This is a genomic window from Azotobacter tropicalis (genome assembly GCF_059739045.1).
Map to the genome: position 1 here is coordinate 2527485 of NZ_AP046059.1, position 55956 is coordinate 2583440.

Annotated in this window: 51 protein-coding genes and 7 pseudogenes (1 of these 58 cut by a window edge); 33 read left to right on the forward strand and 25 right to left on the reverse strand. The window is 68.0% G+C overall.

Translation table 11 applies throughout. The features are described from left to right. From ahcY to rhlE2, 3 genes and pseudogenes are all read left to right on the forward strand, one after another. Positions 1 to 730 carry the 3' portion of an adenosylhomocysteinase gene (ahcY, locus tag Atro_RS11980; protein ID WP_497922545.1) on the forward strand. Its footprint begins 677 nt before the window's first position, so 730 of the gene's 1407 nt are visible here — the last part of the coding sequence; its start codon lies off the left edge, out of view; it ends in the stop codon at positions 728 to 730. 135 nt (positions 731 to 865) lie between these two features. Further along, complete coding sequence (metF, locus tag Atro_RS11985) at positions 866 to 1711, forward strand: methylenetetrahydrofolate reductase [NAD(P)H] (RefSeq protein ID WP_497922547.1); 846 nt, start codon at positions 866 to 868, stop codon at positions 1709 to 1711. A 213-nt stretch (positions 1712 to 1924) separates the two neighbouring features. Further along, positions 1925 to 3714 (forward strand): annotated as a pseudogene (gene rhlE2, locus Atro_RS11990) (RNA helicase RhlE2). Between the two features lie 73 nt (positions 3715 to 3787). Here the strand turns inward: rhlE2 and Atro_RS11995 are convergent. The 4 genes from Atro_RS11995 to Atro_RS12010 form a co-directional block, all read right to left on the reverse strand. Further along, positions 3788 to 4249, reverse strand: coding sequence for a hypothetical protein (locus Atro_RS11995; RefSeq protein WP_497922549.1), 462 nt, complete (start codon positions 4247 to 4249; stop codon positions 3788 to 3790). 184 nt (positions 4250 to 4433) lie between these two features. Beyond that, on the reverse strand, positions 4434 to 5012 hold the full coding sequence (locus Atro_RS12000) for a YceI family protein (RefSeq protein ID WP_497922551.1): 579 nt from the start codon (positions 5010 to 5012) through the stop codon (positions 4434 to 4436). 18 nt (positions 5013 to 5030) lie between these two features. Next, positions 5031 to 5585, reverse strand: coding sequence for a cytochrome b (locus Atro_RS12005; protein ID WP_497922552.1), 555 nt, complete (start codon positions 5583 to 5585; stop codon positions 5031 to 5033). A 147-nt stretch (positions 5586 to 5732) separates the two neighbouring features. Further along, entirely contained in the window at positions 5733 to 7247 is a 1515-nt protein-coding gene (locus tag Atro_RS12010) for a flavin monoamine oxidase family protein (protein ID WP_497922554.1), read from the reverse strand. A 155-nt stretch (positions 7248 to 7402) separates the two neighbouring features. Here Atro_RS12010 and Atro_RS12015 point away from each other — a divergent pair, with 155 nt between their 5' ends. After that, on the forward strand, positions 7403 to 8809 hold the full coding sequence (locus tag Atro_RS12015; protein WP_497922555.1) for an adenosylmethionine--8-amino-7-oxononanoate transaminase: 1407 nt from the start codon (positions 7403 to 7405) through the stop codon (positions 8807 to 8809). 71 nt (positions 8810 to 8880) lie between these two features. Then, positions 8881 to 9591: pseudogene (locus tag Atro_RS12020) on the forward strand (16S rRNA (uracil(1498)-N(3))-methyltransferase); the annotation flags it as partial. A gap of 219 nt (positions 9592 to 9810) precedes the next feature. Here the strand turns inward: Atro_RS12020 and Atro_RS12025 are convergent. From Atro_RS12025 to pilG, 8 genes are all read right to left on the reverse strand, one after another. Beyond that, positions 9811 to 10281 carry a chemotaxis protein CheW gene (locus tag Atro_RS12025; protein ID WP_497922558.1) on the reverse strand — a complete coding sequence of 157 codons (471 nt, stop codon included), beginning with the start codon at positions 10279 to 10281 and terminating at the stop codon, positions 9811 to 9813. Between the two features lie 41 nt (positions 10282 to 10322). After that, entirely contained in the window at positions 10323 to 11333 is a 1011-nt protein-coding gene (locus Atro_RS12030) for a chemotaxis protein CheB (RefSeq protein WP_497922560.1), read from the reverse strand. Further along, positions 11330 to 18337, reverse strand: coding sequence for an Hpt domain-containing protein (locus tag Atro_RS12035; RefSeq protein ID WP_497922562.1), 7008 nt, complete (start codon positions 18335 to 18337; stop codon positions 11330 to 11332). Before Atro_RS12035 ends, Atro_RS12030 begins: the two co-directional genes overlap by 4 nt. A 21-nt stretch (positions 18338 to 18358) precedes the next feature. After that, positions 18359 to 19228, reverse strand: coding sequence for a CheR family methyltransferase (locus tag Atro_RS12040; RefSeq protein ID WP_497927673.1), 870 nt, complete (start codon positions 19226 to 19228; stop codon positions 18359 to 18361). Between the two features lie 79 nt (positions 19229 to 19307). Continuing rightward, positions 19308 to 21356: a methyl-accepting chemotaxis protein gene (locus Atro_RS12045; RefSeq protein WP_497922564.1), complete on the reverse strand. Its 2049-nt coding sequence runs from the start codon at positions 21354 to 21356 to the stop codon at positions 19308 to 19310. Positions 21357 to 21537: 181 nt separating this feature from the next. Then, positions 21538 to 22080 carry a chemotaxis protein CheW gene (locus Atro_RS12050; protein ID WP_497922565.1) on the reverse strand — a complete coding sequence of 181 codons (543 nt, stop codon included), beginning with the start codon at positions 22078 to 22080 and terminating at the stop codon, positions 21538 to 21540. A gap of 44 nt (positions 22081 to 22124) precedes the next feature. Beyond that, positions 22125 to 22490, reverse strand: coding sequence for a twitching motility response regulator PilH (gene pilH, locus Atro_RS12055; RefSeq protein ID WP_497922567.1), 366 nt, complete (start codon positions 22488 to 22490; stop codon positions 22125 to 22127). A 45-nt stretch (positions 22491 to 22535) separates the two neighbouring features. Further along, positions 22536 to 22943 carry a twitching motility response regulator PilG gene (pilG, locus tag Atro_RS12060; protein WP_039808301.1) on the reverse strand — a complete coding sequence of 136 codons (408 nt, stop codon included), beginning with the start codon at positions 22941 to 22943 and terminating at the stop codon, positions 22536 to 22538. 230 nt (positions 22944 to 23173) lie between these two features. On the opposite strand from pilG, the gene gshB reads away from it, so the two are divergent. From gshB to Atro_RS12095, 7 genes are all read left to right on the forward strand, one after another. Next, entirely contained in the window at positions 23174 to 24130 is a 957-nt protein-coding gene (gene gshB, locus Atro_RS12065) for a glutathione synthase (RefSeq protein ID WP_497922569.1), read from the forward strand. Positions 24131 to 24222: 92 nt separating this feature from the next. After that, a complete protein-coding gene (locus tag Atro_RS12070; protein WP_497922571.1) occupies positions 24223 to 25116 on the forward strand; it encodes an energy transducer TonB in 894 nt (297 codons plus the stop codon). Between the two features lie 87 nt (positions 25117 to 25203). Then, positions 25204 to 25776: a YqgE/AlgH family protein gene (locus Atro_RS12075; protein WP_497922573.1), complete on the forward strand. Its 573-nt coding sequence runs from the start codon at positions 25204 to 25206 to the stop codon at positions 25774 to 25776. After that, positions 25773 to 26201: a Holliday junction resolvase RuvX gene (ruvX, locus tag Atro_RS12080; protein ID WP_497922575.1), complete on the forward strand. Its 429-nt coding sequence runs from the start codon at positions 25773 to 25775 to the stop codon at positions 26199 to 26201. Before Atro_RS12075 ends, ruvX begins: the two co-directional genes overlap by 4 nt. 43 nt (positions 26202 to 26244) lie before the next feature. Beyond that, complete coding sequence (gene pyrR / locus Atro_RS12085; RefSeq protein WP_497922576.1) at positions 26245 to 26754, forward strand: bifunctional pyr operon transcriptional regulator/uracil phosphoribosyltransferase PyrR; 510 nt, start codon at positions 26245 to 26247, stop codon at positions 26752 to 26754. A gap of 12 nt (positions 26755 to 26766) precedes the next feature. Then, positions 26767 to 27783, forward strand: coding sequence for an aspartate carbamoyltransferase catalytic subunit (locus Atro_RS12090; protein WP_497922578.1), 1017 nt, complete (start codon positions 26767 to 26769; stop codon positions 27781 to 27783). After that, positions 27783 to 29054 carry a dihydroorotase gene (locus tag Atro_RS12095; protein WP_497922580.1) on the forward strand — a complete coding sequence of 424 codons (1272 nt, stop codon included), beginning with the start codon at positions 27783 to 27785 and terminating at the stop codon, positions 29052 to 29054. The genes Atro_RS12090 and Atro_RS12095 overlap by 1 nt, the downstream gene beginning before the upstream one ends. A 67-nt stretch (positions 29055 to 29121) precedes the next feature. Here Atro_RS12095 and Atro_RS12100 read toward each other — a convergent pair whose 3' ends face one another. The 3 genes from Atro_RS12100 to Atro_RS12110 all read right to left on the reverse strand — a co-directional run bounded on the left by Atro_RS12100 (position 29122) and on the right by Atro_RS12110 (position 31832). Next, positions 29122 to 29523, reverse strand: a complete 402-nt coding sequence (locus Atro_RS12100; protein WP_497922581.1) for an NINE protein — start codon at positions 29521 to 29523, stop codon at positions 29122 to 29124. An 84-nt stretch (positions 29524 to 29607) separates the two neighbouring features. Continuing rightward, positions 29608 to 30753 carry a PilT/PilU family type 4a pilus ATPase gene (locus Atro_RS12105; RefSeq protein WP_497922582.1) on the reverse strand — a complete coding sequence of 382 codons (1146 nt, stop codon included), beginning with the start codon at positions 30751 to 30753 and terminating at the stop codon, positions 29608 to 29610. A gap of 44 nt (positions 30754 to 30797) precedes the next feature. Beyond that, on the reverse strand, positions 30798 to 31832 hold the full coding sequence (locus Atro_RS12110; RefSeq protein WP_497922584.1) for a type IV pilus twitching motility protein PilT: 1035 nt from the start codon (positions 31830 to 31832) through the stop codon (positions 30798 to 30800). Between the two features lie 71 nt (positions 31833 to 31903). On the opposite strand from Atro_RS12110, the gene Atro_RS12115 reads away from it, so the two are divergent. From Atro_RS12115 to Atro_RS12160, 10 genes and pseudogenes are all read left to right on the forward strand, one after another. Next, positions 31904 to 32596, forward strand: a complete 693-nt coding sequence (locus tag Atro_RS12115) for a YggS family pyridoxal phosphate-dependent enzyme (protein ID WP_497922586.1) — start codon at positions 31904 to 31906, stop codon at positions 32594 to 32596. Positions 32597 to 32613: 17 nt separating this feature from the next. Further along, positions 32614 to 33432, forward strand: coding sequence for a pyrroline-5-carboxylate reductase (proC, locus tag Atro_RS12120; protein ID WP_497922587.1), 819 nt, complete (start codon positions 32614 to 32616; stop codon positions 33430 to 33432). An 11-nt stretch (positions 33433 to 33443) separates the two neighbouring features. Further along, a complete protein-coding gene (locus Atro_RS12125) occupies positions 33444 to 34037 on the forward strand; it encodes a YggT family protein (RefSeq protein WP_497922589.1) in 594 nt (197 codons plus the stop codon). After that, positions 34037 to 34336, forward strand: a complete 300-nt coding sequence (locus Atro_RS12130; RefSeq protein WP_497922591.1) for a DUF167 family protein — start codon at positions 34037 to 34039, stop codon at positions 34334 to 34336. Before Atro_RS12125 ends, Atro_RS12130 begins: the two co-directional genes overlap by 1 nt. A gap of 156 nt (positions 34337 to 34492) precedes the next feature. Next, entirely contained in the window at positions 34493 to 35626 is a 1134-nt protein-coding gene (gene metX, locus Atro_RS12135) for a homoserine O-succinyltransferase MetX (RefSeq protein ID WP_497922593.1), read from the forward strand. Positions 35627 to 35633: 7 nt separating this feature from the next. Continuing rightward, complete coding sequence (metW, locus tag Atro_RS12140) at positions 35634 to 36227, forward strand: methionine biosynthesis protein MetW (RefSeq protein ID WP_497922595.1); 594 nt, start codon at positions 35634 to 35636, stop codon at positions 36225 to 36227. A 70-nt stretch (positions 36228 to 36297) separates the two neighbouring features. Then, positions 36298 to 36717 (forward strand): DUF4426 domain-containing protein, encoded by a 420-nt coding sequence (locus tag Atro_RS12145; RefSeq protein ID WP_497922597.1) that lies wholly within the window; start codon positions 36298 to 36300, stop codon positions 36715 to 36717. Further along, positions 36714 to 37310, forward strand: coding sequence for an RdgB/HAM1 family non-canonical purine NTP pyrophosphatase (rdgB, locus tag Atro_RS12150; RefSeq protein WP_497922599.1), 597 nt, complete (start codon positions 36714 to 36716; stop codon positions 37308 to 37310). Before Atro_RS12145 ends, rdgB begins: the two co-directional genes overlap by 4 nt. Before the next feature lie 61 nt (positions 37311 to 37371). Further along, on the forward strand, positions 37372 to 38502 hold the full coding sequence (gene hemW, locus Atro_RS12155; RefSeq protein ID WP_497922600.1) for a radical SAM family heme chaperone HemW: 1131 nt from the start codon (positions 37372 to 37374) through the stop codon (positions 38500 to 38502). A gap of 75 nt (positions 38503 to 38577) precedes the next feature. Then, a pseudogene (locus tag Atro_RS12160) lies at positions 38578 to 38899 on the forward strand (DUF3392 family protein). Between the two features lie 111 nt (positions 38900 to 39010). On the opposite strand, the pseudogene trmB reads toward Atro_RS12160, so the two are convergent. The 4 genes and pseudogenes from trmB to Atro_RS12180 form a co-directional block, all read right to left on the reverse strand. Continuing rightward, positions 39011 to 39681, reverse strand: a pseudogene (gene trmB / locus Atro_RS12165) (tRNA (guanosine(46)-N7)-methyltransferase TrmB). A gap of 140 nt (positions 39682 to 39821) precedes the next feature. After that, complete coding sequence (locus Atro_RS12170; protein ID WP_497922602.1) at positions 39822 to 40616, reverse strand: thiazole synthase; 795 nt, start codon at positions 40614 to 40616, stop codon at positions 39822 to 39824. Between the two features lie 90 nt (positions 40617 to 40706). Further along, entirely contained in the window at positions 40707 to 40907 is a 201-nt protein-coding gene (gene thiS / locus Atro_RS12175; RefSeq protein ID WP_497922603.1) for a sulfur carrier protein ThiS, read from the reverse strand. Positions 40908 to 40993: 86 nt separating this feature from the next. Then, on the reverse strand, positions 40994 to 41371 hold the full coding sequence (locus Atro_RS12180) for a DUF423 domain-containing protein (protein WP_497922605.1): 378 nt from the start codon (positions 41369 to 41371) through the stop codon (positions 40994 to 40996). A 68-nt stretch (positions 41372 to 41439) separates the two neighbouring features. Here Atro_RS12180 and mtgA point away from each other — a divergent pair, with 68 nt between their 5' ends. Then, entirely contained in the window at positions 41440 to 42132 is a 693-nt protein-coding gene (gene mtgA, locus Atro_RS12185) for a monofunctional biosynthetic peptidoglycan transglycosylase (RefSeq protein WP_497922610.1), read from the forward strand. Between the two features lie 33 nt (positions 42133 to 42165). Here the strand turns inward: mtgA and radC are convergent, their stop codons facing one another. Beyond that, entirely contained in the window at positions 42166 to 42840 is a 675-nt protein-coding gene (radC, locus tag Atro_RS12190) for a RadC family protein (protein WP_497922612.1), read from the reverse strand. Between the two features lie 155 nt (positions 42841 to 42995). On the opposite strand from radC, the pseudogene coaBC reads away from it, so the two are divergent. From coaBC to argB, 4 genes and pseudogenes are all read left to right on the forward strand, one after another. After that, positions 42996 to 44203: pseudogene (coaBC, locus tag Atro_RS12195) on the forward strand (bifunctional phosphopantothenoylcysteine decarboxylase/phosphopantothenate--cysteine ligase CoaBC). A 5-nt stretch (positions 44204 to 44208) separates the two neighbouring features. Next, on the forward strand, positions 44209 to 44664 hold the full coding sequence (gene dut, locus Atro_RS12200) for a dUTP diphosphatase (protein WP_497922614.1): 456 nt from the start codon (positions 44209 to 44211) through the stop codon (positions 44662 to 44664). 9 nt (positions 44665 to 44673) lie between these two features. Next, positions 44674 to 46240, forward strand: a pseudogene (locus Atro_RS12205) (phosphomannomutase/phosphoglucomutase); the annotation flags it as partial. Positions 46241 to 46378: 138 nt separating this feature from the next. Beyond that, complete coding sequence (argB, locus tag Atro_RS12210) at positions 46379 to 47281, forward strand: acetylglutamate kinase (protein ID WP_497922616.1); 903 nt, start codon at positions 46379 to 46381, stop codon at positions 47279 to 47281. A gap of 69 nt (positions 47282 to 47350) precedes the next feature. Here argB and pyrE read toward each other — a convergent pair. After that, positions 47351 to 47991, reverse strand: a pseudogene (gene pyrE / locus Atro_RS12215) (orotate phosphoribosyltransferase). Between the two features lie 80 nt (positions 47992 to 48071). On the opposite strand from pyrE, the gene crc reads away from it, so the two are divergent. Then, on the forward strand, positions 48072 to 48851 hold the full coding sequence (gene crc / locus Atro_RS12220) for a catabolite repression control protein Crc (RefSeq protein ID WP_497922618.1): 780 nt from the start codon (positions 48072 to 48074) through the stop codon (positions 48849 to 48851). Between the two features lie 51 nt (positions 48852 to 48902). Here the strand turns inward: crc and Atro_RS12225 are convergent, their stop codons facing one another. Together Atro_RS12225 and rph are read right to left on the reverse strand one after the other, a co-directional pair. Continuing rightward, on the reverse strand, positions 48903 to 49247 hold the full coding sequence (locus tag Atro_RS12225; RefSeq protein ID WP_497922619.1) for a DUF4870 domain-containing protein: 345 nt from the start codon (positions 49245 to 49247) through the stop codon (positions 48903 to 48905). A 39-nt stretch (positions 49248 to 49286) separates the two neighbouring features. After that, positions 49287 to 50006 carry a ribonuclease PH gene (gene rph / locus Atro_RS12230; protein ID WP_497922621.1) on the reverse strand — a complete coding sequence of 240 codons (720 nt, stop codon included), beginning with the start codon at positions 50004 to 50006 and terminating at the stop codon, positions 49287 to 49289. A 142-nt stretch (positions 50007 to 50148) separates the two neighbouring features. Here rph and Atro_RS12235 point away from each other — a divergent pair, with 142 nt between their 5' ends. Next, positions 50149 to 51012 carry a YicC/YloC family endoribonuclease gene (locus Atro_RS12235; RefSeq protein ID WP_497922623.1) on the forward strand — a complete coding sequence of 288 codons (864 nt, stop codon included), beginning with the start codon at positions 50149 to 50151 and terminating at the stop codon, positions 51010 to 51012. Positions 51013 to 51050: 38 nt separating this feature from the next. Beyond that, entirely contained in the window at positions 51051 to 51668 is a 618-nt protein-coding gene (gmk, locus tag Atro_RS12240; RefSeq protein ID WP_497922625.1) for a guanylate kinase, read from the forward strand. Positions 51669 to 51707: 39 nt separating this feature from the next. Here the strand turns inward: gmk and Atro_RS12245 are convergent, their stop codons facing one another. Both Atro_RS12245 and Atro_RS12250 read right to left on the reverse strand, forming a co-directional pair. After that, on the reverse strand, positions 51708 to 51971 hold the full coding sequence (locus tag Atro_RS12245) for a TSUP family transporter (protein ID WP_497922627.1): 264 nt from the start codon (positions 51969 to 51971) through the stop codon (positions 51708 to 51710). Continuing rightward, the gene (locus Atro_RS12250) at positions 51938 to 52528 is read right to left on the reverse strand and encodes a TSUP family transporter (RefSeq protein ID WP_497922629.1); all 591 of its coding nucleotides are present in this window, start codon (positions 52526 to 52528) and stop codon (positions 51938 to 51940) included. The genes Atro_RS12245 and Atro_RS12250 overlap by 34 nt, the downstream gene beginning before the upstream one ends. Before the next feature lie 315 nt (positions 52529 to 52843). Here Atro_RS12250 and rpoZ point away from each other — a divergent pair, with 315 nt between their 5' ends. Genes rpoZ through Atro_RS12265 form a run of 3 tightly spaced genes read left to right on the forward strand, consistent with a single transcriptional unit; the run spans position 52844 to position 55711 of the window. Further along, positions 52844 to 53107, forward strand: coding sequence for a DNA-directed RNA polymerase subunit omega (gene rpoZ, locus Atro_RS12255; RefSeq protein WP_497922630.1), 264 nt, complete (start codon positions 52844 to 52846; stop codon positions 53105 to 53107). Positions 53108 to 53167: 60 nt separating this feature from the next. Next, complete coding sequence (gene spoT, locus Atro_RS12260) at positions 53168 to 55276, forward strand: bifunctional GTP diphosphokinase/guanosine-3',5'-bis pyrophosphate 3'-pyrophosphohydrolase (RefSeq protein WP_497922632.1); 2109 nt, start codon at positions 53168 to 53170, stop codon at positions 55274 to 55276. 51 nt (positions 55277 to 55327) lie between these two features. Continuing rightward, entirely contained in the window at positions 55328 to 55711 is a 384-nt protein-coding gene (locus Atro_RS12265; protein ID WP_497922634.1) for a RidA family protein, read from the forward strand. The last annotated feature ends 245 nt before the right edge of the window (positions 55712 to 55956 follow it).

Here is a 55956-nt window from a genome sequence, read left to right on the forward strand (position 1 = left end):
CGGCTACGGCGACGTGGGCAAGGGCTCGGCGCAGTCGCTGCGCCAGGAAGGCATGATCGTCAAGGTCTCGGAAATCGACCCGATCTGCGCCATGCAGGCCTGCATGGACGGCTTCGAGCTGGTCTCCCCGTACCTGAACGGCGAGAACGACGGCAGCGAGGCCTGCATCGACAAGGCCCTGCTCGGCAAGATCGACCTGATCGTCACCACCACCGGCAACGTCGCCGTGTGCGACGCCAACATGCTCAAGGCGCTGAAGAAGCGCGCCGTGGTCTGCAACATCGGCCACTTCGACAGCGAGATCGACACCGCCTTCATGCGCAAGCACTGGGCCTGGGAAGAGGTCAAGCCGCAGGTGCATAAGATCCACCGCACCGGCGCCGGCCCGTTCGACCCGCTCAACGACGACTACCTGATCCTGCTCGCCGAGGGCCGCCTGGTGAACCTGGGCAACGCCACCGGCCACCCGAGCCGGGTCATGGACGGCTCCTTCGCCAACCAGGTGCTGGCGCAGATCCACCTGTACGGCGAACGCTTCGCCGACCTGCCGGCCGCCGAGAAGGCCGCGCGCCTCTGCGTGGAGGTGCTGCCCAAGAAGCTCGACGAGGAAGTGGCGCTGGAGATGGTCAAGGGTTTCGGCGGCGTGATCACCCGCCTGACCGGCCAGCAGGCCGAGTACATCGGCGTCGGTGTCGACGGCCCGTTCAAGCCGGACAGCTATCGTTACTGATCGTAGGGTGGGTTAGGCCGCAGGCCATAACCCACCGACCGGCCATCCGGCCGGCAATGGGGATGCCTGCCGGCATCCTTGGCGGGTTACGCCGCGTCGCGGCTAACCCTCCCTACGCTTTCAAGGACCCATTCCATGTCCCAGGAACGCCGCTACAGCTTCGAGTTCTTCCCGACCAAGACCGAGGCCGGGCACGAAAAACTGCTGACCGTGGCCCGCCAGCTGGCCGGCTACGACCCCGATTTCTTCTCCTGCACCTACGGTGCCGGCGGCTCGACCCGCGACCGCACCCTGAACACCGTGCTGCAGCTCGACGGCGAGGTGAAGGTGCCGACCGCGCCGCACCTGTCCTGCGTCGGCGACAGCAAGGCCGAACTGCGCAGCCTGCTGAACACCTACCGGGAAGCCGGCATCCGCCGCATCGTCGCCCTGCGCGGCGACCTGCCCTCGGGCATGGGCATGGCCAGCGGCGAGCTGCGCCATGCCAGCGACCTGGTGGCGTTCATCCGCGCCGAAACCGGCGAGCACTTCCACATCGAGGTCGCCGCCTATCCGGAGATGCACCCCCAGGCACGCAGCTTCGAGGACGACCTCGCCCACTTCGCCGCCAAGATGCAGGCCGGGGCGAACAGCGCCATCACCCAGTACTTCTTCAACGCCGACAGCTATTTCCACTTCGTCGAGCGGGTACGCAAGCTGGGCGTGGAGCAGCCGATCGTCCCCGGCATCATGCCGATCACCAACTACAGCAAGCTGGCGCGCTTCTCCGACGCCTGCGGCGCGGAGCTGCCGCGCTGGGTGCGCAAGCAGCTGGAGGCCTACGGCGGCGACCTGGAGAGCATCCAGGCCTTCGGCGAGCAGGTGGTGACCCGGATGTGCGAGAAGCTGCTCGAAGGCGGCGCGCCGGGCCTGCACTTCTATACCCTGAACCAGGCCGAACCCAGCCTGGCGATCTGGAACAACCTCGGACTGCCGCGCTGAGGCGCCTGCCCGCCGTCGCCCGGGCGCAACGGCGGGCTGCAGCACGCTTTGCTGCCGCTCAGCTCTGTTATACTCCCAGCTTCCGCCAGGCTTGCGCCCGGCTGCTCGGCCAACGCAGGCCCAGCAAGACCGGTCGGGGTCGCGCACACGCGCGCGATTCGCGCCCGGCACGTTCGTACCTTCGGGCCCCGCCCTAACCAGACAGGATTTCCCATGTCCTTTGCTTCCCTCGGGCTCTCCGAGGCATTGGTCCGCGCCGTCGAGGCCGCCGGCTATGCCCAGCCCACTCCCGTGCAACAGCGGGCCATCCCCGCCGTGTTGCAGGGCCGCGATCTGATGGTTGCCGCCCAGACCGGCACCGGCAAGACCGGCGGCTTCGCCCTTCCCGTACTCGAACGACTGTTCCCCGGCGGCCACCCGGACAAGGAGCACCGCCACGGCCCGCGCCAGGCCCGCGTGCTGGTGCTGACCCCGACCCGCGAACTGGCCGCCCAGGTGCACGACAGCTTCAAGCTCTACGCCCGCGACCTGAAACTGGTCAGCGCCTGCATCTTCGGCGGGGTCGGCATGAATCCGCAGGTCCAGGCCCTGTCCCGCGGCGTCGACGTGCTGGTGGCCTGTCCCGGACGCCTGCTCGATCTGGTCGGCCAGGGCAGCGTCGACCTCTCCCACGTGGAGATCCTGGTGCTCGACGAAGCCGACCGCATGCTCGACATGGGCTTCATCCACGACGTCAAGAAAGTCCTCGCCAAGCTGCCGGCCAAGCGCCAGAACCTGCTGTTCTCGGCGACCTTCTCGGCAGACATCATCAACCTCACCAACAAGCTGCTGCACGACCCCGAGCGCATCGAGGTGACCCGCCGAACACCACGGTGGAGCGCATCGAGCAGCGCGTCTTCCGTCTGCCGGCCAGCCACAAGCGCGCCCTGCTCGCCCACCTGGTCACCCAGGGCGCCTGGGAGCAGGTCCTGGTGTTCACCCGCACCAAGCACGGCGCCAACCGCCTCGCCGAGTACCTCGACAAGCACGGCCTGCCGGCCGCGGCGATCCACGGCAACAAGAGCCAGAACGCCCGCACCAAGGCCCTGGCCGACTTCAAGAGCGGCACCATCCGCCTCCTGGTCGCCACCGACATCGCCGCCCGCGGCCTGGACATCGACCAGCTGCCGCATGTGGTCAACTTCGAACTGCCCAACGTCGAGGAGGACTACGTCCACCGCATCGGCCGTACCGGCCGCGCCGGGCGCAGCGGCGAGGCGATCTCGCTGGTCGCGCCGGACGAGGAGAAGCTGCTCAAGTCCATCGAGCGCATGACCCGCCAGAGCATCCCGCAGGGCGACTGGGCGGGCTTCGACCTCAGCACAGTCGAGGCGGAGAAACCCGAGGTCCGCGAGCCGCGCCCGCCGCGCAACGCCAGCGGTGCCGGCCGCAAGGACAAGGGCAAGGACAAGGGGCAGGAAAAACCCCGGGAAAAAACCCCGGAGAAGGCCCGCGGCAAGGAACAGCCCCGGCAGGCCAAAGGCAGCGGCCAGCCGAACCGGCCGGCGCAAAAGGCCAAGGAGCAACCCGCCCGCCAGGCGACGATTCCCAACCTGCCGCCGGATCGCGATCCCGAAGAATTCCTCGACGACGAGGTCGACAACTTCGGCAACCGCGCCGATTACGTCAGTCCCTACCAGAACAAGCAGCAGCGCGGCCGCCGCCCCGGCACGCCTGGCCAGACGGCCGGCGCCAACCGCAGTCAGGGGCAGAACCAGGGCCCGCGCAGTCCGAAGCGCCAGGACCAGGGCTCCAGCCACGGCCAGCCGCGTCGCGCGCCGGTGCCGGCCTACCGCGAGCAACCCCGCGAGGAGGCGCCGCGCAAGCCGGAGCGGCAACCGCTGATCCTGCACAAGGAATCGAAGAGCGACCGCTTCCCCACCCCGGAGCAGCTCGACCAGCTGACCGAACGCCGCCCGCGCGGCGAGAAGCCGGCGCTGCTGACGCGCAACCGCGAGGAGTGAGGCAGCCCCTCCTCCGCCCGCAGAAAAAAGCCGGCTTCGCGCCGGCTTTTTCGTTCTGCACATTGCCTGTGGCTCAATCGATGACGAGGTTCTTCCTGACTTGGCAGCTCACCAGACGGCCATGGTCCGGCATCTTCAGGGACAGGGCGTAGGCGCCCGGCTTGAGGGAGGACAGGTCGGCCTGGAACAGGAAGCCGGACTTCAGGAAGCCGTCCTGCTTGAACGCAGCGGCTACGTCGGGGCGGTCAATCCTGTGGGGAGCTTCGAGGGAATAGGAAAAACTGCCTGAATCCTTCAGGAATACCTGAAGCGTTGCTGGAACCGTGTTGGTGGTGCTGTCCACCGCCCAGCCGGCGAACTCCACGACCCCGGCCCGGACGCGAACCAGCGGGTCCGGCTTGCCGTCGATCGTATCCAGCGAGCATGTATCGGAAAACGCAGTGATGGTCCGGGACGCCGAATCGTCCGGATCGCAGCCGGCGGTGACCGCCAGCACGGCAGCCGACGCCAGTGCGGCGAGTGTTCGTTGAGACAAGGGGGCACTCCTCGAAAGACGCGCGGATTCTCCGTCAAACGCCTCGAAGGTGCCAGTTCGGCACGGCGCGGATCGGCTGTCCGCAAAGCCAGGCTGTGAACCAGGCGGCATTGGCGCACGGCCGGTGCCGCTCCGCCTGGGGAAGCGACACCGGGGTTCCGCAGCGGCCTTCGGGACGCGCCGCTTACTGGCGCACGCCTTCCACCGAGAGGATCAGCTCCACCTCCTGGGAGGCCGGACCGAGGTCCTTCTGGATGCCGAAGTCCTTCAGCTTCAGCTTGGTGCCGCCCTCGAAGCCGGCGCGGTAGCCGCCCCAGGGATCCTTGCCCTCGCCGATGAACTTGGCGGCGATGACCACCGGCTTGGTCACGCCGTTGAGGGTCAGGTTGCCGGTGATGTCGAAGGTGTTCTGGCCGGTGGACTTGACCTGGGTGGACTCGAAGGTCGCCGTCGGGTACTTGGCGACGTTGAGGAAGTCCGGGCTGCGCAGGTGCTTGTCGCGCTCGGCATGGTTGGAGTCGACGCTGGCGGTCTTCAGGTTCACCTGGACCTTGCTCGCTTCGGGCTGGGCGGCATCGAAGCTGAAGCGCCCGTCGAAGTCGCGGAAGGTGCCGTACAGCCAGCTGTAGCCGAGGTGGCTGATCTTGAAGTTGACGAAGGCGTGCTGGCCTTCCTTGTCGATCACGTAGTCGGCGGCCATGGCCTGGCCGGCGCCGAGCAGGACGGAGCCGAGCGCCAGGGCGGCGAGTGTCTTCTTGAGCATGGGAGTCTCCTTGGGGGATTAGCGGGTATCGCGGCCGAGCATGCGGGCCAGGGTCGCGTCACGGTCGATGAAATGGTGTTTCAGGGCGGCCAGGGCGTGCACGACGGCGAGGCCGACCAGCGTCCAGGCGAGCAGTTCGTGCACCTCGCCGGCGACGTCCTCCTGATTGGGCAGGCCGCTGAGCAGCGCCGGTATCTCGAACCAGCCGAACACCGAGATCGGCCGGCCGTCGGCGGTGGAGATCAGGTAGCCGGAAATCATCACGGCGAACAGGCCGAGGTAGAGCAAGGCGTGGCCGGCCCGGCTGCCCAGCCGGGTCAGCGGGCCGTGGCTAGCCAGGGGCGCTGGCGACCGGCTGACCAGGCGCCAGACGAGGCGCAGCAGCATGACCAGAAACAGCAGGATGCCGATGCTCTTGTGCAGGTCCGGCGCCGTGCGGTACCAGGCGCTGTAGTAGTCCAGGCCGCGCATCCACAGGCCCAGTCCGAACAGGGCGAAGACCGTCAGCGCCACCGACCAGTGCAGCAGGATGCTGACCAGGCCGAAACGGAGGGAAGAGTTGCGCCATTGCATATGCGACATTCCTTGGCTCGAGAATGCGCACAGCCTAGCGGCTCACCTATCGATTTAAAGCGGAATTTTTCGCTCTAAAAGATCGAATCGTTCGATATCCGAACGACAAAGCCGGCGCAGCCCTCCTACGGGCGCGCCGGCAGTTCGTCAACGGAACAGGCGGGACAGGCGGGCGAAGAAGCCCTCCTTGCGTTCGCCTTCGACCGGCGCCCGGACCACGCTGGCGGCCGTGGCCGGCGCGGCCGCCGGCTGGTCGAGGCGGGTGATCTGCGGTGCCGGCACCGGCCGGCCCGCGCGCAGCTCGCGCAGCTGCTCGGCGGCGCGCTTGCCGCTGCGCAGGGCGCCCTCCAGGGTGCCCGGATAGAGCGGGTCGGTATGCTCGCCGGCGAATGCCACGCGCTCCAGCGGCTGCTCCCAGAGCCGCCAGTAGCGGCTGATCTGTCCCGGCCCGTAGGCCAGATAAGCGCCGCCGAGACCGCTGTCGCCGCTATAGCGGCGGACCTCGTAGCCGACGAAGGCGCCGCGGGCCTTGGGATAGTGCTCGTGCAAGCGGATCAGCAACTGGTCGGCCACCTGACGGTCGCCGAAGGCCTGCAGCAGGCGGGCGTTGTCGCCGGACAGGTTGACCAGCACGTTGGCACCACCCTTGGTCGCCGGCTCGATCCACAGCATGCCCAGACCCTGGTTGCTGTAGATGTTGCCGCTCAGGCGCGCCTTGCTCTCCCAGACCGGGCTCTTGAACTTCAGCAGCAGCTGGTCGCGCCAGCCGTAGCTGGTGCCCTTCAGCGCGCCGCGGTGCCGCTCCGGCAACGTCGGGGTGAACTGGATCTGCCCCAGGGCGCGCAGCGGCACCGCCAGCACCAGGTAGTCGGCGCTGTAGCCGACGTCCCCGGCCTTGACCGTCACGCCCGCACGGTCCTGGCTGATGGCCGACACCCGCACGCCGGTCTTGACCGCCTTCAGCTCCTTGACCATGGCCTGGGCGAGCACCTGGCTGCCGCCGGGCAGGCGTGCGCCGCGCAGCTCGCCCTCGTCGATGCCGCGGTAGACCCGGCTCTGCTGGGCGAGATAGAGCAGCGACAGGCGCGACGGCTCGTCGTAGTGCGAACGGATGCGCTGGTTGACCAGTTGGCGGGCGGTGGTCGGCAGCTTCAGCTCGTCCAGCCAGCGCGCCGCGTTGCCCTGGTCGAGGGCGAACAGCTTGCGGTCGGAGGCCGGATCGAGCGGGTCCTTGATCGACGCGGCCAACTGGTCGAGAGCCTGCTCGTAGCGCTTCAGGCCCTCGGCGACGGTCGGCTGCTTCTGCGCCAGCTCGGCGGCGCTGAAATAGGTCCCGTCGATCAGGTAGCCGGTGCCGCGCACCGCCTCGGGGGCCGGCTGGGCCTTCAGCTTGAAGTGCGTTAGGTAGGCGTTGAGCAGCGGCTGGAGCTTGGCGCTGCCGACCCATTCGCCGCCGGCCAGGCCGGAGCGGCCTCCGGCGCTGCCGCGGGCCTCCAGCAGGGTGACCTGCCAGCCGTCGCGCTGCAGCTCCCAGGCGGCGGCCAGACCGGCCAGGCCGCCGCCGACGACGATCGCCGTCGGCTGTTTCTCCTTGCCCAGCGCCAGCACGCTGAACAGCCCCATCCCGACCAGTGCGGTCCCCCGCAGCCAGCTCCGCAACATGTTTTTCGCCCCCGATTCAAGGAAATACCGCACACCCCGTGTGCGCGGCGCGGAGCATACGCCAGCGCCCTACTGGCAGCCAGCCACGACGGCCCGGGCAGCAACGCATGGTGCACCTCTGTTAGGCTCTCGCCGATCGTTTCCAGGAGAGTCCCATGAGCCTCAACGCCGACTGGATGCAGCGCGACCTCGCCGTGCTCTGGCATCCCTGCACCCAGATGAAGGATCACGAACGCCTGCCGCTGATCCCGATCCGCCGCGGCGAGGGCGTCTGGCTGGAGGACTTCGACGGCAAGCGCTACCTGGATGCGGTCAGCTCCTGGTGGGTCAACGTGTTCGGCCACGCCAACCCGCGGATCAACGCGCGCATCCGCGAGCAGCTGGACAGCCTGGAGCACGTGATGCTGGCCGGTTTCAGCCACCAGCCGGCCATCGAGCTGTCCGAGCGGCTGGTCGCCATCACCCCGCAAGGCCTGTCGCGGGTGTTCTACGCCGACAACGGCTCCTCGGGCATCGAGGTGGCGCTGAAGATGAGCTTCCACTACTGGCGCAACTGCGGCCAGGCCGGCAAGAGGCGCTTCGTCACCCTGACCAACAGCTACCACGGCGAGACGGTGGCGGCCATGTCGGTGGGCGACGTGGCGCTGTTCACCGACACCTACAAGCCGCTGCTGCTGGACACCTTCAAGGTGCCCAGCCCGGACTGCTACCTGCGCCCGGAGGGGGTGAGCTGGGAAGAGCACTCGCGGACCCTGTTCGCCCACATGGAACGGACCCTCGCCGAGCACCACGCCGAGATCGCCGCGGTGATCGTCGAGCCCTTGATCCAGGGCGCCGGCGGCATGCGCATGTACCACCCGGTCTACCTGAAGCTGTTGCGCGAGGCCTGCGACCGCTACCGGGTGCACCTGATCCACGACGAGATTGCCGTCGGCTTCGGCCGCACCGGGACGATGTTCGCCTGCGAGCAGGCCGGCATCGCCCCGGACTTCCTGGTGCTGTCCAAGGCGCTGACCGGCGGCTACCTGCCGATGGCCGCGGTGCTGACCACAGACGACGTCTACCAGGCGTTCTACGCCGACTACGCCACCCTGCGTGCCTTCCTACACTCGCACACCTACACCGGCAACCCGCTGGCCTGCGCTGCTGCCCTGGCGACCCTGGACATCTTCCGCGACGACGACATCATCGAGAAGAACAAGGTGCTCAGCGCGCGCATGGCCAGCGCCACCGGACACCTGAAGGACCACCCGCACGTCGCCGAGGTGCGCCAGACCGGCATGGCGTTGGCCATCGAGATGGTCGCCGACAAGGCGGGCAAGACCCCCTACCCCTGGCAGGAGCGCCGGGGGCTCGCCGTCTACCAGCACGCCCTGTCGCGCGGCGCCCTGCTGCGCCCGCTGGGCAGCGTGGTGTACTTCCTGCCGCCCTACGTGATCACCCCGGACGAGATCGACTTTCTCGCCGAGGTGGCCGGCGAGGGCATCGACCTCGCCACCCACAGCGCAGTCAGCGTGGCGATGCCGGCCGGCGCGCCGGCCGAGTTCCGCGATCCGGGCTGAGGCGAAGCGCCCTACAGCCGAGGGCCGCCAGCGGTTAAGCTTGCGCTTTTTCCGCCTGTCGAAGCCCGTCCATGCGCCTGTCCCGTTTCTTCATCGATGCCCCCCTGTCCCTCGGCCGCCACGCGCTGCCGGAAGTCCAGGCCCACTATATCGGCCGCGTGCTCAGGCTCGCCGCCGGCGACGCCGTGCAGTTGTTCGACGGCAGCGGCCGGGAATTCGTCGGCGAATTGGTGGAGGTTGACAAGAAGAGCGTGCAGGTCGAGCTGCGCGAAGAACTGGCAGGACTCGCCGAATCGCCGCTGCGCATCCACCTCGGCCAGGGCCTGTCGCGCGGCGAGCGGATGGACTGGGCGATCCAGAAGGCCACCGAGCTGGGCGTCTCAGAAATCACCCCGCTGCTCAGCGAACGCTGCGAGGTGCGCCTGAAGGACGAGCGCGCCGACAAGCGTCTGGCCCACTGGCGACAGATCGCCATCAGCGCTTGCGAGCAGTGTGGCCGCTCGGTGCTGCCGGCGATCCATCCGCCCATGCCGCTCGGTGACTGGCTGGCACATACCGAAGCCGGGCTGAAGCTGGTCTTGCATCCCTTCGCCGAACCCTTGACCGGCCATGCCCGGCCGGCCTCGCTGGCCTTCCTGATCGGCCCCGAGGGCGGCCTGTCCGAGGCGGAGGTGGCGGCGGCGCAGCACGCCGGCTACCAGGCCGCCCGCCTTGGCCCGCGGGTGCTGCGCACCGAAACGGCGCCGGTGGTGGCGCTGAGCGTGGCCCAGCAGCTGTGGGGGACTTCTGAGCAAGCCCGCGCCAGAGCCTGTCCACGCTCTAGCGAGCTCAGGCCAGGCAAGGCGAGATCGGGTGAGGAAGCGGGGTTTACGAGTGGTACATGAGCTTGACTCGCTCCGCTCGCCCCTTCGGGCCGTACCAAAAGTGCGTGAGCCGCAAGCGGCCTGCGCACCCGATTTCAACGCAGCATGGCCGACGCGCAGCAGAGCATGAACAGGCTCTCAGATCAGCCCGGCGTCGGCCAGTTTCTGCTCCAGGCCCTGCAGATCGGGAATCCGCACCACGCCGCCCTCCAGTTGCACCGCCGCCAGCTCCAGCGGCGCCAGCTCGGTATCCGCGCGCGGCAGCCGGGCGTCGACCTTCAGCGAACGCGGGATGCCCTGCAGCAGCAGGGCGAGGAACTTCACCCGCGGACGTCCGCCGAGGGCGTTGAACACCGCCACCCGCGGCGTCGCGCCGAGCTGCGCCCGCCCGTCGCTGGCAGCCTCGAAGGACAGCAGCGGCAGGCGCAGATCGCGCCAGCCGATCTGTCCGAGCATCCAGGGCGGCAGGCCTACCGCGGCCTGCACGCCGCGGTAGGGAACGATCTCGGCCACCGCCACGTTGGGCAGCAGCAGGGTACGGTCGGTCAGCGGCAACAGCAGAGCGGTCAGGCTGTCGATGCCGGTCGGGTTGGCTACGGCTTGCTTCATGGCAACTCCTGCAGGATCGATGCGGCCCAGGTTCTCTCTCCTCATTCGGCGCACTCCTCGGCCAGTCGCTGCACCAAGGCCTCGGCGAGCTCCCGCGGCGTGCCGCTGAGCTGGCTGTAGCCGCCTTCGCGCAGGCTGTCCGGCATGCTCGAACAGGCGCAGCTGTTGGCCCGCTGGGTCCAGATCTCGGCGCCCTGGCGACGCACGTAGGCGGCCGCCGCGGTGCCGTCGCTGCCCATGCCGCTGAAGGCGATCACTCCGCAGCGCGTACCGAACCGACGGGCCAGGTTGATCATCATCTGGTCGATCGACGGGCTGTAGGGTTCGGGCCACGGGCGCTCGGCGATCAGCAGCGCGCCATCCTCGGCGAAGCCCAGCTCGTTACGGATCGGCGCCACCACCACCTCGCCGCAGTTCAGCCGCTCGCCGTGGCGGGCGGCAACGACCTGCCACTGGCTGTGCCGGCCGACGGCCTTGGGCAAGGCCGCTTCGAAGGAGGCATCGATGTGCTGGGCATAGAGGAAGGCCACCGGCAGGCCACCGGGCAGCGCATCGAGAAACGCCTTGACCGCCTCCGGGCCGCCCAGCGAGGCGGCCAGCAGCCAGACCTGCTGGGGCGGCTGGCCGACCATCAGCGGACTTTCGCGCAGCGACGCCGGTAACGGCAGCCGGCTCGGGCGCTGGCCCTCATCGAGCAGCGCTGCGAGGGTCGGTCCGACCGCCGCGGCCGGATCGCGCACCAGACGCTTGAGCTTGCCGATCAGTCGCCGCTCCCAGCGCGGATAATGTTCCGAATGGCGCTCCGGCGCCTGTCCCTGGCCGAACAGCACCGGCACCTGACTGTTCTCGAGCAGTTCGTCGAGCAGCGGCGTATCCTCCAACTGGGCCAGATCGACCAGCCAGAGATCCGCCGCGCAGGAAGCCAGACTCTCCTCGTCCAGGCGCGTCGGGTCGCTGTTGAGCACCACCTCGTAGCCGTTGCCGACCAGTGCCTGCTGCAGCACGTGACGCTGCAGCGAGGTATCGGCGATCACCGCGATGCGCGCGCTCATCGTGCTTCGGGCTCCCGGCCCAGGCGGCGAATGGTTTCCAACAGCAGCGCCTCCTGATAGGGCTTGCCGAGGTACTCGTCGACGCCCAGGGCGAGCGCCCGCTCGCGGTGCTTGTCGCCGGTACGCGAGGTGATCATGATGATCGGCAGGTCCTTGAGACGCTCGTCGTGGCGCACCCGCGCGGCCACTTCGAAACCATCCATGCGTGGCATTTCGATATCCAGCAGCATGACGTCCGGACGCCGCTCCTGCAGCTGGGCCAGGGCATCGGCACCGTCCTTGGCGGTCATGCAGTCCATGCCGTGGCGCTCCAGCAGACGGCCGGTGACCTTGCGCACGGTGACCGAGTCGTCCACCACCATCACCAGCAGCGGCCGCTCCTTCTCGGCCTCGGCAGGCGCCAGAGCGTGGACCGGCGCGCTCGACTGCAGCCCGGCCAGACGCTCGCGCAGGGTCGCCAGCAGGTCGAGAATCACCACCACCCGGCCGTCGCCGAGGATGGTCGCGCCGGAGATCCCCGGCACCACGGCGAACTGCGGGCCGAGGCTCTTCACCACGATCTCGCGGGAGCCGGCCAGGCCGTCCACCTGTACCGCCACTGCCTGCTCGCTGGAGCGCAGCAAAATCACCGGCAACGGCATGTGCTGGCCGGCGAGCTTGGGCTGCTGGCCGTTGTCCAGCAGCTCGCCGAGATAGCGCAGCTCGTAGCGCTTGCCGGCGTACTCCAGACTCGCCTGCTCCGCCTGTCCGCCGGCACGGCGCGCATAGAGCACCTCCAGCTCGCGGGGCGGCACCCGCACGATGCCCTCGATGGTGTTCAGCGGCACCGCATAGAGGTCTTCGCCGGCGAGCACCATCAGCGCGCGGTTGACCGACACGGTGAACGGCAGGCGGATCAGGAAGCGGGTTCCGGCACCGGGAGTCGACTCGATGCTCATCGAGCCGCCGAGCTGCTTGACCTCGGAATGCACCACGTCCATGCCGACGCCGCGTCCGGAAATCTGCGTGACCCGGTCCGCCGTGGAAAAGCCCGCCTCGAGGATGAACTGCAGCACCTCGTGATCGGACAGCTGTGCGTCGGGCTTCATCAGGCCACGCTCGACGGCCTTGCGGCGCACCGCCTCGAGGCGGATGCCGCCGCCGTCGTCGGCGAGGGTGAGCAGGATGTCGCCGCCTTCGCGCAGCAGGTCCAGGCGGATGCTGCCCTGCTCCGGTTTGCCGGCGGCACGGCGTGCTTCGGCCGGCTCGATGCCGTGGTCGATGGCGTTGCGCAGCATGTGCTCCAACGGCGCGACGAGGCGCTCCAGCACGCTGCGGTCCATCTCGCCCTCGGCGTTGCCGACGTGGAATTCGACCTGCTTGTCCAGCTCGCCGGCGACCTGCCGGGCCACCCGGCGCAGACGCGGCAGCATACGGTCGAAAGGCACCATGCGGGTGCGCATCAGGCCTTCCTGCAGCTCGGTGTTGACCCGTGCCTGCTGCAGCAGCAGGGTTTCCGCGTCGCGGCTGCGCGCCGTCAGGGTTTCCTTGAGGTCGAGCAGGTCGGACGCCGACTCGAACAGCGCGCGCGACAACTGCTGCAACTGCGAGTGGCGGTCCATCTCCAGCGGGTCGAAGTCCTCGTAGCCGGCCCGCTCGGCCTCGGCCTGGTAGCGGCTGAGGATCTGCGCCTGGGTCTCGGTGTCGAGCCGGCGCAACTGATCGCGCACCCGCTCGATGGTCGACTCCATCTCGGCCAGGGTGAAGCCGATGTCGCTCACCTGCTGCTCGACCCGGCCGCGGAAGATCGAGGTTTCCCCGGCCAGGTTGACCAGGCTCTCGAGCAGATCCGCCGGAACCCGGACCATCTCCTGCGGGGCGCGCTGGGCGGCGGCCTCCCGCGCGGCCTCGGCGGCCCGTTGTACGAACGGCAGGACCTTGCCTGCCGCGGCACCGGCCGGGGCTTCGCTGGCGGCGAGCAGCAGCCCTTCGGCCGGCTCCGGAAGCGCCGCGGCCGCCGCCATGGGTAGCTCGACGCTGGCGGGCTCCGCCTCGCCGAGCAGGTCCGGACGCTCCGTCTCGACGGCTTCGGACGCCGGCTCGGCGATGGCCTCAGCGGCAGCCTCCGGCGCCGGAATACCGGCGCACCAGTTGCGGATCGCCGCGATCAGCGCCTCGCCGTCCTGCAGCGGACGCCGCTCGCGTACCGCCTCGAGCATCCCGGCGAGCCTGTCGTGGCAGGCCTGCAACAGACCGGAGAGCGCCGGCCCGGCCGTCAGACGGCCATTGCCGAGCCCTTCGTAAAGGAACTCCAACTCGTGGGCGAGATCGCCGATCTGGCGGATCTCGGCCATCCGCGCGCCCCCCTTGAGGGTGTGCAGGTCGCGCTGCAAGGCCTCCAGAGCGGGGCGGTCGGCGGCATCCTCCAGCCAGCGCTGCAGGGCGACGCCGGCGCTTTCGAGGATGTCGGAGGCCTCCTCGAGGAAGATTTCCACCAGTTCGGGGTCGCACTCCGGAGCGAGGAAAGCCTGAACCGGTTGCAGGGGCGCTGGCGCCACGGCAGCCTCGTGCGGCGCGTCCTGCCCTGCGGAGAAGTCGAGCGGCGGCAGGTCGAACGCCGCGTCGAGGGATTCGGCAAACGACGGCTCCTCGCCGGACGCCTCGAGGGCGACCGGCTCCAGCACCCCGGCAACGACACCCCGAGCTTCGGGGCTGACTGCCGCGGCCTGCCGGCGCCAGCCCTGCAGGGCCTGCACCAGATCCTGCGGATCGCCCAGCGGTAACCGGGCCTGCAGCCGCTCGACGAGCAGCGCCAGCCGGTCGTGACTGCGTTCGAGCAGCGCGCCGAGGCCGGCCAGATCCGGGCGGGCATGCGCCAGCAGGTCTTCGTAGAGGTACTCCAGCTCATGGGCGAGATCGGCGATCGGTGCGACGCCGGCCATCCGTGCGCCGCCCTTGAGGGTGTGCAGATCGCGCAGCAGGGCGGTCAGTGCCAGGCTGTCCTGCGGCTGGCGAAGCCAGCGCTGCAGCGTCTGGGCAGAGCTTTCCAGCAGATCGAGTGCCTCCTCGAGGAACAGCGCGGCCAGTTCGTCGTCGACCTCGCCGGCGCCCGCCAGGACCTCCCCGGCCATTGCAGCCGCCGGCTCGAACGGCATCGGGATCGGTTCGGCATCCGCCAAGGTCAGGACGGACGGCTCCGCGGCCAGCGGCTCGGACCGCAACGGCGCAGGCTCGCTGCTTGCCGGCTCGGTCGGCTCGGTCGGCTCCTGCGCGAGCAGCTTCGCTGCGGCGAGATCCGGCGCTTGCAGCACCGGGACGGCAGCCGCGCTCTCCGGCACGACAGCCGCCAGGTCCGGAGCCTCGACCGGCTGGCTCTCCGGCGGCTTAGCGGCGGCCGGTTCGCTCGGCACGGACGCCGGCTCGGCGATTTGCGGTTCGATAAGATCCAGCGTCTGCAGCGCCGGGATGGCGGACTCGTTCTCCGATGCCTCGGTCGGCAGGCTCTCCGGCGACTCCGCGGCAGCCGGCTCGTCCGGCACGGATGTCGGCTCGGCAATTTGCGGTTCGACGAGATCCAGCTCGACGAGCTCCCATGCTTGCAACGCCGGGCTGGAGAACTCGTTTTCCGGCATGGCGACCGCCGGCTGCGGCGTCTCGACCAGCAGAGACTCGCATGCTTCGGCGATGGCCGGCTCGGGCTGCGCGGGCAGCGGCTCGGCGATCTGCGCCTCGGCCCCGGTCGGCTCGAGACGCGCCACCGCGTCTTCCTCCGGCACCGGCGACTGCGGCTCTGCCGGCGTCTCCAGCAAGGCCTGCAGGGCGGCCACGCGCTCGGGCTGCGGACTCACCTCCAGGGCGGCGGCAACCTGGTCGAGCATGCCGATCAAGGCCTCGTGGGCGGCCTCAGCCTCGTCGAAGAAATGCTCGTCGAGGCTCAGGCACCCGGTCCGGACGGCACCGTACAGGGCCAGCAGGGCCTGGCAGAGCGCGTCGATCTGCGGCAGCTCGGCCTGCCGTGCGCCGGCGCCCAGGGTCTCCAGCTCGCCGAGCAGCGCGCCGAGGGCCGGTAGCTGGTCCGGCTGGGTCCGCCAGTGGCGCAGCAGGTCCTCGGCATCCAGCAGGGTATCCATGTCCTCGACGAGGAAACGCCCGATCTGCTGCGGATCGCGCGTGGTGCCGTGATCGTCCTGCCAGCTCTCCTTGGCTGCCTCGAGACGCTCCTGATGCAGCCGCCTGACTTCGGCGAGGAACGCCTCGCTGCCCTCGATGGGGGCCAGCGGCTGGCTGTCCAACTGCGCCAGGCCGCGTTGCAGCAGCCGGGCGGCGCGCTGCAGCAGCTCGACCTCGGCCAGGTCGATGAGGATCAGGTTGGTCTTGTATTCCTTGACCAGCCGCTCCAGCGGCATGGCGATGTCCGCGATCGGCAGGAGACCGGCCATGTGCGCACTGCCCTTGAGGGTGTGCAGGGCGCGCTGCAGGTCGTCGGTAACGGCCTGCGGCAGCTCCCGGTCGCAGGCGTCGAGGAAGCGGTCGAGAGTCTGCAGGTGAGTCGCCGCCTCGTTGCGGAAGATTTCCAGCAATTGCACGTCGAGCTCGTCGCCGGCCGGCTCGGCCTCGGCGGGGACGGTCGGCTCCTCGCCGAGCGCCAGGGCATGGGCAGTGGCTGCCAGGCGATCGACATCGTCGCGCTGGCGCTGCGCCTTGGCGGCGAACTCCTCGACCAGCACCGGCATCAGCGCCAGCACCTCGGCCACCACCTGCTGCACCGCGGCACCCGGCTGGATGCTGCGGTCGAGCACACGGTTGAGCAGGTTCTCGATGGACCAGGCGAGCTCGCCGATGATCAGCGCGCGGACCATGCGCCCGCTGCCCTTGAGGGTGTGGAAGGCGCGGCGGACTTCGATCAGCGCCTCCTTGTCGGCGGTGTCGGCACGCCATTGCGGGAAGTATTCGCCGAGGGTTTCCAGCACCTCGCCGGCCTCCTCGATGAACACCTCCAGCAGGTCCTCGTCCACCAAGGCCTCGTCCGCCGGTGGCGGCAGCAGGCTCGGCGGCACCTCGCCGGCCGGCGGATTGATCGCCTGCACGGGGGCGGCCAGGACCTCGGCCAGCGTCACGGGCGGCGCATCGGGCGCATCGGCCGGCGTACCCTCGGCGGCGAGCGTAGCGAGCGGCCCCGGCATTTCCGCCTCGGCCGCCGCCGAAACCGGGAGATCGGCCTGGGCAGCGGCCGGCTCGTCTTCGGGTTCCGGCTCGGGAAGGGCCACCGCCACGGTTGGCGCCGTAGCCGCAACGACGGCGTGCACGGGCGGCGCGCTGTCGCGATCGAGAATCGAGGGTTTTGCCACCAGCGGATAGCCGAGACTGGCCAGGCTTTCCTCGGCCACATCGAGCAGCCGCTCGCCGGCGCTGCCGTGATCCTCGCTCAGGCGCTCGAGGTAATATTCGATGCCGGTGATGGCATCGGCCAGGGTGTCCAGGCTTTGCCAGTCGGGCACCACCCGGCCGACCAGCAGCTGCTCCTGGATATAGCGGTTGCAGCCGTCGATCAGCGCGCTCGCGCGGCTCAGCGGGATCATCGACAGACCGCCGCGGACCTGGGTCAGCAGTACCGGCACGCGCTGCAGGTGCTCGTGGTTCCACTGCGAGGCGATGAATTCGATGATCGCGTCCTTGGCCTGCTCCAGCCCGGTACGTGCCTCCTTGATCACCATCTGGTGGATCTGCGCCACGTCGGTGGTGGGCAGAAGGTTCTCTTCGCGGCTGCGCTCCTCGGCCGTGCCGACCATGCCGGCGAGGGTCGCCTCGACGTACAGCAGCGCACCGGCGACATCCATCAGCACGGCGTCGCTCGGCTCCTGCTGGCCGTGGGCCAGATTGCGGATGCTCTCGAGTTGGTCGACGACGATCTTGCGCGGCTGGCCGAAACCGAGCACCCCGAGGGTATCGCCGACCTGCTTGAGCGGCGGCAACAGGGCCTCCAGTTCGGCGAGCTGACGACGATCGCTGCGCACGAAGAGGTCGAGACTGTCCTTGACGCGCACCAGCTCCTCGCAGAGGGCGGCAACCACCGAACGCATCGCGTCGCGGTCCGGGCCGGCCAGGCGCGCGCGCTCCTCGTCGACCACGCTGCTGTTAGGCAATGCCTCGTCGAGCCGGTAGCGCGCCCTCAATGCCTGCAAGCGCGCTCCGCCGGCCGGTGCCTTGGCAGCATAGAACAGCAGGCCTCGAAGCAGCTCTTCCGGCGCCGGCTGGTTGATGCCGTCGACGCCCAGTTCCACCAGCCGCTTCAATTCCTTCTCGACCTGGCGCAGCAGGTCGCGTAGCGCACTGCTGTGTTCGACGCTGCCGTCGCTCAGCCCCTCGACCAGCGCGGCGGCGATCTCCCACAAAGGCCCGAGCGGCGCATGGCGGCACAGGCTTTCCAGGCGGGCGAAGACTTTCGCCAGGTAGCCCAGATTGGTAGCCACGTCCTGGCCGCGGATGACCCCGACCAGTGCCAGTTGCAGCATCTGTCGCAGCTTGCGCAGCAGGACCGCGGTCTCCGGGGTGCGCAGCGCGGCCAGCGCCGCCTCCGAGAGCGGCGCCGGGCAGCGCAGGTCCGGCGCGAACAGGCTGGTTTCCGAGAGCAGGCCCTCGCCACGGGCGGCACGCAGGTCGTTGAGCAGCGGCAGCACCACCAGCGGCAGGTCGCGGCGCGCCGTCTGGATCCGCTCCAGGTAGACCGGCAGCTGCAGGATCGCCTGCATCAGCACTTCCAGCGCCTCGCCGCGGTCGCTCGTGCGGTCGTCCAGCATGGCCTGGGCGAGCTGCTCCATTTCCTCGGCGAGCAGCGCCGCGCCATAGAACTCGACCATCTGCAGGGTGCCCTGCACCTGATGGATATAGGCCAGGCAGAAGCGTATCCGCGACAGATCCTGCGGGCTCTCGACGAAGGCCTCCAAGGCATGTCGGGCCTGTTTCAGGGTCTCCGCGATCTCGCCCTTGACCCATTCCAAGGCGACATAATCGTGCCGATCACCCATAGCGACTCCAGTCAACGTGAACTACCCCCTGCGGGTGAAGGCCAGTACCAGAGGGTCGGCCACCGGCACCAAGTCCGGATGCTGCCAACCGACCACCTCGCCCACTCCCACCACCAGGAGACCGCCCGGTGCCAGGCGCTCGGCCAGCCGGTTGAGGATCTCGCGGCGACGCCAGCGACGAAAGTAGATCAGCAGGTTCTGGCAGAAAATGACGTCCATGCCGGACATCGGCGCCTTGGCCAGGTCCAGCACGTTGAGCCGGGTGCCGCATACGCGCGACGCCAGCCCCGGCTGAATCCTGTAGCGCCCGTCCGGGTGGGCGATGAAGTAACGCTCGCGCAGCTCCGCCGCCAGGCGCTCCAGCTTGGCCGCCGGATACAGCCCGCGGCCCAGCCTTTCCAGGGCGCTGCGGCTGATGTCGGTGGCCGTGACGCCGAAACGCTCGGCCGGAGCCACAACCTCGCCGCCGAGTACCTCCATGGCGGTAATGGCCAGCGAATAGGGCTCCTCGCCCGTGGAGCAGCCGACGCTCCAGAAGGCCCAGGGGCGCGCTACGCCGTCCTCGGCCAGGCGGGCACGCAGGTAACGCTCGAGCAGCGCGAACGACGGCGCATGACGGAAGAAGCAGGTTTCCTGGACGGTCAGGCGGTCCAGCAGCTGCAGCCACTCCACCGCGCCGCGCGGCCCGTCGATGACCCTCCGGTAGTAGCTGGCATAGTCGCACAGGCCCAGCTCGCCCATGCGTGCGCTCAGACCGATCTGCAGGAAACGCCGGCGCTGCTCGTCGAGCACCAGGCCGCAGCGCTGCTCGAGCAGGCGCTGCCAGTCGCGGAACTCGGCCGCGGACATCTCGGCCGAGGTCTGCATCGCCCAGGCGCTTCTTGGCTGTATAGCCCGAATTTCGTTCATGCGCACCCGGCGGCCCACGCGGGCCACCGCCTCTTCATCGGTTCGGAGCCGGTCTGGTGGCTTAGAGCGTGTCCGCGGCTTCCGGCAGGGTGAAGCCGGATACCGACTTGCGCATCTCGCTGGCCAGCTTGGCCAGGTTGCCGATGCCCATGGCGGTGGCGCTGGTGCCAGCGGAGGTCTGCGAGGTGATCTCCTGGATCACGAACATGGTGTTGGAGATGTGGCCGGCCGAGGAGGCCTGCTGGCGTGCCGCGTTGGAAATGTTCTGGATCAGCGCGGCGAGGGTCTTGGATACTTTCTCGATCTCTTCCAGGGCGACCCCGGCGTCTTGCGCCAGGCGGGCGCCGCGCACCACTTCGGTGGTGGTCTGCTCCATGGAGATCACCGCCTCGTTGGTATCGGTCTGGATGGTCTTCACCAGCGCGCCGATCTGCTTGGTCGCCGCCGAGGAGCGTTCGGCGAGGCGCTGCACCTCGTCGGCCACCACGGCGAAGCCGCGGCCCGCATCGCCGGCCATGGCCGCCTGGATCGCGGCATTCAGGGCGAGGATGTTGGTCTGGTCGGCGATGTCGTTGATCAGGCTGACGATGTCGCCGATCTCCTGCGACGATTCGCCGAGGCGCTTGATCCGTTTGGAGGTGTCCTGGATCTGCTCGCGGATGTTGTCCATGCCGGTGATGGTGTTGTGCACCACCTCGTTGCCCTTGTTGGCGATGGCCACGGAGCGTTCCGCCACCGCCGAGGACTCTGCGGCGTTCGCCGATACCTGGTCGATGGACACCGCCATCTCGTTGACCGCCGCCGAGGCGCCGGCGATTTCCTGCGCCTGGTGCTCGGAGGCCTCGGCCAGGTGCATCGCGGTCGCCTGGGCCTCCTGAGCGGAGCTGGACACCTGCTGGGCGGTCTGGTTGATGGTCGCGACCAGGTCGCGCAGCTGGTCGATAGAGTAGTTGATGGAATCGGCGATGGCGCCGGTGAAGTCCTCGGTCACGGTCGCCGCCACGGTCAGGTCGCCGTCGGCGAGATCGGCGATCTCGTCGAGCAGGCGCAGGATCGCGGCCTGGTTGCGCTCGTTCTTCTCCGCGGTCTCCAGCAGGCGCTGGCGGGTACCTTGCACCATGACCAGGGCGATCATGACGATCGCCGCCACCATCAGCACGACCAGCACGTAACCGGCCACGGAGGTCAGCTCACGCTCGTCGGCCAGCCCTTCCAGGCTGAGGGCCAGGGTCTTGGCCTTGTCCAGCAGGGTCTGCGACGTAGCGAAGACGGCATCCACCGATTCACGCACCTGGAGCAGCTCCGGAGACGCCTCGAGGATTTCATCCACCGAGCCGGTGACGAACTGGAACAGTTCGGCGATCCCGCTCAGGCGCTCGAGCACCTTGGGATCACTGATCTTGACGATGCCCTGGGCCGGGTTGCCATAGCGCATGCCATTGAGCACACGCCCGAATTCGCCGGTGTCGTCGCCGAAGCGGTTGGCGGCCTCGATCGAGGCCTTGCCGCCGGCGAGCACCATCTTCACCGAGGCGAGAATCCGTTCGGCCAGCAGCTCCTGGCGCTGGGCCAGGACCACCTGGGAGGCCGGGGCGCCGCCGGCCACCAGGCTCTCGACCACCTTCTGATACTCGTCCTGCAGCTGCGGCACGGTTTCGGCCAGGGTCGCCGCCACCGTATGCAAGGACAGGATGGCCTTCTGGCTGGCGAGAATGGTGGCACTGCTGGTCTTCAGGGTGTCCCAGTCGGCCTGTACCGCATTCATCGTCTCCTGCACCGAGAAGGGGGTCGGCGGCAGGCCGGTTTCCTCGTCGCCATTCTTCAGGATGTCCCAGCGCTTCTCGAAGTCCATGCTGGACTCCTTGAGCAGGGCGAAGGCCGGGCCGTTGCCCGCCGCCGCCTCACCGGCGTTGGTCGCGATGCGCTGGGACAGGACGCGCAGCTCGCCGGCGTGGGCGATGTATTGCTGGTCGTGGACCGCCTGGGTGTTGAGGTAGGTGAAGATGGCGAACAGCAAAATGATGGAAACGATCAGGATCACGAAGAATCCGGCCAGCCAGGCGCTGCTGCGCAGGCTCATCCATAGAGAGTCCGTATTGTGTTTTTGCATGCTCCACCCCTGTCTTACCCTGCAGAACGACAGTCCCCTGTACCGTCGATGAGCCGGCCAGTAACCGACCCGACATTAAGTGGCGCCCACTCGGCGCGCCATGAAAGCAAGGTTGCGCACCTTGCTGCCCGGGTCCGTCCAGCATGGTCCCGGTTTGTTCGGAAACAGACGGGCGTCCGGCTCAGTGCCGCGACGCCACGTCGAGAAAGCCGGCATCGCGCGCCAGCGTATGCGGGCTGAACACCAGCCAGGGCTGCTCGCACTGGAACACGCCGAGAATGAACGGCTGGATCGTCGCCTCCAGCGGCGGCAGCCGCTCGGCGAAGGTTTCCACCGGAAAGTGCTGCAGACCATAGACTTCGTCGACGATCAGTCCGGCGAACACCTCCTGGCAATCCACCACCAGCACCCGCCGCTGCTTGCGCAGGGTCGCTGCCTCGCGGCCGAAGAACTCGCACAGATCCATGATCGGCAGCAGGCGCCCGCGCACGTTGGCCACGCCTCGCACCCAGCTCTTCACCCCGGGCAGCGGGGTGTAACGCGGCTCGTGCAGCACCTCGCCGACCTCGCCCATGGAGGCGACGAACAGCCGCTCGCCCATGCGGAAACCGATGCCGCTCCAAGTCTGGGTCGTCTCCTGCTGGGCAGGCAGCACGGACGCCAGTGCACGGCAGCGCTGGTCGATTTCGAGCAGAAGTTGGAAGGGCGTGTCAGCAGGCGACATCCGGGCTGTGCCTTAATGTGCGGGGCAGGAGCGGCGGGCAGGCATCAGCCGACCAGCACCGCGTTCAGGGTTTTCAGCAGGGTGCTCTCCTCCACCGGCTTGGTCAGGTAGTCGCGGGCGCCCTGACGCTTGCCCCAGACCCGATCGGTCTCCTGGTCCTTGGTGGTGACGATGATCACCGGAATATGGCTGGTCTCGTCGTCCTTGGTCAGTTGGCGGGTCGCCTGGAAGCCGTTCAGGCCCGGCATGACGATATCCATCAGCACGGCGTCCGGCTTTTCCTGGCGGGCCAGGGCCACACCGTCGGCACCGTTTTCCGCTTTGAGCACGCTGTGCCCGTGTTTCTCGAGCATGGCGGCCAGCTTGTACATCTCGGTCGGCGAGTCATCGACAATCAGAATTCGAGCCATGGATTTCCTCATACGGAATAAGGCGGCGCGGCCTGCGGCCGGCACTCAGGATGCTTGCTCTACCGGGACGAAATCGGGCACGTGGGCCCTGATCGCGCCCAGCAGCTCTTCTTTGCTGAAGGGCTTGGTCAAATATTGGTCGGAGCCGACAATGCGTCCCTTGGCCTTGTCGAACAGGCCGTCCTTGGAGGACAGCATGATCACCGGCGTGGACTTGAATGCGCTGTTGTTCTTGATCAAGGCACAGGTCTGATAGCCGTCCAGGCGCGGCATCATGATATCGACGAAGATGATCCGCGGATGGCCATCGGCGATCTTGGCCAGGGCATCGAAGCCGTCCACGGCGGTGATGACCTCGCACCCCACTTTCTTCAGCAGGGTTTCCGCAGTGCGACGAATCGTCTTGGAATCGTCGATCACCATGACCTTCAAACCGTCGGAATGCTGTTCCATATTCGCCTTACCAGGCTCCGCCGAGCCGTTGACCATGCGTTCTCCCAGGCCATCTGGGACTTGCCGGCGAAGGACCACCCCATCGCCGGGACGTTTTAGCACACTCGCTCCGCATCCAAACGTGCACTCGCTCAAGGTTTTCTTGACCGAGCGCCGGCCCGACGCCAATCTGGGCCCTCTTTTTTGCATCCCGGCCGGAATCCCGGCCGCCTTTCCCCGGAGGACACCCCATGAGCATTCGCCTCGGGATCGTCATGGACCCCATCGCGCAGATCGCCTTCAAGAAGGACAGCTCGCTGGCCATGCTGCAGAGCGCACAGGCGCGCGGCTGGTCGCTGCACTACATGGAGCCGCAGGATCTCTACCAGCGCGGCAGCGAGGCCCGCGCGCGGATGCGCCCCCTCAAGGTGTTCGACGATCCGGCGCACTGGTTCGAGCTGCAGGAGGAGAACGACGCGCCGCTGGCCGATCTGGACGTGATCCTGATGCGCAAGGATCCGCCCTTCAACAGCGAATACGTGTACGCCACCTACCTGCTCGAACTCGCCGAAAAGGCCGGCTGCCTGGTGGTCAACCGCCCGCAGAGCCTGCGCGACTGCAACGAGAAGTTCTTCGCCACCCAGTTCCCGCAGTTCACTCCGCCGACCCTGGTGAGCCGTCGCGCCGACATTCTGCGCGAGTTCGCCGCCGAGCACGGTGATGTCATTCTCAAACCTCTGGACGAGATGGGCGGGGCTTCGGTGTTCCGCCATCGCCAGGGCGACCCCAACCTGTCGGTGATGCTGGAAGTGCTGACCGAGCACGGTACCCGGCAAATCATGGCGCAGCGTTACCTGCCGGCGATCAAGGACGGCGACAAGCGCATTCTGATGATCGATGGCGAGCCCGCTCCCTACTGCCTGGCGCGCATTCCGGCCCCCGGCGAGACCCGCGGCAACCTTGCCGCCGGAGGCCGCGGCATGGCCCAGCCGCTGACCGAGCGCGACCGCGAAATCGCCGCCCACGTGGGTCCCGAGTTGCGCCGGCGCGGCCTGCTGTTCGTCGGACTCGACGTGATTGGCGAGCATCTGACCGAAATCAACGTCACCAGCCCGACCTGTATCCGCGAGATCGACAACGCCTATGGCACGCGCATCGGTGAGCGCCTGATGGACGTGATCGAGCAAAGGCTGGCGGCCAGGAGCTGAGCCGTCGGGGCGACGAAGCTGCCGCCTGGTTCATAGACTTTTCGCCGCCCCCTCGGCAGACTGCGCGGCAATCCGTAGCAAGCCGAAGAGCCATGACCGCCGCCTCCCCTCCGCCCGTACCCGCCCGCCACGGCGTCCGTCCCGCGGATCGCCTGGGCCTGACCCTGGTCCTCGCCGCGCTGCTGCACCTGGCCCTGATCCTCGGCCTCGGCTTCGAGCTGCCGAAGCCCGCCGAGGTCAGCAAGACCCTGGAAATCACCCTGTCCACCTTCAAGAGCGAGGAAAAGCCCAAAGAGGCGGACTTCCTCGCCCAGGACAACCAGCAGGGCAGCGGCACCCTGGAGCACCAGGCCAAGCCCAAGACCAGCGAAACCGCCCCCTTCCAGGACACCGAGATCAATCAGGTCACCCCGCCGCCCGCCGCGCCGCCCGCCGCGCCCAAACAGGAGCCGAAGGCGACGGTGACGACACGCAAGCCGCAGCCGGAAAAGGCCCCGACCAAGCACGAGCCGGCCAAGCCGGCGCCGCCCGCACCGACGACGCCGACCTTCGACAGCGCCCAGCTGTCCAGCGAGATCGCCAGCCTGGAGGCCGAGCTGGCCGACGAAGTCCAGCGCTACGCCAAGCGCCCGCGGATCCACCGCCTCAACGCAGCCTCGACCATGCGCGACAAGGGCGCCTGGTACAAGGACGAATGGCGGCGCAAGGTCGAACGGATCGGCAACCTCAATTATCCGGAGGATGCCCGCCGCCAGCAGCTCTACGGCAGCCTGCGCCTGCTGGTGTCGATCAACCGCGACGGCACCCTTTACGAAGTGCTGGTCCTGGAGTCCTCCGGCGAACCCGTTCTGGACCAGGCAGCGCTGCGCATCGTCCGCCTCGCCGCGCCCTATGCGCCGTTCACCGGCGATCTGGCCGATATCGACCGGCTGGAAATCATCCGCACCTGGCGCTTCGAGCGTGGCGATCGGCTGTCGAGCAACTGACGGCCGACGCCGGCATGGGCACGCCGGCTCGCCACGCCACCCTGTGCCACTCTTGAAGCCTGCGCTCCGAAGTTCGACACTAGGCCGATGAAGACGAACACAGCCCCCCAGTACCTGAAGAACCATTTCCTGATCGCCATGCCGCACATGGCCGATCCCAACTTCGCCCAGGCGCTCGTCTATCTGGTCGAGCACAACGAGCAGGGCGCCATGGGCCTGGTGGTCAACCGCCCGAGCGAGCTTGACCTCGGCCAGGTGCTCGACCAGTTGCGTCCGGACAGTCCGCCGATCGAAGCGCGCCGCGGCCTGCCGATCTACACCGGCGGCCCGGTGCAGACCGACCGCGGCTTCGTCCTGCACGAACCCGGCTACAGCTTCCAGGCCACCCTGGCCCTGGACGGACTGGCGCTGTCCACCTCCCAGGACACGCTGCTGGCCATCGCCGACGGCAGCGGCCCGGCGCGCAGCCTGATCGCCCTCGGCTACGCCGGCTGGGATGCCGGTCAACTGGAAGACGAACTGCTGCAGAACACCTGGCTGACCTGTCCGGCCGATCCCGCCATCCTCTTCGACACCCCGGCGGAACAGCGCCTGCCGGCCGCCGCCGCCCGCCTGGGCATCAACCTCGCCCTGCTGACCTCCCAGGCCGGCCACGCATGAGCGGGCTGCGCCTTGTGCTCGGCTTCGACTACGGTACCCGGCAGATCGGCATCGCCGTCGGCCAGGCGGTCACCGGCCAGGCCCGCGAACTCTGCGTGCTCAAGGCGCAGGATGGCGTGCCCGACTGGAGCCAGCTCGAAAAGCTGCTCAAGGAATGGCAGCCGGACGCCCTGGTCGTCGGCCTGCCGCTGAACATGGACGGCACGCCGAGCGAGATGAGCGCGCGCGCGGAGCGCTTCGCACGACGCCTGCACGGCCGCTTCAACCTGCCGGTACACACCCACGACGAGCGCCTGACCACCTTCGAGGCCAAGGGACACCGCTTGGCCCAAGGCCAGCGCGACGGCTATCGCCAGCGCCCGGTGGACGCCCTGGCGGCCGCCCTGTTGCTGGAAGGCTGGCTGGCGGAACGCCCGGCCGACTGAAATCGCAGCGCTGCGAGCCGCGGCGCGCCCAAGGAGACCGTCCATGACCCTGCCCGACCCCGCCACGCTGCTGCCCCGGATGGCTGCCGAGCTTACCTGCCACCTGCAGACCCACCGCATCGACGCGCCACGCTTCGTCGGCATCCACACCGGCGGCGTCTGGGTCGCCCAGGCGCTGCTGTCGGCCCTCGGCCGCGCGGAGCCGCTGGGCGTACTCGATGTGTCCTTCTACCGCGACGACTTCACGCAGAGCGGCCTGCATCCGCAGGTACGCCCCTCCGCGCTGCCCTTCGAGATCGAAGGGCAGCACCTGGTCCTGGTCGACGACGTGCTGATGACCGGCCGCACCGTGCGCGCCGCCCTCAACGAGCTGTTCGACTACGGGCGCCCGGCGAGCGTGACCCTGGTCTGCCTGCTCGATCTCGACGCCCGCGAGCTGCCGATCCGTCCGGACGTGGTCGGCCAGACCCTGTCGCTCGCCCCCGACGAACGGGTAAAATTGCTCGGCCCCGCACCGCTCGCCCTCGAGCGCCAGGTTCTTGCCTCCCTTTAAGAGTTCCCCGCGATGACGCCGAACGACGCCAAGCGCCCGCTGCAGCTCAACGATCAGGGCCAGCTGCGCCATTTCCTCTCGCTCGATGGCCTGTCCCGCGAGCTGCTGACCGAGATCCTCGACACCGCCGACTCCTTCCTCGAGGTCGGTGCCCGCGCCGTGAAGAAGGTCCCGCTGCTGCGCGGCAAGACCGTTTGCAACGTGTTCTTCGAGAACTCCACGCGCACCCGCACCACCTTCGAGATGGCCGCTCAGCGCCTGTCCGCCGACGTGATCACGCTCAACGTGTCGACCTCCTCGACCAGCAAGGGCGAGACCCTGTTCGACACCCTGCGCAACCTCGAGGCGATGGCCGCCGACATGTTCGTCGTCCGCCATGCCGACTCCGGCGCCGCGCACTTCATCGCCGAACACGTCTGTCCCGACGTGGCGGTGATCAACGGCGGCGATGGCCGGCATGCCCACCCGACCCAGGGCATGCTCGACATGCTGACCATCCGCCGCCACAAGGGCGGTTTCGAGAATCTCTCGGTGGCCATCGTCGGCGATATCCTGCATTCGCGGGTGGCGCGCTCCGACATGCTCGCCCTGCGCACCCTCGGCTGCCCGGACATCCGCGTGATCGGCCCGAAGACCCTGCTGCCGACGGGCCTCGAACAGTACGGCGTACGGATCTTCCACGACCTGGCCGAAGGCCTCAGGGACGTCGACGTGGTGATCATGCTGCGCCTGCAGCGCGAGCGCATGCAGGGTGGCCTGCTGCCCAGCCAGGGCGAGTTCTACCGCCTTTACGGCCTCTCCACCGCGCGCCTGGCGCTGGCCAGACCGGACGCCATCGTCATGCACCCGGGGCCGATCAACCGCGGCGTGGAGATCGAGTCGGCAGTGGCCGACGGCGCCCAGTCGGTGATCCTCAACCAGGTCACCTACGGCATCGCCGTGCGCATGGCGGTGCTGTCCATGGCCATGAGCGGACAGACCGCTCAGCGCCAGCTCACTTCCGAATCCACCTCCGAGGAGCAGATCTGATGCGTACCCGTATCCTCGGCGCCCGCGTCATCGACCCGGCCAGCGGCCTGGACCAGGTCGCCGACCTCTACCTGGCCGACGGCCGGATCGCCGCCGTCGGCCAGGCGCCCGCCGGCTTCGAGGCCGAGCAGACCCTCGACGCCCACGGCCTGGTCGCCGCGCCCGGCCTGGTCGACCTGTCGGCCGCCCTGCGCGAGCCCGGCTACAGCCGCAAGGGCAGCATCGCCAGCGAAACCCGCGCCGCCGCCGCCGGCGGTGTCACCAGCCTGTGCTGCCCGCCACTGACCAAGCCGGTGCTGGACACCCCGGCGGTGGCCGAGCTGATCCTTGACCGCACTCGCGAGGCCGGCCACACCAAGGTCTTCCCGATCGGCGCGCTGACCCGGGAACTGGCCGGCGAGCAGCTGGCCGAACTGGTCGCCCTGCGCGACACCGGCTGTGTCGCCTTCGGCAACGGCCTGGCCAGCTTCGCCAGTCACCGCAACCTGCGGCGCGCCCTGGAATACGCCGCCACCTTCGACCTGACCCTGGTGTTCCATTCCCAAGACGCGGCCCTCGCCGAGGGTGGCCTGGCCCACGAAGGACCGATGGCCAACTTCCTGGGCCTGCCGGGTATTCCCGAGACGGCGGAGACCGTGGCCTTGGCCCGCGACCTGCTGCTGGTCGAGCAGGCCGGCGTGCGCGCCCACTTCACCCAGCTCTCCAGCGCCCGCGGCGCGCAGATGATCGCCGAAGCCCAGGCCCGCGGCCTGCCGGTGACCGCCGACGTAGCGCTGTACCAGCTGATTCTCACCGATGAGGCGCTGGCCGACTTCTCCAGCCTTTACCACGTGCAGCCACCGCTGCGCTCGCGTGCCGACCGTGACGGTCTGCGCGAGGCGGTCAGGAACGGCACCATCCAGGCGATCGCCAGTCACCACCAGCCCCACGAGCCGGATGCCAAGCTGGCTCCGTTCGGCGCCACCGAGCCCGGCATCAGCAGCGTCGAGCTGCTGCTGCCGCTGGCCCTGAGCCTGGTCCAGGAGGGCGTGCTCGACCTGCCGACCCTGCTCGCCCGCCTCACCAGCGGCCCGGCCCAGGCCCTGCGCCTGCCGGCGGGCCGCCTGGCCACCGGCGCCCCGGCCGATCTGGTGTTGTTCGATCCCGAGGCGGCCACCCTGGCTGGCGAGCGCTGGCTGTCCAAGGGGCGCAACTGCCCCTTCATCGGCCATGTCCTGCCCGGCGCGGTGCGCTACACCCTGCTCGACGGGCGGATCAGCTACCAGGCCTGATGACTGCCTGTACCGTGTCCGCACGACGACGAGGGCCGCCAACCGGCGGGCCTCGTCGCTCCGGAAATCAATAGCTCCGCTGGGCGTTGCGCAGGGAAACCTGCTCGTTCAGCGTCCAGAAGTCGTAGAGCACACCGATCAGGAACAAGCCGCCGGTCAGCAGGTAGACAAGGCCGGTGAACCACTTGCCCAGGTACATGCGGTGCACGCCGAAAACGCCGAGGAAGGTCAGCAGCAGCCAGGCGACGTTGTAATCGGTGAAGCCGGCACGGAAGCGCAGGTCGGCCTCGCGGTCCATCGACGGGATCAGAAACAGGTCGATCAGCCAGCCGATACCGAGCAGGCCGAGGGTGAAGAACCAGATCGTCCCGCTCACCGGACGGCCGTAGTAGAAGCGGTGCGCGCCGAGAAAGCCGAAGATCCACAGCAGGTAGCCGACGAGCTTGCTGTGGGTGTCCTGAACCTGCATGACGAGTCTCCCGAAAAGAAGCTCAGGATGGGCGAAAGCGGTCGCGACGACAAGGGCTCTGCCCCTTCCGTCGGCCGCCGCTCTTCAGCGCATGCGCCGACCGGGCTCGTCCTCGCTGGCCTGCAGGCTGAGCCCTTCGGCCACGCTCTCCAGGTGCCGGCTGTCGGTCTCCGACTCCAGCTTGATCATCAGGCGCAGGTCGTTGGCCGAGTCGGCATGGCGCAGAGCTTCCTCGTAGGTGATCTCGCCCTGGCTGTAGAGCTGATACAGCGCTTGGTCGAAGGTCTGCATGCCCTGTTCGGTGGAGCGCTTCATCACCGCCTTGAGCTCGTGGACCTCGCCCTTGCGGATCAGGTCGGCGATCAGCGGGGTGTTGATCAGCACCTCGATCACCGCCCGGCGCCCCTTGCCGTCCGGGGTCGGGATCAGCTGCTGGGCGACGACGGCACGCAGGTTCAGCGACAGGTCCATCCACACCTGATGATGACGGTCGGCGGGGAAGAAGTTGATGATCCGATCGAGGGCCTGGTTGGCGTTGTTGGCATGCAGGGTGGCCAGGCACAGGTGGCCGGTCTCGGCGAAGGCCACCGCGTAGTCCATGGTCTCGCGGGTACGGATCTCGCCGACCATGATCACGTCCGGCGCCTGGCGCAGGGTGTTCTTCAGCGCCACCTCGAAGGAGTCGGTGTCGATGCCCACCTCGCGTTGGGTGACGATACAACCCTGATGCTGGTGGATGAACTCGATCGGGTCCTCGATGGAGATGATGTGGCCGCTGCTGTTCTGGTTGCGGTAGCCGATCATCGCCGCCAGCGAGGTGGACTTGCCGGTGCCGGTGGCGCCGACGAACAGCACCAGGCCGCGCTTGGTCATCGACAGTTCGCGCAGCACGTCGGGCAGCTTGAGCTCGTCGAAGGTCGGGATGCGCGTCTCGATGCGCCGCAGCACCATGCCCGCCAGGTTGCGCTGGTAGAAGGCGCTGACCCGGAAGCGACCGATGCCGCGGGCGCTGATGGCGAAGTTGCACTCGTGGCTGGCGGCGAACTCGCGGCGCTGCTGCTCGTTCATCACCGCGAACACGGTTTCCCGCGCCTGTTCCGGCGACAGCGGATTGCGGGTCACCGGCACCAGGCGCCCGTTGAGCTTCATCGACGGCGGCATGCCCGCGGTGATGAACAGATCGGAAGCGCCCTTTTCCATCATCAGGCGCAGCAGTTTTTCGAATTCCATGGTCGTGATCGCCTGTCGCGCCTCGGCAAGAGACGGCGCCTGGTCTAGAAGTTGTCGGGAATCTTCGCCTTCTCGCGGGCGCTCTCGCGGGTGATGGTGCCCCTGGACAACAGGCTCTTCAGGCACATGTCCAGGGTCTGCATGCCGATCGAGCCGCCGGTCTGGATCGCCGAGTACATCTGCGCCACCTTGTCCTCGCGGATCAGGTTGCGGATCGCCGGGGTGCCGATCATGATCTCGTGGGCCGCCACCCGGCCGCCGCCAACCTTCTTCAGCAGGGTCTGGGAGATCACCGCCTGCAGCGACTCGGAAAGCATCGAGCGGACCATCGACTTCTCCTCCGCGGGGAACACGTCGACCACCCGGTCGATGGTCTTGGCCGCCGAGGTGGTGTGCAGGGTGCCGAATACCAGGTGGCCGGTTTCCGCGGCGGTCAGCGCCAGGCGGATGGTTTCCAGGTCGCGCATCTCGCCTACCAGGATGACGTCCGGGTCCTCGCGCAGCGCCGAGCGCAGCGCCTCGGCGAAGCCCAGGGTGTCGCGGTGCACCTCGCGCTGGTTGATCAGGCACTTCTTCGATTCGTGGACGAATTCGATCGGGTCCTCGATGGTGAGGATATGGTGGTGCTTGTTGGTGTTCAGGTAGTCGAGCATGGCCGCCAGGGTGGTCGACTTGCCCGAGCCGGTGGGGCCGGTGACCAGCACCAGGCCGCGCGGCACCTCGGTGATCTTCTTGAACACCTCGCCCATCCCCAGGTCGTCCATGCTCAGCACGCGCGACGGAATGGTCCGGAACACCGCACCGGCACCGCGGTTCTGGTTGAAGGCGTTGACCCGGAAGCGCGCCACGCCGGGGACCTCGAAGGAAAAGTCGGTTTCGAGAAACTCCTCGTAATCCTTGCGCTGCTTGTCGTTCATGATGTCGTAGATCAGCGCGTGCACCTGCTTGTGATCCATCGGCGGCAGGTTGATGCGGCGCACGTCGCCGTCGACGCGGATCATCGGCGGCAGACCGGCGGAGAGGTGCAGGTCCGACGCGCCCTGCTTGGCGCTGAAGGCGAGCAGCTCGGTAATGTCCATGGGGATCCCCAATCACAAACAAGCGGGTAGAATGCCGCGACAACCGGCGGCCCGGGCAGGAAACGGCACAAATGTCCACGATCCCAGAGAGTGTTGCAAAGGTTCGCGCGCGTATCCGTGAGGCGGCGCAAGCTTCCGGGCGCGATCCGCGGGACGTGCAGCTGCTGGCCGTGAGCAAGACCAAGCCGGCGAGCGCCCTGCGCGAGGCCTTCGCCTGCGGCCAGCGCGACTTCGGCGAGAACTACCTGCAGGAGGCCCTGGCCAAGCAGGCTGAGCTGGCCGACCTGGACCTGGCCTGGCATTTCATCGGCCCGATCCAGTCCAACAAGACCCGCGCCATCGCCGAGCACTTCGCCTGGGTCCACTCGGTGGACCGCCTGAAGATCGCCCAGCGCCTGTCCGAACAGCGGCCGGCGCAGCTGCCGCCCCTGAACCTCTGCCTGCAGGTCAACGTCAGCGGCGAGGCGAGCAAGTCCGGCTGCGCCCCCGAGGAGCTGGCGGCACTCGCCGGCGCCGTGGCGGAGCTGCCCAACCTGCGCCTGCGCGGCCTGATGGCGATTCCCGAGCCGACCGACGACCCCGCCGCCCAGCACGCGGCCTTCGCCCGCCTGCGCGAGCTGAAGGACGACCTCAACCTCGATCTCGACACCCTTTCCATGGGCATGAGCCACGACCTGGAGGCCGCCATCGCCGAAGGCGCCACCTGGGTGCGCATCGGCACCGCCCTGTTCGGCGCCCGCGACTACGGGCAGCCTCCCCGCTAGATAAAGGAAAGTCCCCCATGAGTGACACCCGCATCGCCTTCATCGGCGCCGGCAACATGGCCGCCAGCCTGATCGGCGGGCTGCGCGCCCAGGGCGTGCCGGCCGCCGCGATCCGCGCCAGCGACCCGGGCGCCGAGCAGCGCGCGCGCATCGCCGCCGAGCACGGCATCGAGCTGTTCGCCGACAACGCCGAGGCCGCGGCCGGCGCCGACGTGGTGGTGCTGGCGGTCAAGCCGCAGGTGATGAAGACGGTCTGCCAGGCGCTCGCCGCCCACCTGCGCCCGGAACAGCTGATCGTCTCCATCGCCGCCGGCATCACCTGCGCCAGCCTCGAAGCCTGGCTGGGCGAGCGTCCCGTGGTGCGCTGCATGCCGAACACTCCGGCGCTGCTGCGCCAAGGCGTCAGCGGCCTGTTCGCCAATGTCCGGGTGTCGGCGGCCCAACGCCAGCAGGCCGAACAGTTGCTCGGTGCGGTCGGCCTGGCCCTGTGGCTCGACGAGGAGCGCCTGATCGATGCCGTCACCGCGGTATCCGGCAGCGGCCCGGCCTATTTCTTCCTGCTCATGGAGGCCATGACCAGCGCCGGCGAACGGCTCGGCCTGCCGCGCGACACTGCCGTGCAGCTGACCCTGCAGACCGCCCTGGGCGCTGCGCGCATGGCCACCGAGAGCGGCGTCGACGCCGCCGAACTGCGCCGCCGGGTGACCTCGCCGAACGGCACCACCGAAGCGGCGATCAACACCTTCCAGGCCGGCGGTTTCGAAGCCCTGGTGCAGCAGGCGCTGGACGCCGCCGCCCGACGCTCCGCCGAATTGGCCGAACAGCTGGGACGATAAGGAGCCATCCAATGAACGGAATGAACACTGCCATCATCTATATTGTGCAGAGCCTCGGCAGTCTGTACCTGCTGGTCGTCCTGCTGCGCTTCATCCTCCAGTTGGTGCGCGCCGACTTCTACAACCCCCTCAGCCAGTTCGTCGTCAAGGCCACCCAGCCGCTACTCAAGCCGCTGCGGCGGATCATTCCCGGCTTCGGCGGAGTGGACCTGGCCTCCCTGGTGCTGGCCATCCTGGTCCAGCTGGCGCTAATGATCGGCGTCCTGCTGCTGATGGGCTACGGCGTCGGCGGCTATCTGCTGCCGCTGCTGCTCTGGTCGGCGATCGGCGTCACCTCGCTGTTCCTCAAGGTGTTCTTCTTCGCCCTGATCGTCAGCGTGATCCTCTCTTGGGTCGCCCCCGGCAGCTACAATCCCGCCGCGCAGCTGGTCAACCAGATCTGCGAGCCCCTGCTGGCGCCCTTCCGGCGCCTGCTGCCGAACCTCGGCGGGCTGGACATCTCGCCGATCTTCGCCTTCCTCGCGCTGAACCTGATCGACATGCTGGTGATCAACAATCTCGCCGCCATGACCGGCATGCCGCGGGCACTCAGCCCCTTCCTCTGATGAGCTGGTACCGCTGGGACGGCGAGGACCTGATCCTCGCCTGCCACCTGCAGCCCAAGGCGAGCAAGGACGAATTCGCCGGGCTGCATGGCGACCGTCTGAAGATCCGTCTCACTGCCCCGCCGGTGGAGGGTAAGGCCAATGCCCATCTACTCGCCTTCCTTGCCGCGGCCTTCGGCGTGTCGAAAAGCCAGGTGAGCCTGGAAAGCGGCGAGCTGAACCGCCAGAAGCGGGTACGCATCCACCAGCCCCGCCAGCTTCCCGGACTGCCCGGCCTTACCCCGCGGCCGGGCGCCTGAGCCACGGTCGATGCGGCGTTGCGGCCGCTGGCGGAGGCCTGGCATTGCCGGCAGGCGGCACCTGCCCGGGCGGCTTTCGGGCGGCAACGCAAGCGTGGAAATAATCGATGACAGGCCCTAGACTGGCGCTCTTTTTTGCAAGAGCAGGGGCCTGCATTGGCTTTTCCCGAAGATTCCGTCGGCCTGGTCCGCCCGCAAATGCTGCACTTCAGCGAACCGCTGATGCTCGCCTGCGGACGCAGTCTGAGCGACTACGAACTGGTCTATGAAACCTACGGCGAACTCAACGCGGCGCGCAGCAATGCGGTGCTGATCTGTCACGCCCTGTCCGGCCATCACCATGCCGCCGGCTACCACAGCCCTGAGGACCGCAAGCCCGGCTGGTGGGACAGCAGCATCGGTCCCGGCAAGCCCATCGACACCCGGCGCTTCTTCGTCGTCGCCCTGAACAACCTCGGCGGCTGCAACGGCTCCACCGGCCCCGGCAGCCTCAACCCGGCGACCGCCCGCCCGTACGGCGCGGACTTCCCGGTGGTGACGGTGGAGGATTGGGTGCACAGCCAGGCGCGCCTGGCCGACGCCCTGGGCATCGAGCAGTGGGCCGCGGTGGTTGGCGGCAGCCTCGGCGGCATGCAGGCCCTGCAGTGGACCATCAGCTATCCCGAACGGGTACGCCATTGCCTGGCCATCGCCACGGCGCCCAAGCTGTCGGCGCAGAACATCGCCTTCAACGAGGTGGCGCGCCAGGCGATCCTCTCCGATCCGGACTTCCACGGCGGGCATTTCCAGGAGCATGGGGTGATCCCCAAGCGCGGGCTGATGCTGGCGCGCATGGTCGGTCACATCACCTACCTGTCGGACGATGCGATGGGCGAGAAATTCGGCCGCGAGCTGAAGACCGACCAGCTCAACTACGACTTCCATAGCGTCGAGTTCCAGGTGGAAAGCTACCTGCGCTACCAAGGCGAAGAGTTCTCCGGGCGCTTCGACGCCAACACCTACCTGCTGATGACCAAGGCGCTGGACTACTTCGACCCCGCCGCCGCCCACGGCGACGATCTGGCGAAAACCCTGGCGGCGGCCCGGGCCGACTTCTGCCTGATGTCCTTCACCACCGACTGGCGCTTCTCGCCGGCCCGCTCGCGGGAAATCGTCGATGCGCTGATCGCCGCCGGCAAGAACGTCAGCTACCTGGAAATCGATGCGCCGCAGGGCCACGACGCCTTCCTGATGCCGATTCCCCGCTACCTGCAAGGGTTCCGCAGTTACATGAACCGAATCGCGGTATGACACGCCCATGAGAGCCGATCTGGACATCATCCAAGAGTGGATTCCCACCGGCAGCCGGGTGCTCGACCTCGGCTGCGGACAGGGCGACCTGCTCGCCTGGCTGCGCGAGCACAAAGAGGTCAGCGGCTACGGCCTGGAGATCGACCCGCAGAACATCGCCGCCTGCCTCGACAAGGGCGTCAACGTGATCGAGCAGGATCTCGACAAGGGTCTCGGCAACCTCGCCAGCGACAGTTTCGACGTAGTGGTGATGACCCAGGCGCTGCAGGCCGTGCACTACCCGGACCGCATTCTCGAAGAGATGCTGCGGGTCGGCCGCACCTGCATCATCACCTTCCCCAACTTCGGTCACTGGCGCTGCCGCTGGTACCTGGCGAGCAAGGGGCGGATGCCGGTTTCCGAGTTCCTGCCCTACACCTGGTACAACACGCCGAACATCCACTTCTGTACCTTCCAGGACTTCGAGGCGCTCTGCCGCGAACGCCAGGTACGGGTGCTGCAGCGCCTGGCCGTGGACCGCGAGCACCGGCATGGCTGGGCCAGCCGCCTGTGGCCTAATCTGTTAGGTGAAATCGGCATCTACCATGTCAGCCGCCGCTGAGCGCCCCTCTGGCCGGCCGCGGCGGCCCGGCCGGATGCCCTCGCCCCGCGTTCCTGGTAAGGAGATCGCCATGCGCCGACCCGCCCTGTTCCTGCTCGCCCTCTGCCTGTCGCTGTCGGTCACCGCCGCCGAGCGCCTGCAGAAGTTCGCCGACGTCGATGTCCACTACAGCGCCTTCAACTCCGGCTTCCTGCAGCCGGAGATCGCCAGTGCCGCCGGCATCGTCCGCGGCCGCACCCAGGGCGTGCTCAACGTTTCCGTACTCAAGGACGGCAAGGCCCAGCCCGCGACGGTCAAGGCCCAGGTACGCAACCTCCTCGGACAGAGCCGCTCGCTGAGCTTTCGCGAGGTGCGCGAGGGCGAGGCCATCTACTACCTGTCGCAGTTCCCCTTCGACAAGGAAACCCTGCACTTCAAGGTCGACGTCCAGAGCGGCGGCGGCCCCCTCAACAGCTTCGAGTTCGACCAGGAATTTTTCCCCGACGAATGATGACTCTCTCCCAACTGGTACTGGCCAGCCACAACGCCGGCAAGCTCAAGGAACTTCAAGCCCTCTTGGGCGACGCGGTCCAGGTGCGCTCGGTCGGCGAATTCAGCGACGTCGAGCCGGAGGAAACCGGCCTGTCCTTCGTCGAGAACGCCATCCTCAAGGCCCGCCATGCCGCCCGGGTCTCCGGCCTGCCGGCGCTGGCCGACGACTCGGGCCTGGCGGTCGACGCCCTGGGCGGCGCACCGGGCATCTACTCGGCGCGTTATGCCGGCGGAGGCGGCGATGCGGCGAACAACGCCAAGCTGCTGGAAGCGCTCCACGACGTGCCGGACGCCGAGCGCGGCGCCCAGTTCGTCTGCGCCCTGGCCCTGGTGCGGCATGCCGAGGATCCGCTGCCGATCCTCTGCGAGGGCCTCTGGCACGGGCGTATCCTGCATGCGCCGCGCGGCGAAAATGGTTTCGGCTACGATCCGCTGTTCTGGGTACCGGAACGCGCTTGCGCCAGCGCCGAGTTGGCACAGGCGGAGAAGAACCAGCTGAGCCATCGTGCCCGCGCCATGGCGCAGCTCAGGCAGCGGCTGGGGCTGGCATGAGCCACCAGCCCTCCCCCCCGCGCCTCTCCCCGAGGGCGAGGGGAGGCAAAGCGGATTCCAATTGCCGCCCTTGGCGCTGTACGTCCACATTCCGTGGTGCGTGCGCAAATGCCCGTACTGCGACTTCAACTCCCACGCCGCCGGCCCCGAACTGCCGGAAGACGCCTACGTCGATGCCCTGCTCGCCGACCTCGAAGCCGACCTGCCGGCCGCCCACGGCCGCGAGCTGGTGTCGATCTTCCTCGGCGGCGGCACGCCCAGCCTGTTCTCCGCCCGTGTCCTCGATCGCCTGCTGCACGGCGTCAATCAACGTCTGACGTTCGCCCGCGACATCGAGATCACCCTCGAGGCCAATCCCGGTACCTTCGAGCAGGCCAAGTTCGCCGACTACCGCTGCCTCGGCATCAATCGCCTGTCGATCGGCGTGCAGAGCTTCCAGACCATGCAGCTCCAGGCCCTGGGCCGCATCCACGACGGCGGCGAGGCGATCCGCGCCGTCGAGATGGCGCGACGCGCCGGCTTCGACAACTGCAACCTCGACCTGATGCACGGCCTGCCGGGCCAGGACGTGGCCGGCGCGCTGGCCGACCTGCGCCAGGCCATCGCCCTGGAGCCGACGCACCTGTCCTGGTACCAGCTGACCCTGGAGCCGAACACCCTGTTCTGGAGCCAGCCGCCGGAGATCCCCGAAGACGACCTGCTCTGGGACATCCAGGAAGCCGGCCAGGCGCTGCTGGCCACCGAGGGCTTTGTCCAGTACGAGACTTCGGCCTATGCCCGGAGTGGCCGGCGCGCACGGCACAACCTCAACTACTGGACCTTCGGCGATTTTCTCGGCATCGGCGCCGGTGCCCACGCCAAGCTCAGCGATCCGCACGGGCGCATCCGCCGCACCTGGAAGACCCGCCTGCCCAGGGATTACCTGGCTCCGGACAAGCGCTTCCAGGCCGGCGAGCGCCTGCTGGAGCCCGACGAGCTGCCGTTCGAGTTCATGATGAACGCCCTGCGTCTGACCGAGGGCGTGCCGGTGGAGCTGTTCGCGCAGCGCACCGGGCTGCCGCTGGCGACCATCGCCGCGCCCTGCGCCGCCGCCCGCGCCGCCGGCCTGCTGGAGACCGATCCGCAGCGCCTGCGGCCGACCGCCCGCGGACAGCTGTTTCTCAACGACCTGCTGCAGCATTTCCTGCCGTGAACCTGCCGAGGCTGGCAGGACGGACAGACGGCAAGAGGTAGACTGATCGGCGTCGTCCATTGCCAAGGAGAGTCCATGGACCTGCTGCTCGACTACCTCGTCCCCATTTCGCGCTGGTGCCGCGGCCATCTCGACGAGATCGCCCTGACCCTGGTCGCCACCCTGCTGGTGTTGTTCGGTCCACGGCTCAACGCCTGGCTGCAGTACCGTGTCGGCAGCCTGAACTTCGTGCTGCGCACCCTGCTGTTCGTGGCGCTGCGCCCTGGGCTACGGCATGCTGATCGTCCACGCCACGCTCTGGCTGGCCAGGGGGCTGGCGCAACTGGACAACCGTCTGCTGGCGCCGGCGCTGATCCTGGCCTTCGCCGGCATCGGGGGAGTCGCCGCCAGGCGCTGAACACTACGCCGTGGCGGCAGGATGGAAAGCACGCACAGCACTTTTCCACCAGAACCACATCGGGGGAGGTGGAAAAGGCCGGTGACCGTTTTCCACCCTACGCTATGTGGCTCAATCGACGCGCTGGAACTTCAGATCCCACACCCCGTGCCCGAGGCGCTCGCCGCGGCGCTCGAACTTGGTCACCGGGCGCTCCTCGGGCGCGGCACATAGGTGCCGTCCTCGGCCAGGTTGCGGTAGCCCGGCGCGGCGCTCATCACTTCCAGCATGTGTTCGGCGTAGGGCTGCCAGTCCGTGGCCATGTGCAGCACTCCCCCGACCTTCAGCTTCTGGCGCACCAGTTCGGCGAACGCCGGCTGGACGATGCGCCGCTTGTGGTGGCGGCTCTTGTGCCAGGGATCGGGGAAGAACAGCAGCACACGGTCCAGGCTGGCGTCGGCCACGCACTGGCGCAGCACGTCCAGCGCATCGCAGCTGTAGACGCGCAGGTTGGTCAGGTTCTGCGCCAGGGCGCCGTTGAGCAGGGCGCCGACGCCCGGCCTGTGCACCTCGACGCCGATGAAATCCTGCTCGGGCGCGCTGGCGGCCATCTCCAGGGTCGAGTGGCCCATGCCGAAGCCGATCTCGAAGGTGCGTGGTGCACGGCGCCCGAACACCTGATCGAAATCGCGCAGGCCGTCCTCCAAGACCAGGCCGAACTGCGGCCAGCCCTGTTCGAGGCCACGCTGCTGGCCGTCGGTCATGCGCCCGGCGCGCATCACGAAGCTCTTGATGGTGCGCAGGCGCGGCGCCTCGTCGGCGGTTTGCGGCAGGTATTGGGTTTCGTCGGTCATAACGCTTCCTGAAAAGACAAGCGAGCCCTGCCCTCGCGGGCAGGACTCGCTTCGCTGAACCGGGGCGACGCCGGGCGCCGCCCGGCAAATTAACGGATCAAGCCTTCCAGCGGCGACGAGGCGCTGGCGTAGAGCTTCTTCGGCATGCGCCCGGCAAGGTAGGCCAGGCGCCCGGCCTCGATGGCATGCTTCATAGCCCGGGCCATCAGCACCGGGTCTTGGGCGTGGGCGATGGCGCTGTTCATCAGCACCGCCTCGCAGCCCAGCTCCATGGCAATGGTCGCGTCCGAGGCGGTGCCCACGCCGGCATCCACCAGCACCGGCACCGTCGCCTCCTCAAGGATGATGCGCAGGTTGTAGGGGTTGCAGATGCCGAGGCCGGTGCCGATCAGGCCGGCCAGCGGCATCACCGCGATGCAGCCCATCTCCGCCAGTTGGCGGGCGATGATCGGGTCGTCGCTGGTGTAGACCATCACGTCGAAACCGTCCTTGACCAGCACTTCGGCGGCCTTGAGGGTCTCGATCACGTTGGGGAACAGGGTCTTCTGGTCGGCCAGCACCTCCAGCTTGACCAGCTTGTGGCCGTCGAGCAGCTCGCGGGCCAGTCGGCAGGTACGCACCGCCTCCTCGGCGGTGTAGCAGCCGGCGGTGTTCGGCAGGATGGTGTAGCGCGCCGGGCTGATCACGTCGAGCAGGTTCGGCTCGCCAGGGTTCTGGCCGATGTTGGTGCGGCGCACCGCGACGGTGACGATCTCGGCGCCGGAGGCCTCGATGGCCAGCCGGGTCTCCTCGAGATCCTTGTACTTGCCGGTGCCGACCAGCAGGCGCGAATTGTAGGTGCAGCCGGCCAGGGTAAAGGGCTTGTCGTTGCGAGCGGGACTCATCGGGATTTCCTCCTGAGCAGGCGGTTGAAAGGGTGGTGCCGGAGCGCCCTGCCGCGGTCGGGTCGGGCGCGAAGGTGCTTCAACGACCTGCTAACCACCACCAATGGCGTGCACCACCTCCACCCGATCGCCCTCGCGCAAGGCGGTGGCGGCGTGCAGGCTGCGGGGCACGATGTCGAGATTGAGTTCGACCGCGACGCGCCGGCCGGCCAGATCCAGACGGGCCAACAGGTCGGCGATGGTCTGGCCATCGGCAAGTTCGTAGGGGTCGCCGTTCAAGTGAATGCGCATGACGGGTTCGCTGCGTCCGGAAGGTTCGGCATTCTAGCCCCGATCCGCGGCGATCACCAAGGCAGCGGCAGGGGGCCACCCGTCGCTCAGGCCGACGCCCCCAGGCGCCAGCCCGCCAACCCCAGGCACAGCCAGCCGAGCAGGAAAGCCAGACCGCCGAACGGCGTGACCAGACCGAGCTTGAAGCCGCCCAGGGTGAGCAGGTAGAGACTGCCGGAGAACAGCAGGATGCCCAGGCCGAACAGGATGCCGGCCGCGGCCAGCAGGCGCCCCGAACGGTGCAGGGCGAGCAGGCCGACGCCGAACAGCGCCAGGGCATGGAATTGCTGGTAGTGCACGCCGGTCTGGAACACCTCCAGGTATTCCGGGCTCAGCAGACCGCGCAGGCCATGGGCACCGAAAGCGCCGAGGGCTACGCCGGCGAAGCCGAACAGGGCCGCCAGCACGAGAAAGACACGCGCCATGAATGAACTCCGGACAGACGAGACGGGGCCGCTATAATGGCCGCCCGACCGCCTTGGCCAAGTCGACCATGCCCCGTGCCCTGCTCCGCCGCCTGCTTCAGCTGCCGCTCTGGCTCGCCGCCGGCTCTCTCCTGCTGGTGCTGATCCTGCGCTGGGTGCCGCCGCCGGGCAGCGCACTGATGGTGGAACGCAAGGTCGAGTCCTGGCTGGATGGCCGGCCGCTCGACCTGCAGCGGCAATGGCGCCCCTGGTCCGCGCTGCCGGACGATCTGAAGGTGGCGGTGATCGCCGCCGAAGACCAGCATTTCGCCGAGCACTGGGGCTTCGACCTTGCGGCGATCCGCGCCGCCCTGAAGCACAACGAGCTGGGCGGCACGCTGCGCGGCGCCAGCACCCTCAGCCAGCAGGTGGCGAAGAACCTGTTCCTCTGGTCCGGACGCAGCTGGCTGCGCAAGGGTATCGAGGCCTGGTTCACCGCACTGATCGAGCTCTGCTGGTCCAAGCAGCGGATTCTCGAAGTCTACCTGAACAGCGCCGAATGGGGCGACGGGATATTCGGCGCCGAGGCCGCCGCCCGCCATCACTTTGGCATCGGCGCGCCCTACCTGTCGGTCCGCCAGACCAGCCTGCTCGCCGCCGTCCTGCCCAATCCGCGGGAGTGGAGCGCCTCCGCGCCGAGCGCCTACGTCAGCGGAAGAGCCAACTGGATCGCCCGACAGATGCGCCAGCTGGGCGGCAACGCCTACCTCGAGCGCCTCTGAGCTACACGTCGCCCGTTACGCGCCCGGCCGCCGCTACAGCCAGCCGTACTCGGCCATCGACAGCGGCTCGCCGTCGCCGACGATGAAATGGTCGAGCACCCGCACATCGACCAGCGCCAGCGCCTCCTTCAGCCGCTGGGTCAGGCTGCGGTCCGCTTGGCTCGGCTCGGCGACGCCGGACGGGTGGTTGTGGGTGAGGATCAGCGCGGCGGCGTTGTGCGCCAGGGCGCGCTTGACCACCTGACGCGGATAGACGCTGGCGCCGTCGACGGTACCGTGGAACAGCGCCTCGAAGGCCAGCACCCGGTGCTTGGCATCGAGGAACAGGCAGCCGAAGATCTCGTGGGGCTCATGGCGCAGACGCGCCTTCAGGTAGTCGCGCACCGCCTGCGGACTCTCCAGCGCCGGGTCGCGGCGCAGGCGCTCGGCCAGATGGCGGCGCGACATTTCCAGCACCGCCTGCAGCTGGGCGAACTTGGCCGGGCCGAGGCCGAGGCGCCGGCTGAACGAGGTGCGGTCGGCCTCGAGCAGGGCGCGCAGGCCGCCGAAGTCGTTCAGCAGATGGCGCGCCAGATCCACCGCACTCTGTCCGGCGACCCCGGTGCGCAGGAAGATCGCCAACAACTCGGCGTCGCTCAGCGCCGCGGCGCCCTGTTCCAGCAGTTTCTCCCGCGGCCGCTCCGTCGCCGGCCAGTCCCGAATGCTCATGCCACCTCTCTGTCGACCCCCGCTGATCCCGGTGCGGGGCTGTGCTATCTTAGCCGGCATTTTGTGCCCGGCCGTGACGGGGAGCACGCCCGGACAGCCCAGCTGCCCGGGAAGCGCCGGCGCACCCGATCATGACAACAAGGCAAGGCAGGTCCATGCAGCGGCTGTATCGGAAACGCATCGTCCTGGGCGTCGGCGGCGGCATCGCCGCCTACAAGAGCGCGGAGCTGGTCCGCCGCCTGCGCGACCAGGGCGCGGAAGTCCATGTGGTGATGACCCGGGGCGGACGCGAATTCATCACCCCCTGACCCTCCAGGCCCTCTCCGGCCACCCGGTCCACTTGGATCTGCTCGACCCGGCCGCCGAAGCGGCGATGGGCCATATCGAGCTGGCCAAATGGGCCGATCTGGTGCTGATCGCCCCGGCCACCGCCGATCTCCTGGCGCGCCTCGCCCAGGGCATGGCCGACGACCTGCTGACGGCCTTGGTGCTGGCCACCGACGCGCCGGTGACCCTGGCCCCGGCGATGAACCAGGCGATGTGGCGCGATCCGGCGACCCAGGCCAACGCGCAGACCCTCGTCGCGCGCGGCATGCGCCTGTTCGGCCCGGCCGAAGGCAGCCAGGCCTGCGGCGACGTCGGCCCGGGACGCATGCTGGAGCCCACGGAACTGGCCCAGCGGGTCGCCGACTGTTTCGCCAGCGGTCGGCTGACCGGCCGCCATGTGCTGATCACCGCCGGCCCGACCCAGGAGAGCATCGATCCAGTGCGCTACATCACCAACCACAGCTCCGGCAAGATGGGCTTCGCCCTGGCCGAGGCCGCCGCCGAGGCCGGCGCCCGCGTCACCCTGGTCAGCGGTCCGGTACACCTGCCGACGCCGGAGCGGGTCGAGCGCATCGACGTGGTCAGCGCCCTCGACATGCTCGCCGCCTGCGAGGCGGCGATGCCCTGCGACATCCTGATCGCCGCCGCCGCGGTGGCCGACTACCGTCCGCAGGTCGCCGCCCCGCAGAAGCTGAAGAAGGATCCGGACCGCGACGACGGCCTGCTCCTGCAGCTGGTGCGCAACCCGGACATCCTCGCCACCCTGGCCCAGCGCGCCGACCGCCCGTTCAGCGTCGGCTTCGCCGCCGAAACCGAAAACCTGCTGGAATACGCCCTGCGCAAGCTGAAGGCGAAGAATCTCGACCTGATCGTCGCCAACGATGTGGCCAACCCCAGCATCGGCTTCAACAGCGAGGAGAACGCGGTCAGTGTCATCGACCGTGCCCAACAGGAAACCCGTTTTGCCCAGACCAGCAAGGGCAAGATCGCCCGCCAGCTGATCGCCTTCATCGCCGACCGCCTCGACCAGGCCTGATTTCCATGCACAGTCTGCAAGCCAAGATTCTCGATCCCCGCCTGGGCAGCGACTACCCGCTGCCCGCGTACGCCACCGCCGGTTCCGCCGGCCTCGACCTGCGCGCCATGCTCCAGGAAGAGCTGACCCTGGAGCCGGGACAGACCGCACTGATCCCCACCGGGCTGGCCATCCACATCGCCGATCCGGGACTGGCCGCGCTGGTCCTGCCGCGCTCCGGGCTCGGCCACAAGCACGGCATCGTCCTCGGCAACCTGGTCGGGCTGATCGATTCCGACTACCAGGGCGAGCTCATGGTCTCCTGCTGGAACCGCGGCCAGACCAGCTTCCGCATCGCGGTCGGCGAACGCATCGCCCAGCTGGTACTGGTGCCGGTGGTGCAGGCGCACTTCGAGCTGGTCGAGGCGTTCGACGCGAGCCAGCGCGGCGCCGGCGGCTTCGGCCACTCTGGCAGCCACTGAAGCGGAACTCCGCGCCGCCCCACCCATCCAATCTGCGGACCGGCGCCGCATGGCAACGGACAGGCCTCTTGCCCGCCGAGTCGGTCGCCGACTGCTGTACTCAACGACATGCTCGACATGGACATCCTTGAAGTAGTAACCCGGACTGCCGTCCGGAAACATCGGAGCCCCACCCCCGCATGAACAGCTTCCAGAAAGCCCCCTCCCTGCCCGCCAGCATCTTCCGGGCTTACGATATCCGCGGCGTGGTCGGCGACAGCCTGACCCCGGAAGCCGCCTACTGGATCGGTCGCGCCATCGGCTCGGAAAGCCTGGCCAAGGGCGAACCGAACGTTTCGGTCGGGCGCGACGGCCGCCTGTCCGGCCCCGAGCTGGTCGAGCAGCTGATCCGTGGCGTGCGCGACAGCGGCTGCACCGTCAGCGACGTCGGCATGGTGCCGACCCCGGTCCTCTACTACGCGGCCAACATCCTCGCCGGCAAGTCCGGCGTACAGCTCACCGGCAGCCACAACCCGCCGGACTACAATGGCTTCAAGATCGTCGTCGCTGGCGACACCCTGGCCAACGAGCAGATCCAGGTGCTGCGCGAGCGCATCGAGAGCGGCGACCTGACTGCCGGCGAAGGCCGCGTCGAGTCGGTCGACGTGCTGGAGCGCTACTTCGAGCAGATCCGCGGCGACATCCGTCTGGCCCGCAAGCTGAAGGTGGTGGTCGACTGCGGCAACGGCGTCGCCGGGGTGATCGCCCCGCGCCTGATCGAGGCGCTCGGCTGCGAAGTGATTCCGCTGTTCTGCGAGGTCGACGGCAACTTCCCCAACCACCACCCGGACCCGGGCAAGCCGGAGAACCTGGAAGACCTGATCGCCAAGGTCGCCAGCGAGAAGGCCGACCTCGGCCTGGCCTTCGATGGCGACGGCGACCGCGTCGGCGTGGTGACCAACAGCGGCGCCATCATCTACCCCGACCAGCTCCTGATGCTCTTCGCCAAGGACGTGGCCTCGCGCAACCCCGGCGCCGAGATCATCTTCGACGTCAAGTGCACTCGCCGCCTGACCCCGCTGATCAAGGCCAGCGGCGGCCGTCCGCTGATGTGGAAGACCGGCCACTCGCTGATCAAGAAGAAGATGAAGGAAAGCGGCGCCCTGCTCGCCGGCGAGATGAGCGGACACGTGTTCTTCAAGGAGCGCTGGTTCGGCTTCGACGACGGCATCTACAGCGCCGCGCGCCTGCTGGAGATCCTCGCCAAGGATTCGCGCAACGCCGATCAGGTGTTCGCCGATTTCCCGGTCGACCTCTCCACCCCGGAGATCAACATCAAGGTCACCGAAGAAAGCAAGTTCACCATCATCGAAGCGCTGCAGCGCGACGCCCAGTGGGCGAAGGCGCCGAGGTGAGCACCCTCGACGGCGCGCGCGTCGACTATCCGCAAGGCTGGGGCCTAGTGCGCGCCTCCAACACCACGCCGGTGCTGGTGCTGCGCTTCGAGGCCGAGAGCGCCGAAGAGCTGCAACGCATCCAGGAAGTGTTCCGCGCGCAGCTTTATAATGTCGCCCCGGATCTGAAGCTGCCGTTCTAAACCCGGCCGGCATGCCGAGGCCGATGCCCGCCGCCAGCGGGCGTCGGCCTTTCGCCATTTGGACGGCGACCGATTCCCCGCCGACGCCGGCAAGGCGCCGGACGCATTCACCCCAGTCTCTGTTCAGCGGAGTTCAGCATGACCCTCAGCCGTGATGCCGCCACCCAAGTCGCCAAGGTTCTCTCCGAAGCACTGCCCTATATCCGCCGCTTCGTCGGCAAGACCCTGGTGATCAAGTACGGCGGCAACGCCATGGAGAGCGACGAGCTGAAGACTGGCTTCGCCCGCGACATCGTGCTGATGAAGGCGGTCGGCATCCACCCGGTGGTGGTGCATGGCGGCGGCCCGCAGATCGGCGACCTGCTCAAGCGCCTGAACATCGAGAGCCGCTTCGTCGACGGTATGCGCGTCACCGATGCGCAGACCATGGATGTGGTGGAAATGGTCCTCGGCGGCCAGGTCAACAAGGACATCGTCAACCTGATCAATCGCCACGGCGGCAGCGCCATCGGCCTGACCGGCAAGGACGCCAGGCTGATCCGCGCGAAGAAGCTCAAGGTCACCCGCCAGACCCCGGAAATGACCAAACCGGAAATCATCGACATCGGTCAGGTCGGCGAGGTCGAATCGGTGAACACCGGGCTGCTGAACATGCTGGTGCAGGGCGATTTCATCCCGGTGATCGCGCCGATCGGCGTCGGCGCCGACGGCGAGTCCTACAACATCAACGCCGACCTGGTCGCCGGCAAGGTCGCCGAGGCGCTCAAGGCCGAGAAGCTGATGCTGCTGACCAACATCGCCGGCCTGATGGACAAGGAAGGCCGGGTGCTCACCGGCCTGTCCACCGAGCAGGTCGACGCCCTGATCGCCGACGGCACCATCTACGGCGGCATGCTGCCGAAGATCCGCTGCGCTCTCGAGGCGGTCCAGGGCGGTGTGACCAGTGCGCACATCATCGACGGCCGGGTGCCCAATGCGGTGTTGCTGGAGATCTTCACCGACACCGGCGTCGGCACCCTGATCACCAACCGCCACTCCTGAGGCCGGCTGCCGGCAAACGCGGACACGAAAAAGGGGAGCCTCGAGCTCCCCTTCTTCCTCAGCGTCCGATCAAATGCCGTATTGCGCGCGGTAGGCTTCCACGGCCGGCAGATAGCGCTTGAGCTCGGCATCTTCCGCCAGGTACTCCAGTACGTCGGAGAGCGAGGCAATGCTGACCACCGGCATGGCGAAGTCGCGCTCGACTTCCTGGATCGCCGACAGCGTGCCCTGCCCGCGCTCCTGCCGGTTCAGCGCGATCAGCACGCCGGCGGCCTGGGCACCCTGGCCCTGGATGATCTGCATCACCTCGCGGATCGCCGTGCCGGCGGTGATCACGTCATCGACGATCAGCACCCGCCCGGCCAGGGCGCCCCGACCAGGGTGCCGCCCTCACCGTGATCCTTGGCCTCCTTGCGGTTGAAGCACCAGGGCAGGTCGCGACCGTGGTGCTCGGCCAGCGCCACCGCGGTCGCCGCGGCCAGCGGGATGCCCTTGTAAGCCGGGCCGAACAGCACGTCGAAGGAGATGCCGCTGTCAACCAGCGCCGAGGCGTAGAAACGCCCCAGCCGGGCCAGCGCCAGGCCGCTGTTGAACAGCCCGGCATTGAAGAAATAAGGGCTGGTCCGCCCCGACTTGAGGGTGAACTCGCCGAAGCGCAGCACACCGCGCTCGATGGCGAAACGAATGAATTCGCGCTGGTAGGCCTGCATGAAAAGTCCCGATAGGCACGGATTTAGCTATATGCTCCGAGGTCGGGTATCATACACGCTGGTTTTTTTGGGGGCCATGTATGCGGATCATCAGTGTAAACGTCAATGGTATTCAGGCTGCCGTCGAGCGTGGTCTGTTCAGCTGGCTGCAAGCCCAGAATGCCGACGTGATCTGCCTGCAGGATACCCGTGCTTCCGTCTTCGAACTGGACGATCCGACTTACCAGCTGGACGGCTACTTCCTCTACGCCAGCGAGGCGGAAGTCCCGAGCCAGGGCGGCGTGGCGCTCTATTCGCGACTGCAGCCCAAGGCGGTGATCAACGGCCTCGGCTTCGAGACGGCCGATCGCTACGGACGCTACCTGCAGGCCGACTTCGATAAGGTCAGCATCGCCAGCCTGCTGCTGCCCAGCGGCCAGGGCGGCGACGAGAACCTGAACCAGAAGTTCAAGTTCATGGACGACTTCGCCCACTACCTGGACAAGCAGCGCCGCAAGCGTCGCGAATATATCTACTGCGGCTCGCTGTACGTCGCGCACCAGAAGCAGGACGTGAAGAACTGGCGAGACTGCCAGCAGCTGCCCGGCTTCCTGGCGCCGGAGCGCGCCTGGATGGACCAGATCGTCGGCCACATGGGCTATGTGGACGCCCTGCGGGAAACCAGCCGCGAGGGCGACCTCTACAGCTGGTGGCCGGACAGCGAACAGGCGGAGATGCTCAACCTCGGCTGGCGCTTCGACTATCAGCTGCTGACCCCCGGCATGCGGCGCTTCGTACGCAATGCCCGCCTACCCAGGCAGCCGCGCTTCTCCCAGCATGCGCCGCTGATCGTCGACTACGACTGGCTGTTGAGCCTGTAAGCGCGGCGATCGCGGAAAAAAGCCGGCCATGCCGGCTTTTTTCTTGCCCGCTCACTTCACCAGACGCAGGCAGAACGGATAGCGCCAAGGCTCGCCGGCATTCGCCCGGACGCCGGCGATGGCCACCAGCACCAGCGTCGTCAGGTTGACCAGCAGCATCAGCGGGAAGCCGATGAAGATCCAGGCCAGCGCACCGCAGAGCATCATCAGCAGGCTGTAGGTGATCTGGAAGTTGAGCGCTTCCTTGCCCTGCCGGTCGACGAAGGGGTCGCGGTCCTTCTGCAGTTGCCAGACGATCAGCGGCCCCAGCACGTTGCCGATCAAGGGCGCCACGAACCAGAAGAAAGCCGCGTAGTGGCAGAGCATCGCCCAGCGGCGGGCCTGCGGATCGGGCAACGGACGAGCAGCGGCGAATCCATGGGGAGCACCGGAAGGTCAGTCGGCCAGCACGGCGCGCTGCAGCTCGAACAGCTCGCGGATGCCTTGGGAGGCCAGGGCCAGCATGGCGTTCAGTTCCTCGGGCCGGAAGGGCTCGCCTTCGGCGGTGCCCTGCACCTCGATGAAGCCGCCGGCGTCGGTCATCACCACGTTCAGATCGGTCTCGGCGTCGGAGTCCTCGGGATAATCCAGATCCAGCACCGGCTCGCCCTGGAAGATGCCCACCGAGACCGCCGCGATCATCTGCTTCAGCGGATCGCCCTTCAGCGCGCCGCGCTTCTTCAGCACCGCCAGGGCATCGACCAGCGCCACCATAGCACCGGTGATGGAGGCCGTGCGGGTGCCGCCGTCGGCCTGGATCACGTCGCAGTCGACGTACAGGGTGTTCTCGCCCAGCTTGCTCATGTCCAGCGCAGCGCGCAGCGAACGGCCGATCAGCCGCTGGATCTCCAGGGTGCGCCCACCCTGCCGGCCCCGACTGGCCTCGCGCGCGGTACGCTCGCCGGTGGCCCGCGGCAGCATGCCGTACTCGGCGGTCAGCCAGCCCTTGCCCTGGCCCTTGAGAAAGCGCGGCACGCCGGACTCGGCGCTGACCGTGCAGATCACCCGGGTGTCGCCGAACTCCACCAGCACCGAACCCTCGGCATGCCGGGTGTAGTTGCGGGTGATGCGGATCGGACGCAACTGGTGGGGCGCACGGCCACTGGGACGCTTCATCTGGGCTTACCTGTACGGTCGGTGGAAATTTGCCGGCCATTATAGGGCGCCGATTGCCAGTCGGACATGCCGATTGGGCCGCGCCGACGCACTGCGCTACAATCCGTTCCCTTTAAATACAACGAATCGAGAGGTGGACACCATGGCGCACAGCATGACTGCCTTCGCCCGCGCCGAGCGGGCCGGCGCCCACGGCACCCTGATCTGGGAGCTGCGCTCGGTCAATCACCGCTATCTCGAACCCCACCTGCGCCTGCCCGAAGCCTTCCTCGACCTCGAGGGCGCTCTGCGCGACGCCCTGCGCCAGGGGCTGTCTCGCGGCAAAGTGGAGTGCACCCTGCGCTTCGACGAGGGCAGCGCCGGGCAGCCGCTCAAGATCGACCGCGAACGCGCCAGCCAACTGGTGGCCGCCGCCGAGGGCGTCGCCGCGCTGATCCGCCAGCCGGCGCCGATCAACCCCCTCGAGGTGCTGGCCTGGCCCGGCGTGCTGGTCGCCACCGCGACCGACCACCAGGCTCTCAACGCCGAAGCCCTGAGCCTGTTCGACGAGGCCCTGGTTCAACTCAAGGCCGGCCGCGCCCGCGAAGGTGCGGAGCTGGCCCGGCTGCTCGAGGAGCGCCTCGATGCCATGCTCCAGGAGGTCGAGAGCCTGCGCCAGCTGGTCCCGCAGATGCTCGCCAACCAACGGCAGAAGATCCTCGACCGCTTCCGCGACGCCCAGCTGGAGCTGGAGCCGCAGCGCCTCGAGCAGGAACTGGTGCTGCTCGCCCAGAAGAGCGACGCGGCCGAAGAGCTGGACCGCCTCTGCACCCACATCGGCGAGGTTCGCCGCGTGCTCAAGGGGGGAGGCACCGTCGGCCGCCGGCTGGACTTCCTGATGCAGGAACTCAACCGCGAGGCCAACACTCTTGGTTCCAAGGCCTTCGATCCCCGCTCCACGCAAACTGCCGTCAACCTCAAGGTACTGATCGAGCAGATGCGCGAGCAGGTACAGAACATCGAGTGACGTCCCTTTCCACGAGAAACCGCGACCAGGAAACATCCATGTCCGCCACCGGCACCCTCTACATCATTTCCGCACCTTCCGGCGCCGGCAAGACCAGCCTGGTCAAGGCCCTGATCGACGCCCTGCCGCAGGTGCGGGTCTCGGTTTCCCATACCACCCGCGGCATGCGCCCGGGCGAAGTCGAAGGGGTGAACTACCACTTCGTCGATCGTCCGGCCTTCCTCGGTATGCTCGAACGGGGCGAGTTCCTCGAGCACGCCGAAGTCTTCGGCAACCTCTACGGCACCTCGCAGCTGTGGCTGGAGCAAACGCTGGCCGAAGGCTTCGACCTGATCCTGGAAATCGACTGGCAGGGCGCCCAGCAGGTCCGCAAGCTGCTGCCCCACGCGCAGTCCATCTTCATCCTGCCGCCGAGCCAGGAAGCCCTGCGCCAGCGGCTGACCAACCGCGGCCAGGACAGCGACGAGATCATCGAGCGGCGCATGCGCGAAGCGGTCAGCGAGATGAGCCACTACCTGGAATACGACTACCTGGTCATCAACGACGACTTCGCCCACGCCCTCGAGGACCTGAAATCGATCTTCCGCGCCCGCCAGCTGCTGCAGGAAGCCCAGCAGCGCCGCCACGGCGCCCTGCTCGTCGAACTGCTGGCCTGAAACCGCGCAGGCGTTGCGCAGCCTCGCCGGCAAGCCGGCTCAATGGCGGTGCCGGAAGGTCTTCAGTGCGGACACCAGCAGGATCGCCCCGAGCAGGACCATCAGCAGCCGCGTCGGCACCAGGCCGAGCAGCAGGCCGCCGAGGGCGGCGCCGAGGATCGAGCCGGCCGCCATCCAGCCGAACAGCGGGCGCTCCCGAGCGAGGACGACGAAGGCGCCGGAACGGCTGTAGCGCGAAAAGCCGACGATCATGGTCGGCAGGCTGACCATCAGCGACAAGCTGCCGGCCAGCTTGATGTCCACCCGTAGAGCAGCACGATGGTCGGAATCAGCAGCTCGCCGCCGGCCACCCCCAGCAGGGCCGCCACCACGCCGATACCGAGCCCGGCGAGCAGGCCGACCGACAGTTGCAGCGTCGGCGAGGCGAACAGCGGCGCGCCGCCATCATGCAGACCGACGGCGGCCTCCGTCAGCATCACCAGCGCCAATCCCACCAGCATGACCATGACGATGCGGTCGAGCCACTGGGGCGATAGGCGCAGCGCGCGCCCAGCCGCCCACCAGGCGCCGACCAGGCTGCCGGCCAGCAGATTCAGGGCGATCCCCAGATGCGCTGCCAACTGTTCCAGCGGGATGCCGCCGCTGCGGAACAGCAGGGCCGCGGCCACCACCACCAGGCTCATCGCCTTGTTGAAGATGAGCGCCTCCAGGGTCTCCAGGCGGAACAGCCCGACCAGCACCGGCAGGCGGAACTCCGCCCCGCCCAGGCCGATCAGCCCGCCCAGGGTGCCGATCAGCGAGCCGGCGAGGAAACCCTGGCCACTGCGCCAGGAAGGCTGCATGGAGTCAACGGTTTTCATGTCGCGCACTCACCCTTAGGTATATGAATAGATAACAACGCTCCTCGGGCAAGAAGCACACCATCATCCTCGACCCGTTGGCGAGGCCTATCCCGACACCTGCGAAGACGGCATATTTCCTATATAGACAGGAAGATTGCGCGTACGCCTCCGACAGGCCTTGCCTCCCATCCGCTTATCACCTTTGCGACAAAGCCGACAGTCGCCCGCCACCGGCCGGTCATTTGGCCCTTCCCTTCGCAGGGCGTTTTCCTAGACTAGCCAGTCCGCCTGCCCATTCGGGCACCGTCATGCTCATTCGTCACGAGGAACACCATGGCCCGCGTTACCGTTGAAGACTGCCTGGACAACGTCGATAACCGCTTCGAGCTGGTCATGCTCGCCAGCAAGCGCGCGCGCCAGCTGGCCACCGGCGGCAAGGAGCCGCGGGTACCCTGGGAGAACGACAAGCCCACCGTGGTCGCCCTGCGCGAGATCGCCGCGGGCCTGGTCGACTACAACGTCATCGCCCAGGACGAGATCGTCGCCGAGGAGCCGCTGTTCGCCGCCTTCGAGGAAGACGCCAACGAGGCCCTGTAACGCGATGTCCGACAGCGGTCGCAGCACGGGAGCACTGTCCGCTCGCCAGGGGGGACGCCCTTGGCCAGCATAGAAACCCTTGCCGATCGGCTCCTGACCTACCTCGCCCCGGACCAGGTCAACCTGGTCCGCCGGGCCTATTACTACGCCGAGCAGGCCCACGACGGCCAGCGCCGGCGCAGCGGCGAACCCTACGTCACCCATCCCCTCGCCGTTGCCAACATTCTCGCCGACATGCACATGGACCATCAGAGCCTGATGGCCGCCATGCTTCATGACGTGATCGAGGACACCGGCATTCCCAAGGAAGCGCTGGTCGAGCAATTCGGCGAAACCGTCGCCGAGCTGGTCGACGGGGTCAGCAAGCTGACCCAGATGAAGTTCGAGAACAAGGCCGAGGCACAGGCCGAGAACTTCCAGAAAATGGCCATGGCCATGGCCCGCGACATTCGCGTGATTCTCGTCAAGCTGGCCGACCGCCTGCACAACATGCGCACCCTCGACGCCATGCCCTACGAGAAGAGCCGGCGTATCGCCAAGGAAACCCTGGAAATCTACGCGCCCATCGCCAACCGCCTGGGCATGCACAACATGCGCGTGGAGTTCGAGGACCTGGGCTTCAAGGCCATGCACCCGATGCGCTCGGCGCGCATCCGCCAGGCGGTGCGCCGCGCCCGCGGCAACCGCAAGGAAATCGTCACCAAGATCGAGCAGTCGCTGATCGCCTGCCTCGAGCGCGAAGGCCTCGGCGGCGACGTCAAGGGCCGCGAGAAACACCTCTACAGCATCTACAAGAAGATGCGCGGCAAGCGCAAGGCGTTCAACGAGATCATGGACGTCTACGCCTTCCGCATCGTGGTCGACAAGGTCGATACCTGCTACCGCGTGCTCGGCGCCGTGCACAACCTCTACAAACCGCTGCCCGGCCGCTTCAAGGACTACATCGCGATCCCCAAGGCCAACGGCTACCAGTCGCTGCACACCACCCTGTTCGGCATGCACGGCGTGCCCATCGAGATCCAGATCCGCACCCGCGAGATGGAGGAGCTGGCCAACAACGGCATCGCCGCCCACTGGCTGTACAAGTCCGGCGACGAGGACCCGATCCGCGGCAACCACGCCCGCGCCCGGCAATGGGTCCAGGGCGTGCTCGAACTGCAGCAGAGCGCCGGCAACTCGCTGGAGTTCATCGAGAGCGTGAAGATCGACCTGTTCCCCGACGAGGTCTACGTGTTCACGCCCAAGGGCCGCATCATGGAACTGCAGAAGGGCTCCACCGCGGTCGACTTCGCCTACGCGGTGCATACCGACGTCGGCAACAGCTGCATCGCCTGCCGCATCAACCGCCGCCTGGCGCCGCTCTCCCAGCCCCTGGAAAGCGGCTCCACCGTGGAGATCGTCACCGCCCCGGGCGCGCGGCCGAACCCGGCCTGGCTGAACTTCGTGGTCACCGCCAAGGCGCGCACCCACATCCGCCACGCCCTCAAGCAGCAGCGCCGCTCGGAATCCATCAGCCTCGGCGAACGCCTGCTCAACAAGGTGCTCGCCGGCTTCGACGCCAGCCTCGAACAGATCTCCGGCGAGCACATCCGCGAAGTGCTCGCCGAATACCGCATGGAGGTCTTCGAGGATCTGCTGGAAGACATCGGCCTCGGCAACCGCATGGCCTACGTGGTGGCTCGCCGCCTGCTGGCCAGCGAGGACGAGGAACTGCCCAGCGCCGAAGGCCCGCTGGCGATCCGCGGCACCGAGGGCCTGGTGCTGAGCTACGCGCGCTGCTGCTCGCCGATCCCCGGCGACCCCATCGTCGGCCACTTGTCGGCGGGCAAGGGCATGGTCGTGCACCTGGAGAACTGCCGCAACATCGGCGAGATCCGCCACAACCCGGAAAAATGCATCCCGCTGACCTGGTCCAAGGACGTCAGCGGCGAATTCAACGTCGAGCTGCGCGTCGAGCTGGAACACCAGCGCGGCCTGATCGCCCTGCTCGCCGGCAGCGTCAACGCCGCGGACGGCAACATCGAAAAGATCGGCATGGACGAACGCGACGGCCGCACCAGCGTCGTCCAGCTGGTGGTCAGCGTGAAGGACCGTATCCACCTGGCCCGGGTGATCAAGAAGCTGCGCGCCCTCAAGGGCGTCATCCGCATCACCCGCGTACGCGCCTGACGGCGGGCACAGCCCGCCGACCCGTTCAGACTTTCCCCCAAGGAGCTCCCCATGAGCAAGACCGTGATCAACACCGACAAGGCCCCCGCCGCCATCGGCACCTATTCCCAGGCGATCAAGGCCGGCGACACCGTCTACCTGTCCGGGCAGATCCCCCTCGATCCGCAGACCATGGAACTGGTCGCAGGCGACTTCGAAGCCCAGACCGTGCGGGTGTTCGAGAACCTCAAGGCGGTCGTCGAGGCGTCCGGCGGCTCGTTCGCCGACATCGTCAAGCTGAACATCTTCCTCACCGACCTGGCGCACTTCGCCAAGGTCAACGAGGTCATGGGCCGCTACTTCGCCGAGCCCTACCCGGCCCGCGCCGCCATCGGCGTCGCCTCCCTGCCGCGCGGCGCGCAGGTGGAAATGGACGGCGTCCTGGTCCTCGGCTGAGGTCCGCGGGCGGAGCCGTCGCTCCGCCCTTCCCCTGTGGCGCATGCGCCCACCCCATAGCGTTATATTTACGAATATATAGCGCTTGCCCTACACTGCCTCCCGGCCCCGCCAGCCAGGCACCCGAGTCCTGGGCGGGAGAAGGATCTGTTCGCCCCTGCCCGGCCCGTTCCGGGCAAGTCACGCATTCGCGCGCCCCCTCCCGACGGGTGGCCGCGCATTCGACAATCCGCCCGCCGCCCGTG

What these genes read in the sequence shown, in the direction of transcription:
- proC (WP_497922587.1), top strand. Translation starts at nt 32,614, where the DNA reads ATGAGTGACACCCGCATCGCCTTCATCGGCGCCGGCAACATGGCCGCC.
- argB (WP_497922616.1), top strand. Translation starts at nt 46,379, where the DNA reads ATGACCCTCAGCCGTGATGCCGCCACCCAAGTCGCCAAGGTTCTCTCC.
- Atro_RS12145 (WP_497922597.1), top strand. Translation starts at nt 36,298, where the DNA reads ATGCGCCGACCCGCCCTGTTCCTGCTCGCCCTCTGCCTGTCGCTGTCG.
- Atro_RS12235 (WP_497922623.1), top strand. Translation starts at nt 50,149, where the DNA reads ATGGCGCACAGCATGACTGCCTTCGCCCGCGCCGAGCGGGCCGGCGCC.
- pilH (WP_497922567.1), bottom strand. Translation starts at nt 22,490, where the DNA reads ATGGCTCGAATTCTGATTGTCGATGACTCGCCGACCGAGATGTACAAG.
- Atro_RS12170 (WP_497922602.1), bottom strand. Translation starts at nt 40,616, where the DNA reads ATGAGTCCCGCTCGCAACGACAAGCCCTTTACCCTGGCCGGCTGCACC.
- Atro_RS12030 (WP_497922560.1), bottom strand. Translation starts at nt 11,333, where the DNA reads ATGAGCGCGCGCATCGCGGTGATCGCCGATACCTCGCTGCAGCGTCAC.
- Atro_RS12025 (WP_497922558.1), bottom strand. Translation starts at nt 10,281, where the DNA reads ATGAAGCAAGCCGTAGCCAACCCGACCGGCATCGACAGCCTGACCGCT.
- pyrR (WP_497922576.1), top strand. Translation starts at nt 26,245, where the DNA reads ATGACCCTGCCCGACCCCGCCACGCTGCTGCCCCGGATGGCTGCCGAG.
- Atro_RS12105 (WP_497922582.1), bottom strand. Translation starts at nt 30,753, where the DNA reads ATGGAATTCGAAAAACTGCTGCGCCTGATGATGGAAAAGGGCGCTTCC.
- Atro_RS12015 (WP_497922555.1), top strand. Translation starts at nt 7,403, where the DNA reads ATGAGCCTCAACGCCGACTGGATGCAGCGCGACCTCGCCGTGCTCTGG.
- Atro_RS12050 (WP_497922565.1), bottom strand. Translation starts at nt 22,080, where the DNA reads ATGTCGCCTGCTGACACGCCCTTCCAACTTCTGCTCGAAATCGACCAG.
- Atro_RS12090 (WP_497922578.1), top strand. Translation starts at nt 26,767, where the DNA reads ATGACGCCGAACGACGCCAAGCGCCCGCTGCAGCTCAACGATCAGGGC.
- crc (WP_497922618.1), top strand. Translation starts at nt 48,072, where the DNA reads ATGCGGATCATCAGTGTAAACGTCAATGGTATTCAGGCTGCCGTCGAG.
- Atro_RS12125 (WP_497922589.1), top strand. Translation starts at nt 33,444, where the DNA reads ATGAACGGAATGAACACTGCCATCATCTATATTGTGCAGAGCCTCGGC.
- metW (WP_497922595.1), top strand. Translation starts at nt 35,634, where the DNA reads ATGAGAGCCGATCTGGACATCATCCAAGAGTGGATTCCCACCGGCAGC.
- pilG (WP_039808301.1), bottom strand. Translation starts at nt 22,943, where the DNA reads ATGGAACAGCATTCCGACGGTTTGAAGGTCATGGTGATCGACGATTCC.
- thiS (WP_497922603.1), bottom strand. Translation starts at nt 40,907, where the DNA reads ATGCGCATTCACTTGAACGGCGACCCCTACGAACTTGCCGATGGCCAG.
- Atro_RS12250 (WP_497922629.1), bottom strand. Translation starts at nt 52,528, where the DNA reads ATGAAAACCGTTGACTCCATGCAGCCTTCCTGGCGCAGTGGCCAGGGT.
- Atro_RS12045 (WP_497922564.1), bottom strand. Translation starts at nt 21,356, where the DNA reads ATGCAAAAACACAATACGGACTCTCTATGGATGAGCCTGCGCAGCAGC.
- Atro_RS12070 (WP_497922571.1), top strand. Translation starts at nt 24,223, where the DNA reads ATGACCGCCGCCTCCCCTCCGCCCGTACCCGCCCGCCACGGCGTCCGT.
- Atro_RS12100 (WP_497922581.1), bottom strand. Translation starts at nt 29,523, where the DNA reads ATGCAGGTTCAGGACACCCACAGCAAGCTCGTCGGCTACCTGCTGTGG.
- gshB (WP_497922569.1), top strand. Translation starts at nt 23,174, where the DNA reads ATGAGCATTCGCCTCGGGATCGTCATGGACCCCATCGCGCAGATCGCC.
- Atro_RS12115 (WP_497922586.1), top strand. Translation starts at nt 31,904, where the DNA reads ATGTCCACGATCCCAGAGAGTGTTGCAAAGGTTCGCGCGCGTATCCGT.
- ruvX (WP_497922575.1), top strand. Translation starts at nt 25,773, where the DNA reads ATGAGCGGGCTGCGCCTTGTGCTCGGCTTCGACTACGGTACCCGGCAG.
- Atro_RS12130 (WP_497922591.1), top strand. Translation starts at nt 34,037, where the DNA reads ATGAGCTGGTACCGCTGGGACGGCGAGGACCTGATCCTCGCCTGCCAC.
- Atro_RS12010 (WP_497922554.1), bottom strand. Translation starts at nt 7,247, where the DNA reads ATGTTGCGGAGCTGGCTGCGGGGGACCGCACTGGTCGGGATGGGGCTG.
- Atro_RS12000 (WP_497922551.1), bottom strand. Translation starts at nt 5,012, where the DNA reads ATGCTCAAGAAGACACTCGCCGCCCTGGCGCTCGGCTCCGTCCTGCTC.
- rph (WP_497922621.1), bottom strand. Translation starts at nt 50,006, where the DNA reads ATGAAGCGTCCCAGTGGCCGTGCGCCCCACCAGTTGCGTCCGATCCGC.
- Atro_RS12075 (WP_497922573.1), top strand. Translation starts at nt 25,204, where the DNA reads ATGAAGACGAACACAGCCCCCCAGTACCTGAAGAACCATTTCCTGATC.
- Atro_RS12110 (WP_497922584.1), bottom strand. Translation starts at nt 31,832, where the DNA reads ATGGACATTACCGAGCTGCTCGCCTTCAGCGCCAAGCAGGGCGCGTCG.
- rdgB (WP_497922599.1), top strand. Translation starts at nt 36,714, where the DNA reads ATGATGACTCTCTCCCAACTGGTACTGGCCAGCCACAACGCCGGCAAG.
- Atro_RS12035 (WP_497922562.1), bottom strand. Translation starts at nt 18,337, where the DNA reads ATGGGTGATCGGCACGATTATGTCGCCTTGGAATGGGTCAAGGGCGAG.
- rpoZ (WP_497922630.1), top strand. Translation starts at nt 52,844, where the DNA reads ATGGCCCGCGTTACCGTTGAAGACTGCCTGGACAACGTCGATAACCGC.
- dut (WP_497922614.1), top strand. Translation starts at nt 44,209, where the DNA reads ATGCACAGTCTGCAAGCCAAGATTCTCGATCCCCGCCTGGGCAGCGAC.
- mtgA (WP_497922610.1), top strand. Translation starts at nt 41,440, where the DNA reads ATGCCCCGTGCCCTGCTCCGCCGCCTGCTTCAGCTGCCGCTCTGGCTC.
- gmk (WP_497922625.1), top strand. Translation starts at nt 51,051, where the DNA reads ATGTCCGCCACCGGCACCCTCTACATCATTTCCGCACCTTCCGGCGCC.
- metF (WP_497922547.1), top strand. Translation starts at nt 866, where the DNA reads ATGTCCCAGGAACGCCGCTACAGCTTCGAGTTCTTCCCGACCAAGACC.
- radC (WP_497922612.1), bottom strand. Translation starts at nt 42,840, where the DNA reads ATGAGCATTCGGGACTGGCCGGCGACGGAGCGGCCGCGGGAGAAACTG.
- Atro_RS12005 (WP_497922552.1), bottom strand. Translation starts at nt 5,585, where the DNA reads ATGCAATGGCGCAACTCTTCCCTCCGTTTCGGCCTGGTCAGCATCCTG.
- Atro_RS12180 (WP_497922605.1), bottom strand. Translation starts at nt 41,371, where the DNA reads ATGGCGCGTGTCTTTCTCGTGCTGGCGGCCCTGTTCGGCTTCGCCGGC.
- Atro_RS12095 (WP_497922580.1), top strand. Translation starts at nt 27,783, where the DNA reads ATGCGTACCCGTATCCTCGGCGCCCGCGTCATCGACCCGGCCAGCGGC.
- Atro_RS12265 (WP_497922634.1), top strand. Translation starts at nt 55,328, where the DNA reads ATGAGCAAGACCGTGATCAACACCGACAAGGCCCCCGCCGCCATCGGC.